Origin of the sequence: uncultured Alistipes sp. (assembly GCF_902388705.1) — a bacterium.
In the GTDB taxonomy this organism is placed as follows: Bacteria; Bacteroidota; Bacteroidia; order Bacteroidales; family Rikenellaceae; genus Alistipes.
On the sequence record NZ_CABMQJ010000015.1, the window covers coordinates 1 to 48,934 of the forward strand.

The 48,934-nt window shown below is 56.0% G+C and carries 45 protein-coding genes, 1 tRNA gene, 1 pseudogene and 1 riboswitch; of the genes and pseudogenes, 23 read left to right on the forward strand and 24 right to left on the reverse strand.

Going from position 1 to position 48,934, the window contains the following annotated elements; translation table 11 throughout:
* From QZT71_RS05940 to QZT71_RS05950, 3 genes are all read right to left on the reverse strand, one after another.
* Positions 1-1,231: DEAD/DEAH box helicase (locus tag QZT71_RS05940; RefSeq protein WP_295913830.1), on the reverse strand; the 1,231-nt coding region annotated here is incomplete at its 3' end.
* Positions 1,232-1,252: 21 nt separating this feature from the next.
* The gene (gene miaB / locus QZT71_RS05945; protein ID WP_295913832.1) at positions 1,253-2,611 is read right to left on the reverse strand and encodes a tRNA (N6-isopentenyl adenosine(37)-C2)-methylthiotransferase MiaB; all 1,359 of its coding nucleotides are present in this window, start codon (positions 2,609-2,611) and stop codon (positions 1,253-1,255) included.
* An 11-nt stretch (positions 2,612-2,622) separates the two neighbouring features.
* Positions 2,623-3,612: a YitT family protein gene (locus tag QZT71_RS05950; protein WP_295913835.1), complete on the reverse strand. Its 990-nt coding sequence runs from the start codon at positions 3,610-3,612 to the stop codon at positions 2,623-2,625.
* Between the two features lie 154 nt (positions 3,613-3,766).
* Between QZT71_RS05950 and plsY the strand changes: the two genes are divergently transcribed.
* The 4 genes from plsY to QZT71_RS05970 all read left to right on the forward strand — a co-directional run bounded on the left by plsY (position 3,767) and on the right by QZT71_RS05970 (position 8,257).
* The gene (gene plsY, locus QZT71_RS05955) at positions 3,767-4,468 is read left to right on the forward strand and encodes a glycerol-3-phosphate 1-O-acyltransferase PlsY (RefSeq protein ID WP_295913839.1); all 702 of its coding nucleotides are present in this window, start codon (positions 3,767-3,769) and stop codon (positions 4,466-4,468) included.
* Positions 4,469-4,591: 123 nt separating this feature from the next.
* Complete coding sequence (locus QZT71_RS05960; RefSeq protein WP_295913842.1) at positions 4,592-6,292, forward strand: AMP-binding protein; 1,701 nt, start codon at positions 4,592-4,594, stop codon at positions 6,290-6,292.
* Positions 6,293-6,450: 158 nt separating this feature from the next.
* Positions 6,451-7,521, forward strand: coding sequence for a sensor histidine kinase (locus QZT71_RS05965; protein WP_295913844.1), 1,071 nt, complete (start codon positions 6,451-6,453; stop codon positions 7,519-7,521).
* On the forward strand, positions 7,514-8,257 hold the full coding sequence (locus QZT71_RS05970) for a LytTR family DNA-binding domain-containing protein (protein WP_295913847.1): 744 nt from the start codon (positions 7,514-7,516) through the stop codon (positions 8,255-8,257). Before QZT71_RS05965 ends, QZT71_RS05970 begins: the two co-directional genes overlap by 8 nt.
* Here QZT71_RS05970 and QZT71_RS05975 read toward each other — a convergent pair.
* Positions 8,252-8,704, reverse strand: a complete 453-nt coding sequence (locus QZT71_RS05975; RefSeq protein ID WP_295913850.1) for a type I restriction enzyme HsdR N-terminal domain-containing protein — start codon at positions 8,702-8,704, stop codon at positions 8,252-8,254. The genes QZT71_RS05970 and QZT71_RS05975 overlap by 6 nt on opposite strands.
* Positions 8,705-8,825: 121 nt before the next feature.
* Here QZT71_RS05975 and QZT71_RS05980 point away from each other — a divergent pair, with 121 nt between their 5' ends.
* The 3 genes from QZT71_RS05980 to QZT71_RS05990 all read left to right on the forward strand — a co-directional run bounded on the left by QZT71_RS05980 (position 8,826) and on the right by QZT71_RS05990 (position 11,591).
* On the forward strand, positions 8,826-10,130 hold the full coding sequence (locus tag QZT71_RS05980; RefSeq protein WP_295913852.1) for a glycoside hydrolase family 2 TIM barrel-domain containing protein: 1,305 nt from the start codon (positions 8,826-8,828) through the stop codon (positions 10,128-10,130).
* Positions 10,131-10,257: 127 nt separating this feature from the next.
* Positions 10,258-10,330 (forward strand) — tRNA-Lys (locus tag QZT71_RS05985).
* 166 nt (positions 10,331-10,496) lie between these two features.
* A complete protein-coding gene (locus QZT71_RS05990) occupies positions 10,497-11,591 on the forward strand; it encodes a site-specific integrase (RefSeq protein WP_295913855.1) in 1,095 nt (364 codons plus the stop codon).
* A 32-nt stretch (positions 11,592-11,623) separates the two neighbouring features.
* Here QZT71_RS05990 and QZT71_RS12540 read toward each other — a convergent pair.
* The 8 genes and pseudogenes from QZT71_RS12540 to QZT71_RS06025 all read right to left on the reverse strand — a co-directional run.
* Positions 11,624-12,187: pseudogene (locus tag QZT71_RS12540) on the reverse strand (DUF4329 domain-containing protein); the annotation flags it as partial.
* Positions 12,188-12,239: 52 nt separating this feature from the next.
* Positions 12,240-12,737: a hypothetical protein gene (locus QZT71_RS05995; protein WP_295913857.1), complete on the reverse strand. Its 498-nt coding sequence runs from the start codon at positions 12,735-12,737 to the stop codon at positions 12,240-12,242.
* Positions 12,738-13,096: 359 nt separating this feature from the next.
* Positions 13,097-13,516: a hypothetical protein gene (locus QZT71_RS06000; RefSeq protein ID WP_295913860.1), complete on the reverse strand. Its 420-nt coding sequence runs from the start codon at positions 13,514-13,516 to the stop codon at positions 13,097-13,099.
* 253 nt (positions 13,517-13,769) lie between these two features.
* The gene (locus QZT71_RS06005) at positions 13,770-14,189 is read right to left on the reverse strand and encodes a hypothetical protein (RefSeq protein ID WP_295913863.1); all 420 of its coding nucleotides are present in this window, start codon (positions 14,187-14,189) and stop codon (positions 13,770-13,772) included.
* Positions 14,176-14,949 (reverse strand): hypothetical protein, encoded by a 774-nt coding sequence (locus tag QZT71_RS06010; RefSeq protein ID WP_295913864.1) that lies wholly within the window; start codon positions 14,947-14,949, stop codon positions 14,176-14,178. The genes QZT71_RS06005 and QZT71_RS06010 overlap by 14 nt, the downstream gene beginning before the upstream one ends.
* 35 nt (positions 14,950-14,984) lie before the next feature.
* Positions 14,985-16,061 carry a hypothetical protein gene (locus QZT71_RS06015; RefSeq protein ID WP_295913866.1) on the reverse strand — a complete coding sequence of 359 codons (1,077 nt, stop codon included), beginning with the start codon at positions 16,059-16,061 and terminating at the stop codon, positions 14,985-14,987.
* A 357-nt stretch (positions 16,062-16,418) separates the two neighbouring features.
* A complete protein-coding gene (locus QZT71_RS06020; RefSeq protein WP_295913936.1) occupies positions 16,419-17,513 on the reverse strand; it encodes a glycoside hydrolase family 76 protein in 1,095 nt (364 codons plus the stop codon).
* 172 nt (positions 17,514-17,685) lie between these two features.
* Positions 17,686-18,600, reverse strand: coding sequence for an endonuclease/exonuclease/phosphatase family protein (locus tag QZT71_RS06025; protein WP_295913868.1), 915 nt, complete (start codon positions 18,598-18,600; stop codon positions 17,686-17,688).
* Between the two features lie 176 nt (positions 18,601-18,776).
* On the opposite strand from QZT71_RS06025, the gene QZT71_RS06030 reads away from it, so the two are divergent.
* From QZT71_RS06030 to nagB, 8 genes are all read left to right on the forward strand, one after another.
* A complete protein-coding gene (locus QZT71_RS06030; protein ID WP_295913870.1) occupies positions 18,777-19,946 on the forward strand; it encodes a sugar MFS transporter in 1,170 nt (389 codons plus the stop codon).
* 10 nt (positions 19,947-19,956) lie between these two features.
* Positions 19,957-21,069, forward strand: a complete 1,113-nt coding sequence (locus QZT71_RS06035) for an ROK family protein (RefSeq protein WP_295913873.1) — start codon at positions 19,957-19,959, stop codon at positions 21,067-21,069.
* 15 nt (positions 21,070-21,084) lie between these two features.
* Positions 21,085-21,267, forward strand: a complete 183-nt coding sequence (locus QZT71_RS06040; RefSeq protein ID WP_295913874.1) for a hypothetical protein — start codon at positions 21,085-21,087, stop codon at positions 21,265-21,267.
* 5 nt (positions 21,268-21,272) lie between these two features.
* A complete protein-coding gene (locus QZT71_RS06045) occupies positions 21,273-22,238 on the forward strand; it encodes a type I phosphomannose isomerase catalytic subunit (protein ID WP_295913875.1) in 966 nt (321 codons plus the stop codon).
* A gap of 250 nt (positions 22,239-22,488) precedes the next feature.
* The gene (locus tag QZT71_RS06050) at positions 22,489-23,592 is read left to right on the forward strand and encodes an aminoglycoside phosphotransferase family protein (RefSeq protein ID WP_295913878.1); all 1,104 of its coding nucleotides are present in this window, start codon (positions 22,489-22,491) and stop codon (positions 23,590-23,592) included.
* Between the two features lie 27 nt (positions 23,593-23,619).
* Positions 23,620-24,285, forward strand: coding sequence for a carbohydrate-binding family 9-like protein (locus QZT71_RS06055; protein WP_295913880.1), 666 nt, complete (start codon positions 23,620-23,622; stop codon positions 24,283-24,285).
* On the forward strand, positions 24,282-26,231 hold the full coding sequence (locus QZT71_RS06060) for a 6-phosphogluconolactonase (RefSeq protein ID WP_295913882.1): 1,950 nt from the start codon (positions 24,282-24,284) through the stop codon (positions 26,229-26,231). The genes QZT71_RS06055 and QZT71_RS06060 overlap by 4 nt, the downstream gene beginning before the upstream one ends.
* Positions 26,232-26,270: 39 nt before the next feature.
* Positions 26,271-27,062: a glucosamine-6-phosphate deaminase gene (gene nagB, locus QZT71_RS06065; protein WP_295913883.1), complete on the forward strand. Its 792-nt coding sequence runs from the start codon at positions 26,271-26,273 to the stop codon at positions 27,060-27,062.
* Between the two features lie 251 nt (positions 27,063-27,313).
* On the opposite strand, the gene QZT71_RS06070 is transcribed toward nagB, so the two are convergent.
* Positions 27,314-28,132, reverse strand: coding sequence for a DUF4465 domain-containing protein (locus QZT71_RS06070; RefSeq protein WP_295913886.1), 819 nt, complete (start codon positions 28,130-28,132; stop codon positions 27,314-27,316).
* Positions 28,133-28,136: 4 nt separating this feature from the next.
* Positions 28,137-28,916 (reverse strand): DUF4465 domain-containing protein, encoded by a 780-nt coding sequence (locus QZT71_RS06075; protein WP_295913889.1) that lies wholly within the window; start codon positions 28,914-28,916, stop codon positions 28,137-28,139.
* A 187-nt stretch (positions 28,917-29,103) separates the two neighbouring features.
* Positions 29,104-29,301: riboswitch (cobalamin riboswitch) on the reverse strand.
* A gap of 49 nt (positions 29,302-29,350) precedes the next feature.
* Here QZT71_RS06075 and fabD point away from each other — a divergent pair.
* From fabD to QZT71_RS06090, 3 genes are all read left to right on the forward strand, one after another.
* Entirely contained in the window at positions 29,351-30,232 is an 882-nt protein-coding gene (gene fabD / locus QZT71_RS06080) for an ACP S-malonyltransferase (RefSeq protein WP_295913892.1), read from the forward strand.
* Between the two features lie 164 nt (positions 30,233-30,396).
* The gene (locus QZT71_RS06085; protein WP_295913894.1) at positions 30,397-31,626 is read left to right on the forward strand and encodes an ROK family transcriptional regulator; all 1,230 of its coding nucleotides are present in this window, start codon (positions 30,397-30,399) and stop codon (positions 31,624-31,626) included.
* Positions 31,626-32,147, forward strand: a complete 522-nt coding sequence (locus QZT71_RS06090) for a GNAT family protein (protein WP_295913897.1) — start codon at positions 31,626-31,628, stop codon at positions 32,145-32,147. Before QZT71_RS06085 ends, QZT71_RS06090 begins: the two co-directional genes overlap by 1 nt.
* Positions 32,148-32,259: 112 nt before the next feature.
* Here the strand turns inward: QZT71_RS06090 and galK are convergent, their stop codons facing one another.
* The gene (galK, locus tag QZT71_RS06095) at positions 32,260-33,390 is read right to left on the reverse strand and encodes a galactokinase (protein ID WP_295913899.1); all 1,131 of its coding nucleotides are present in this window, start codon (positions 33,388-33,390) and stop codon (positions 32,260-32,262) included.
* Between the two features lie 261 nt (positions 33,391-33,651).
* Between galK and QZT71_RS06100 the strand changes: the two genes are divergently transcribed.
* Positions 33,652-34,422 carry a glycerophosphodiester phosphodiesterase family protein gene (locus QZT71_RS06100; protein WP_295913901.1) on the forward strand — a complete coding sequence of 257 codons (771 nt, stop codon included), beginning with the start codon at positions 33,652-33,654 and terminating at the stop codon, positions 34,420-34,422.
* A 74-nt stretch (positions 34,423-34,496) separates the two neighbouring features.
* Here QZT71_RS06100 and QZT71_RS06105 read toward each other — a convergent pair whose 3' ends face one another.
* The gene (locus tag QZT71_RS06105; protein ID WP_295913903.1) at positions 34,497-35,291 is read right to left on the reverse strand and encodes a DeoR/GlpR family DNA-binding transcription regulator; all 795 of its coding nucleotides are present in this window, start codon (positions 35,289-35,291) and stop codon (positions 34,497-34,499) included.
* Positions 35,292-35,484: 193 nt separating this feature from the next.
* On the opposite strand from QZT71_RS06105, the gene QZT71_RS06110 reads away from it, so the two are divergent.
* Both QZT71_RS06110 and glpT read left to right on the forward strand, forming a co-directional pair.
* The gene (locus QZT71_RS06110) at positions 35,485-37,056 is read left to right on the forward strand and encodes a glycerol-3-phosphate dehydrogenase/oxidase (RefSeq protein WP_295913904.1); all 1,572 of its coding nucleotides are present in this window, start codon (positions 35,485-35,487) and stop codon (positions 37,054-37,056) included.
* Between the two features lie 11 nt (positions 37,057-37,067).
* On the forward strand, positions 37,068-38,408 hold the full coding sequence (glpT, locus tag QZT71_RS06115; protein ID WP_295913906.1) for a glycerol-3-phosphate transporter: 1,341 nt from the start codon (positions 37,068-37,070) through the stop codon (positions 38,406-38,408).
* 82 nt (positions 38,409-38,490) lie between these two features.
* Here glpT and QZT71_RS06120 read toward each other — a convergent pair whose 3' ends face one another.
* The 4 genes from QZT71_RS06120 to abc-f form a co-directional block, all read right to left on the reverse strand.
* Complete coding sequence (locus QZT71_RS06120; protein ID WP_295913909.1) at positions 38,491-39,069, reverse strand: YgjP-like metallopeptidase domain-containing protein; 579 nt, start codon at positions 39,067-39,069, stop codon at positions 38,491-38,493.
* A 4-nt stretch (positions 39,070-39,073) separates the two neighbouring features.
* Positions 39,074-40,795, reverse strand: coding sequence for a DUF4153 domain-containing protein (locus tag QZT71_RS06125; RefSeq protein WP_295913912.1), 1,722 nt, complete (start codon positions 40,793-40,795; stop codon positions 39,074-39,076).
* A 10-nt stretch (positions 40,796-40,805) separates the two neighbouring features.
* Positions 40,806-41,534 (reverse strand): 23S rRNA (guanosine(2251)-2'-O)-methyltransferase RlmB, encoded by a 729-nt coding sequence (gene rlmB / locus QZT71_RS06130; RefSeq protein ID WP_295913915.1) that lies wholly within the window; start codon positions 41,532-41,534, stop codon positions 40,806-40,808.
* A 207-nt stretch (positions 41,535-41,741) separates the two neighbouring features.
* The gene (gene abc-f, locus QZT71_RS06135; protein ID WP_295913917.1) at positions 41,742-43,688 is read right to left on the reverse strand and encodes a ribosomal protection-like ABC-F family protein; all 1,947 of its coding nucleotides are present in this window, start codon (positions 43,686-43,688) and stop codon (positions 41,742-41,744) included.
* A 77-nt stretch (positions 43,689-43,765) separates the two neighbouring features.
* Here abc-f and QZT71_RS06140 point away from each other — a divergent pair, with 77 nt between their 5' ends.
* Positions 43,766-44,326: an HD family hydrolase gene (locus tag QZT71_RS06140; RefSeq protein WP_295913920.1), complete on the forward strand. Its 561-nt coding sequence runs from the start codon at positions 43,766-43,768 to the stop codon at positions 44,324-44,326.
* Positions 44,327-44,380: 54 nt separating this feature from the next.
* Here the strand turns inward: QZT71_RS06140 and rpe are convergent, their stop codons facing one another.
* From rpe to QZT71_RS06160, 4 genes are all read right to left on the reverse strand, one after another.
* Complete coding sequence (gene rpe / locus QZT71_RS06145) at positions 44,381-45,031, reverse strand: ribulose-phosphate 3-epimerase (protein WP_295913922.1); 651 nt, start codon at positions 45,029-45,031, stop codon at positions 44,381-44,383.
* A 150-nt stretch (positions 45,032-45,181) separates the two neighbouring features.
* Positions 45,182-46,378, reverse strand: coding sequence for an ABC transporter permease (locus QZT71_RS06150; RefSeq protein WP_295913925.1), 1,197 nt, complete (start codon positions 46,376-46,378; stop codon positions 45,182-45,184).
* Positions 46,375-47,022 carry an ATP-binding cassette domain-containing protein gene (locus QZT71_RS06155; RefSeq protein ID WP_295913927.1) on the reverse strand — a complete coding sequence of 216 codons (648 nt, stop codon included), beginning with the start codon at positions 47,020-47,022 and terminating at the stop codon, positions 46,375-46,377. Before QZT71_RS06155 ends, QZT71_RS06150 begins: the two co-directional genes overlap by 4 nt.
* Before the next feature lie 69 nt (positions 47,023-47,091).
* Positions 47,092-48,675 carry a DUF4836 family protein gene (locus QZT71_RS06160; protein ID WP_295913930.1) on the reverse strand — a complete coding sequence of 528 codons (1,584 nt, stop codon included), beginning with the start codon at positions 48,673-48,675 and terminating at the stop codon, positions 47,092-47,094.
* Between the two features lie 30 nt (positions 48,676-48,705).
* Between QZT71_RS06160 and QZT71_RS06165 the strand changes: the two genes are divergently transcribed.
* On the forward strand, positions 48,706-48,934 hold a 229-nt coding region (locus QZT71_RS06165), incomplete at its 3' end, for a hypothetical protein (protein ID WP_295913933.1).

A 48,934-nucleotide genomic window follows, 5' to 3' on the forward strand; every position in this document is an offset into this window, starting at 1 on the left:
TGCCGCGTCCGCGACCGCCACCCGAACCTCCGCGGCCGCTACGGCCACGACCGAAACCACCCCGGCCGTTATTGACCGCGGGATTGTATACGGGGCCCTTGCCCACGCTGGCGGGAAGATCGGCCTTACGAATCTCCTTTTCAATGAATTTCTCAATCGCATGGAACTTGCCCTGCTCCTCCTCGCTGACGAACGTCACGGCGCTGCCCGTAGCGGCGGCACGCGCCGTACGGCCGATACGGTGGATGTAATCCTCGGGGTCGTGCGGCACGTCGTAATTGATGACCAGTCCGATGTCCTCGATGTCGATACCGCGCGCCACGATATCCGTAGCCACGAGTATGGTCACCTTGTTGTTCTTGAAGTTGAGCATCACCTCCTCGCGCTGGGCCTGCTCCAAATCGGAATGCATGGCGGCCACATCGAGTTTCATGCGTTTGAGCGTATGGGCGAGCTCCTTGACCTTGAGTTTCGAGGAGGAGAAGATAATCGTCTTCGAGTCGGTCGGCTCGGCGAACATCTCGCGGATGATGCCCAGCTTCTGGTTCTCGTAGCAGACATATGCCGACTGGTCGATGGCCTCGTTGGGTTTCGAAATGGCGATATTGACCTCGGCGGGGTTGCGCAGAATCGTTTTGGCCAGCTCGCGGATCTTCGGGGGAAGCGTCGCCGAGAACATAATCGTCTGCCGCTCCTTGGGCATGTACGACACGATTTTCATGATGTCTTCGCTGAAACCCATGTCGAGCATGCGGTCGGCTTCGTCGAGAATCAGGCACTCGACGTGCGAAAGGTCGACGCCGCTGTTCTGAATATGCGAAATCATGCGCCCGGGAGTGGCGATTACCACGTCGGAACCCATCAGCATGCCCCGCTTCTGCACGTCCCAGCCCTTGCCGTCGCCGCCGCCGTAAACAACCGTGGTCGAAACGGGCAGGTAGTACGAAAAGCCCTGGAACTGCTGGTCGATCTGCTGCGCCAACTCGCGGGTCGGCACGATAATCATCGACTTTATCACATTGTCCTCGTTGCCCTCGAGCAGCAGCCTGTTCAACAACGGCAGCGTATAAGCCGCCGTTTTGCCCGTTCCGGTCTGGGCGCAGCCGATTATGTCACGCCCCTCGAGGATTACCGGAATGGTGTGCTCCTGCACGGGGGTCATTTCCTGAAAATTCATATCTTCGAGTCCGTCGAGGATCTCATCCTCCAGCTCGAGTTCGTCAAATCGCATATTACGTATTTATTTTTATCCTTAAAAAATTTCTTCTCCGAACAATGTCGCGGGCGTACAGCCCGTAATGCGCACGCGCACGTAGTCGCCGACATGGTGTCCGCCGCGGTCGAAGACCACGACTTTATTCTGCGATGTACGGCCCGAAAGCTGGTTCTGGTCGCGTTTTGACGTTCCCTCGACCAGCACTTCGAATTCGCGGCCCACGTCACGCAGGTTGCTTGCATGCCCCAGTTCGTTCTGCAGGGCGATAATCTCGGAAAGGCGCCGGGACTTCACCTCGTCCGGCACGTCGTCCGGCAGGTGCTTCTGGGCAAAAGTGCCGGGACGCTCCGAGTATTTGAACATATAGGCGAATTCATAACCGACCTCGCGCATCAGCGACAGCGTCGCGGCATGCTCCTGCTCGGTTTCCCCCGAGAACCCCGCAATCAGGTCGGTCGTAACGGCACAGTCGGGCAGGTAACGCCGGATGGCGGCGACGCGGCCGAGGTACCACTCGCGGGTGTATTTGCGGTTCATGCGCTCGAGCATCGACGTGGCGCCCGACTGCGCCGGCAGGTGGATGGCACGGCAGATATTGGGCATCGAGGCCATGACCTCGAGCAGGCGGTCGCTCATATCCTTGGGATGCGACGTGGCGAAACGCACGCGCAGAAGGGGCGAAATCGACGCCACGCGGCGCATCAGTTCCGGGAAGTCGACCTCCCCGGCATGATAGGAATTGACATTCTGCCCCAGCAGCGTCACCTCGCGGTAGCCGTTCCCGAACAGCGTGCGGGCTTCGGCGACAATCGTTTCCGGATCGCGGCTGCGCTCGCGGCCCCGGGTATAGGGCACCACGCAGTAGGAACAGAAGTTGTTGCAGCCGCGCATGATGGCCACATAGGCGCTCACGCCGTTGCGATCCAGCCGCACGGGAGCGATTTCGGCATAGGTTTCCTCGGTCGAGAGCAGGACGTTGACGCCCTTGCCGCCCGCCTCGGCTTCGCGCACCAGGCGCGGCAGGTCGCGGTAGGCGTCGGGGCCGGCCACGACGTCGACCCCGTAAGGGCCTTCGACCAGTTTCTCCTTGAGCCGCTCGGCCATGCAGCCGATGACGCCCACGATGAGCGCGGGTTTGGCCCGGCGGTAGCGTTTCATCTCCGCGAGGCGCCCCCAGATACGCTGCTCGGCATTGTCGCGAATCGAACAGGTGTTAATCAGGATGACATCCGCCTCGTCGATTCGTTCGGTGTACACGTATCCCTCCCGCTGCATCACCGACACCACGATTTCGGTGTCGCCGACATTCATCTGGCAGCCGTAGGTTTCGACAAAAAGTTTGCGTCCGGCGCCCGACAGGGGGCGCAATGTATTCGTATTGAGTTTGAATTCCACGTTCTTTTCTGTTATTCCGCCTGAATCTCGTTCTTGTCGGGAAATTGCTTGAATCCCTCGCCGAACGTTTCGTAGGCATCCGTCACGACCACGAAGGCCGCAGGATCGATTTCCTTGATTTTGTGCTGTACGAGGCGCACCTCCTTGCGGCTGACGACCAGGAAAATCATATCCCGCGACGCATCCGTATACATGCCTTTCGACTTGATATAGGTCGCACTGCGGTCGAGGTCTTCGATGATGAAGCGCTTGAGCTCCCGGTGGTGGTCGCTGATGATGAACAGCAGTTTATCGTACGATGCACCGTCGAGCAGGTAAGCGATGACCCGCGAGGAGATGTAAATCGTAATGAGCGAATAGAGCGTCAGCATCCAGCCGTTCGCAGCCGCCTCGCCCGTCCCCAGTCCGAAGCCGATGACCGCCAGGCCCGACAGCACGACGAATCCGTCGGCGAGGAAGATGCCCGAGGAGAACCGGATGCCCGCGAATTTCTGCAGCAGCATCGCCACGATGTCCGTACCGCCCGTAGTGGCCTGCTGGCGCACGACGATGCCCTGTCCGATACCGATAACCACGGCGCCGATGACGCACGTCAGCAGCAGGTCGTTCGACAAATCGAGCCGGCCGCCCAGCAGCAGCGACGGGTCGAGGCTCTCGACCGCCGCGGCATCGGGATAGACCAGCCGCGTAAGCACGTTCATGAAGCCCGGCGTATAGAGTGCCGCCAGCACCGTGCGCGTGCCGAACTGTCCGCCGAAAACCAGCATGGCCGTGAGCATCAGCGGCACGTCGAACATATAGCCGAACGTACCCACCTGAATCGCGGGAAAGATATTGTGCAGGACGATGCCCATACCGTACACGCCGCCCGGCACGAAGTTATAGGGATTCACGAAAAGCACGAAGCCGGCGCCCATGATCGAGCAGCCGAAAAAAATCAGGAACCACGAGCGCCACCACGCCCACGAGCCCATAGGCTCCAGCAATGCCTTTGTATTCATACCCTGTTATGCTTTATTGTTATCTTTATAAAGTATGCAAAGATACGATATTCCCCCGAATCCGCCAGCGATAGGGCATGGATTTTTCGCAGGAAACTTCCGTTTCCGGATTTTATTATTATATTTGCATTATACAAACCCACGTTAAACCACTATGATTCTCACATACTACACCGCTACGACCATGATTATCATCGCCTATCTGCTGGGCTCGATTCCGAGCGCCGTGTGGATCGGCAAGAAATATTACGGCATCGACATCCGTGAACACGGCAGCAAAAACGCCGGCACGACCAACATGCTCCGCGTGCTGGGCCGCCGCGCCGCGCTCCCGGTCTTCGCGCTCGATTTCCTGAAGGGTTTCGTAGCCGTGACAATCATCGACCTGATGAAATACGACAGCGTTTTCGCCAACGGCGCGAACGAGGACTGGTTCTACATCCTGCGCTTCATCGCCGTATTCGCCGCCGTCGTGGGGCACATCTTCCCCATTTTCGCCAATTTCCGCGGCGGCAAGGGCGTAGCGACGCTCGTCGGCGCCATCATGGGCGTCAACGCACCGCTCGTGCTGCTCTGTTTCGGCGTGTGGTTCCTGGTGCTGATGGTCACCCATTACGTATCGCTGGCGTCGATGGTCGCAGGCTGCAGTTTCCCCGTATTCACGCTCATCTCGCCGAAAGTCAACCACCTGGTGCCGTTCATCGTCTTTTCGTTCATCATCGCCATCCTGCTGATTTACACTCACCGCAAGAACATCGAGCGGCTCAAGGCAGGCACCGAATCGAAGATATACATCTGGAAACCCCGGCACGTAAAAGTCGAGCCCGGCAAGTCAAAAAAAGACGACAAACAGTAACCGTCCGGAACCGTTCCGACAGGACTTTCGGTGCAAAATGCCGGCTATAAAGGATAAAAATACCGGAATTTTGTGGTAAAATCGTTTTTTTAGTCTATCTTTGTCTCGAATTAGGACGCGACTATGTTACAGGAGAACCTGATAAAAATATACGAAGCGAGTTTCCGCGACAACCGTGAAATGCCGGCGCTGACCGACTACTTCAAGGAGGAAACTTTTTCGTATTATGAGATGGCCAAGGAGATTGCCAAGCTGCACCTCCTCTTCAAAAAGGCCGGAATCAAACAGGGCGACAAAATCGCGTTAATCGGCCGAAACAATCCCCGTTGGTGCATAACCTATTTAGCGACAATCACCTACGGCGCCGTCATCGTGCCGATTCTGCAGGATTTCACTCCGGCCGACATCATCCACATCATCAACCACTCGGAGAGCCGCATGCTCTTCCTGGGCGACAATTTCTGGGATAACATCGAAGAGGACCAAATCCGGCAAATCGAAGCCGTGTTCTCGCTCACCGACTTCCATGTCGTCTACGAACGCGACGGCAAGGCGCTCACCAAATTCCAGCGCGACATCCTGAAGAACTACCGCACCAAATATCCGCGCGGATTCAGCATAAACGACATCAAATATCCGGAAATCCCCAACGACCAGGTCATCCTGCTCAATTACACGTCGGGAACCACCGGCTATTCGAAGGGCGTGATGCTCACGGTGAACAACCTGACGGGCAACGTACAGTTCGCCCGGGAGATGGTCAACACCCAGACCAACACCCTCTATTTCCGCAAGGGCGGGCGTACGCTGTCGTTCCTGCCGCTGGCGCACGCCTATGGCTGCGCATTCGACTTCCTCTCGCCGCTGGCCGTGGGCGGGCATGTCACCCTGCTGGGTAAGATTCCCTCGCCCAAAATCCTGCTGGAAGCCATGGCGGTGGTCAGGCCGACGGTCATCTGCTGCGTGCCGATGATTCTCGAAAAAGTCTACCGCAAGCAGGTGATGCCGATGCTCGAGAAAGGCCCGATGTCGATTGCCGTGAAAATTCCGCTGCTCAACACGGCCATCTACTCGGTGATTCGCAAAAAACTGCTGGAAGCATTCGGCAACAACGTCGACATATTCATCGTCGGCGGCGCCCCGATGAATCAGGAAACCGAAGCGTTCCTGATGAAAATCAAATTCCCGATTACCATCGGCTACGGCATGACCGAGTGTGCGCCGCTCATCAGTTTTACGCCCGACAACGAGTTCAAGGCCGGATCCTGCGGCCGCTACCTGCAAGGGCTGCTCGAAGTCAAAATCGACTCGCCCGACCCGCAGAACGTGGCCGGTGAAATCATCGTCCGCGGCGAACACGTGATGAAAGGCTATTACAAGAACGAAAAAGACACCCAGAAGGTGCTCGAGCCCGACGGCTGGCTGCACACGGGCGATATGGCTACCATGGATCCCGACGGCACGCTTTACATCCGCGGCCGTTCGAAGACGATGATTCTCTCCGGAAGCGGACAGAACATCTATCCCGAAGAGATCGAGGACAAACTCAACAACATGTACCTCGTACTCGAATCCCTCATACTGGACTCGGGCGAAGGACGCCTCAAGGCGCTGGTCGTCCCCGACTACGAACAGGCCGAACAGGAAGGCGTGGACAAAAACGACCTGCCGCAGATCATGCAGAACAACCTCACGGAACTCAACTCCCTGCTGGCTGCCTATTCGCGTGTTTCGGAACTGGTCATCTACCCCACCGAGTTCGAAAAGACACCGAAACGAAGTATCAAACGTTATCTATACAGCCCTTCGCTATTGAGCAAATAAAAGACCCAGCAGGTAACCACTTGGATTCTCTATCCCAAATTCTTCATAGTCACTGAATCCATTCCAACAATGAGGCGTCACTAATAGTTCGGTTACCTGCTTTTTTCACAGAAGTTACCCGGAAATACCGGGTAACTTTTTTTTATTATCTTTACGGCATGAAAATGACCCGCAAGCAAACCGTCGGTGAAAACCTGCTCTACGTAATGGTGTGGGCAGCCATCATTCTGGTACCGGTGCTCAATTCGCAGATGATGTCCGAGCTGCACATCAACCTGGAGAACGTACTCATCGCATGGCGCCAGATCGCCCCCTATTTCATCATCTTCATCATCCACAACACCGTTCTCGCCCCGCGGCTGATGCTGCGCCGCAAATACAAGAGCTACCTGCTCTGCGACCTGGCGCTCATCATCGCCGTATTCTGGCTGGTGGACATCTACGAAGAACGCCTCACCGACCATTTCATGCCCCACAGCGACCCCGAAGCCATCGACGCCTACCGCAAGGCCTCGTTCTCCAACCTGGAGATGTACTGGAACGTCGTGCTGGGATTCTTCATGACGGGCGCCAACACGGGCATCAAACTCATCTACCAGTCGATGCGCGACGAACAGCAGATGGAAGAGCTCAAGCGGCAGAACCTGGAAGCGGAAATGGATTACCTGAAGTACCAGATCAACCCGCATTTCTTCATGAACACGCTCAACAATATCCATGCGCTGATAGACATCGACACGGAATACGCCAAGAACGCGGTTATCGAGCTTTCGAAGATGATGCGTTACGTGCTCTACGATTCAGGACGCGAGATTATCTCCCTGAACAAGGACATGCAGTTTATCGAAAACTATATCGGGCTGATGCGAATCCGTTATACCGACGCCGTGGACATCCGCGTGGAGTACCCGCACGATCTGCCGCAGCAGGTTTCGATTCCGCCGCTGCTGCTGATTGTCTTCGTGGAAAACGCCTTCAAGCACGGCGTGAGCTACAGCAACCCGTCGTTCATACACATGCGCGTCGACTATGCGGACGGCAAGGTCACCGGCACCATCAGCAACAGCCTCCACGCATCGAAAGAGGGTAAAGCCAACGCCGGAATCGGCCTGGAAAACGTCCGCAAACGCCTCGCACTGATTTACGGCCCCAAAAACTACTCGCTCGAAATCCGGGAGGAACCCCCTACCTATACCGTAAAACTCGTAATACCTACGCTCAATGCTTAAATGTATCGCCATCGACGACGAGCCGTTGGCTCTGCGTCAGTTAAAAAGCTACATCCAGAAAATCCCCTATTTGGAGCTCGCGGCAACGTGCAACAATGCGCTCGAAGCCCAGCAGTTCCTCGCAGGACAACACGTCGACCTGATATTCGTGGACATCAACATGCCCGACTTGAGCGGCGTGGAGTTCGTGCGCTCGCTGGTCGAGAGGCCGATGGTGATCTTCACGACGGCCTATTCGGAATATGCGGTCGAGGGATTCAAACTCGATGCGGTGGACTACCTGCTCAAGCCGTTCAGCTTCGCCGATTTCAGCCGTTCGGCAGGCAAGGCCAACTCCCTCTACGAGCTGCGCCACAACCAGCGCACCATATCGACGGAGGCCGTGTCCGAAGCCCTGCCGCGCGACAAGGAGTATATCTCGGTCAAAGCCGACTACAAGGTTTCGCTGGTCAAAATCAGCGACATCGTCTATCTGGAAAGCGAGGGGGAATACGTACGCATGCACCTGGCCAACGGTTCGACGATCACCACCCTGTTCCGGCTCAAGAATATGGAAGCGGCGCTGCCCTCGGAAACGTTCATGCGCGTACACCGCTCCTACATCGTCAACCTGCGCTGCATCAAGGGATATGTCCGCGGCCGGATATTCCTCAGCGACACCGAATACGTTCCCATCGGGGAAAACTACAAGGAAACCTTCCAGCGTTACATCGACTCGAATTTCAAGAATCTATAAGGCCGAAAAGTCCGGGAATCCGGATAGCTGGACGTAGGCGCCGTCACGGTACTCGCAGCAATAGTGCCGCAGGCCGTTGGTCAGGATGACGAACCGCGCTCCGAGCACCGAGTTGTAACGCACGGCCTGTGAGAGCGTACGCTCGTCGATTCGTATTTCCGGCGCCTTGCATTCGGCCAGCACCAGCGGCTCGGCCCTATCGCCGACCACGACCACGTCGGCGCGCTGCGGCTGCCCGTTGACCGGCACGGCATACTCCTGCACGACCCGCTTGGGCAGCACGCCGCAATGCGACACGAGGTAGGCAATCAGGTGGCGGCGCACCCACTCCTCGGGCGTCAGCACGAGGTAAATGCCCCGCAGTTCGTCCCACACTTCGACCTGCTCCCCACGGCGGCGGGCACGCAGCCGGATGGCAGGAAAATTGAGTTTAGGAAGTGTCGACATTTGAGTTCCGGAAAAGTTTACTATCTTTACGTGCACAAATATACGAACATTTTCGTTAAGCGGGGGCAGGCGCAAGCTCGTTTTGCCCGGGCAGCGGAAATGACGGTCAAAAAATAAACGTATGAGGCGTATTTTTTTAATCATAGCACTTTTTTCAGGCCGTGCGCTCCACGCACAGGAGTATACCCCGTCCTACGGACGCGAACTGCCACGGGGCGAAGTACTCGCCTACCCCACCCCCGGCGAGGCTGCGGCAGCGGAAAACGGCGATAACCGCTACTTGACGCAGTTGACGGAGTGGACACAGCAGGGAAACGGCTTCACGATTGATTTCACCGTTCCGTTCGCATGGGCGAACCGGCAGGTGCTCTTCCACCTCGACCGGGCATCGGCCGACTACGAGGTGCGCATCAACGGACGTACGGTCGCCTACAACAGCGACGGCAACCTCCCGGCAGAATTCAACCTCACGCGTTACGCCAAAGAGGGACGCAATACCCTGGAGGTCGTTGTCAGCGAGCCTTCGCAGGTAGCGCGGCTCGAAAGCTGGAAAAGCGCCGATAAACCTGCGATAGGCCGGGCATGGCTCTTGAGCCAGCCTACGCTGCGCGTACGCGACGTGTTTACCAAAACCTGGCGCAGCAACGACGAGGCGCAGGTCGCCACGGCCGAAGTAGGGCTCGTGGTCAAAAGCGAAGCCCTCAACCCGCGCACTTCGCGCGTTTACTACGAATTGCTGAACCCGGCAGGCGGCATCATAGCTGTCGGGCATAAGGATATCACGCTCGACATGCGCCGGGAAGATACCCTGCGGTTCCTGGCCCGTATTCCCGACAGCCTGCTTTGGAGTCCCGACCGGCCGACGCGCCTCGACCTGCGGGTAAAAACCCAGCACGAGGGCCGCTACCTGGAGTATATGAACTTCCCGCTCGGATTCCGCACGCTCGAAACGAATAACGGCCGGCTGGCTGTAAACGGCATACCCGTCACCCTGCGCGTGCGCGAAGTTCCCCCGCAGCTCGACGGAAGCGAAATCGCCGCGTTGCGCGCACAGGGTTACAATACGCTCAAGCTCCTGCCGGGCCCCGTATCGCCGGCATTGTACGACACGTGCGATACGATGGGAATGTACGTGATTCCACAGGCCCCGATAGACACCCGAAGCAGCGGCGATTCGCGCCGTGTAGGCGGCAATCCCTCGAACGCCCCCGAATGGCTCGGAGCCTATATCGAACGCACCGAAGACAGCTACCACACCTCGAAACGCCATCCGTCGGTAATCGCTTTCGCACTGGCCACCAAATCGGCCAACGGCATCAACCTCTACGAAAGCTACCTGAACATGAAGAAGTTCGGCGATTCGCGACCCTTTATCTACCCCGACGCCGCAGGGGAGTGGAACAGCGACAAACTGGAACTGGAATAATCCCGGAATAGCCTTGCGCCAGTCCTGACCGACATAACACGATAAAAATCCCGAAAAAATTTTCGGGATTTTTTTGCAATAATAAAAAATATCACTAATTTTGCACTCGCAATCCGAAAGGATTGATGCCTCTTTAGCTCAGTTGGTAGAGCACGACACTCTTAATGTTGGGGTCCAGGGTTCGAGCCCCTGAGGGGGTACAAAGCAAAAGACTGATAATCAATGATTATCGGTCTTTTTTACGTTTATACTATTCCTTCCCCTTTGGCATTTTTAGGGCAAAAACAGCCCGTTTGAGGGTGCAGGGTACACATTAGGCTCCACATAGAGAACTACACATCCAACTGCATATAACAATGTAATCAAATGACATTCAAAGTTATATGCCGCAAAGAAATTATTTATAAAAATTCCACCTCTCCATTGTGCCTTTTATTCTTTCAGGGCAAACGCAAAAAGGCAGTCGGATTGGGCGTTTCCGTTGCGCTTAAACATTGGGACGCAGAAGCACAAAAGGTAACGGACGACTGCCCCGACAGGGACAATATTCAGTTTCAGATAACAGCCAAAGTAAAAGAGTACGAGAAGAAAATCCAGCGTTTAGAGATTATGGATATTCCCGTAACCTTTGAAAATCTCTTTGAACAGAACAGCAAGCGATTGAATTGTTCTGTTGGAGAATATCTGAAACAGACCATCGAACGGCTGGAAACACTCGGCAAATACGGCTCGGCATCCAAACACCGTTCCCTACTCTCCCGCCTGTCTGAATTTAGGTCGCTGAACACTCGGTTCGATGAAATAGATTTAGCGTTCCTGCGTGATTTTGAATTGTTCCTGCGTAAAGAGGGCAATGTAAACAACAGCATAGCCACGAAATTTGCCATCTTTAAGGCCGCCTATAACAAGGCTCTTGCAGAGGGTTTGTTTCTCCAAAAGATAAATCCGTTTGCAAAATACAAGGTCGGTAGCCTATGGACACGGACGAGGAAACGAGCCATCACGAAAGAGGATATACAGAAACTCGTTGCGTTGGAGATAGCCCCTAATTATAGGACGGACTATGCCGAGTTTGCACGGGACATATTTCTATTCTCCTACTACACGGCAGGCATTAATTTTACGGATATGGCTACCCTGCGTTACTGCGATATTGTGGACGGCAGGATTTACTACTCCCGTCACAAAACGCAGAAATTGTTGTCCTTTCAACTCGTCCCGAACGCCATGCAGATTATTGAGAAATACAGCAAGGCAAACCATTCACAGGAAGATTATATCTTCCCTATCCTCGACCGCTCAGAACACAAAACAGCACAACAGATTTTCAACCGCACACACAAGGTTCTGCGGAAAGTCAATCGGGAGTTAAAGACGCTGGGTGAGCAGATAGGATTGGAATGGCACATCTGTTGGAGATGTTCTGTTTCTCCTGTCCGGATCTGCGGGTTCGCATGGTAAATCCGTACTAAGAGTGGTTTCTTTGTTTTGCATTCATATTTCTTTAACGTACCATTAGGCGTCGCAAGATAGTTATCTGCTTTTCTAACTTCAGCATTATCTTTATCCGTTTGAGAAAACTCATTATTTAAGTATCCCCCTTCAAATTTACCATGTGAGTGTATAGTAGCCACTCTCGTTTTTCCATCAGGAGCGACACTCGGTGTAACCCCAGCTTTGCCACCTATTGTGGCATCAGTATATATGTAGACAGTTTTATTATTCCTTATATCGACATATATTGAAGATCCCATTTCTTTTCCGGTTAATATGGATTTCCCATTGTAATAATTTCCCCAATTTAGGACTGCTGCATTTCGAGATGAGAAAGCAATACCGGGTTGTCTTCCATCCGGATCGACAAATCGAATAGGATTTCCCATACAATACGCATACAGCGAAATCGGATGATACCCGTAGGTCAAATCTACTGAAAATAAAGCGACAATGCAAATCGCTGAGGTCAAAAGTTTAGGCTTGGTAAGTTCACTATAAATAGTTTGGGTGGATATAAATAAAGACCGGAATGTTTTCATTCCAGTCTTTCGAATTACCATAGAAAATTTCTTACCGATCCTTTATCAATGAATATTCACGTTATGTCCATTTTCAACCCATCAAGCGATAATTTCGGCTGGCGTACACGATAAATATAATTTCACCAAGTGTCAAAATGAAGATTACCGGCAAATAAAAATACCAGTATTCAGGTCTGCAACCTTTTTTATTTATGACAAATAATAAGATGACTGAAAGAATGGGCATAATGCACAATAAATCCATGATATTGGTTCGGAATAACACCCCTGCACAAAGACAATAGATTGGGAAAACAATAAACCCCGCAATAGCTATATTTGCCAATGTCCACCCCAGAGGAGGATACTTTGTAAGATTCAGCAGCCCGATTACAGCACACAGAGCAAAAAACATATCCTGTGCAGAGTAAAGATATGATTTATAACTGACCAAACCCAATATACCCTCCTGGAAATATCGGTTAATCGGATCAATCAATATATACAGACATGACAGAATAATTACGGCCCAAATAAAAATACGCGTCTTCTTACCAGTTGGACACAGCATTTCGGTAGTCTTTTTCATTGTCGTAAAATCTATAATTTATATTTTGATCTTTGTCGATATAAACTTCTATGTAATGTGTTACAGATGTATCTCCAGAGGTGCTGACATAGCTAAATCCGGCTTAGTTTTTTCTGATACGAGGATATAGCCCTTAAGGAAAACTGTTCATCATATCGTCAGTAGCAATATTGTATCCGTATGAATCAGCGGCATTGAAACCCTAAAGAAATGTTGCATGTTCCAATGCTCATCGGGCATGTCTATAAACCGGAACATCGAGATATTCTTTTTGATAAAATTGTAAGTAGTTTTATAAAATCCGATATCGTTTCCGGGTAACAAGCCAGAATAAATATGCCTGCAAAGAGCAGTCGGGACTAAAGCTCAAAAACTTTGACACTGTCCCGCACAGGCCATGTCAATTCCGGATCGCCGATGACTTCTCTATATCGCGCAATCAGGGAATCGGCCTTTGCAAGGGTAAAAGAGCATTTGTTTGCCTTATACCATTGTTTCCATTTCTTCAGATCTTTATCTAACTCTCCATCATTGTGATAGATAGCAGGGGTATTGGCGAAAAGATCGACACGGCCTTCGTAACCGGTAATGGCGATAAGACATTCAAAGGCGTGCATTCGGGTTCCATCATCGCAATAATAACCCTCACTAAAAACTAAATCCACGATTTCAAGGCAATTCTGAAACTCGGCCTTGAAAGCCTTATCTTCCTTACATTTTGAACACGACAGGCTGTTCAGGCAAAGCACTATCAGAAATAATTTTTTAACGGCTCCCATAAGGTGTAACTTTTATTATCGGTATTTCAGTTCTAATAAGCAGTCTGTTTACAGTTCCGCCTCCATTTTGATTTTCTTTAAACGAAAGTGTCCCTTCAACAGAGGACATCGGTTCCACCAGCGAAGGAGTTCCTGCCTCTCAAAATACACAGGTAGCCCCCACAACGCTATAATCCTCATCTGAACGGCGGATAACTCCGCGGTCGGCAGGATAATAGCCGAGGATAAATATACCCGCAAAGAGCAGTCGGGACTAAAGCTCAAAAACTTTGACACTGTCCCGCACAGGCCATGTCAATTCCGGATCGCCGATGACTTCTCTATATCGCGCAATTAGGGAATCGGCCTTTGCAAGGGTAAAAGAGCATTTGTTTGCCTCATACCATTGTTTCCAGATATTCAGATCCTTATCTAAATCTTCACGATAAGTATAGATAGCAACAGGTTCGCCAAAAAGATCGACACTGCCTTCGTAACCGGTAATAGCAATAAGACATTCAAAGGCGTGCAATCGGGTCCCTAAATCGGAATAATAGCCTTTATAGTGAACCAAATCCACGATATCGAGACAATTCTGAAAATTGGTCTTAAAAACGGAGTCTTCTTTACATTCAGAACATGAAAAAAAGGCTAGGCACAGCACTATCAAAAACAATCTTTTAACGTTTTCCATAAGGTGTAACTTTTATTATCGGTGGTCTTGTTGAAATAATGAGCTTGTTTACTGTTTTGTTAGGTAACTGGTATGATTGGACAACTACGCCTCCATTACTGTATGTTGCATCCGGAAGACGGGTATTCCTGTTTACAGCGTTTTCCCAGCCAATCGCACGTTCGTGATTATGCAATATCATATTACTACTGCCCGACGGAACTCCTGATATAACTTTGCCATATTGTTCCCGCAATTCGTGCATCATTTTTCCCTGTTGGGTCGCAGCCGGCTGAACTGCGGCATTCGGGTCCATCGGTGCAAACTGAGACATATCGGCGACATCTATCGCTCCATCGGAATATCTCCCGGTATTGACGCCCGCCTTACCATTATATACAGCCATATTCACAACCCGCGTTTCATGGTCTACAACTTCCTTTGTGCCCCTGTAAAAACTTTGTGCACCCTCGGACAGTTTACTCAAATCGCCACCGCCTTTTGTGGCTTCCAATCCGACTTTATATACTCCTTTCGTATCGGTATCTGTCAATGTTACTTTAAACTGTCCGTTAAATCCGCTATTGTAAATCTGTTCAAACAACTCTCGCGCTCCATCTCCATGAAAGGATACGCGGTATTCCTGCCCATCCGGATCAACATACTTAATCGGATTCCCGGCACAATACGCATACGGCGAAATCGGATGATACCCGTAGGTCAAATCTACTGAAAATAATGCGATAATGCAAATCGCAGCGGTCAAAAGTTTAGGTTTCATAATCGTATAATTTTAAGGGTTATTTTATCGGTAGTTTATTGGGTGGTTGCTTCCTGCATTTTCATCCCCTCTTCGTTGCCTTTTTCGAGTTTATCATACAACTCCTCACTCATAGCTTCCCAGCCCAATGCTTTCAGTTTTTCATAAAGAGCGGCCGATTGCGCTTCGAGCTGCCGGGTATAAGCGTCCTCCTTATACCCGTTTTCCTTCAGATGTTTTACAAGGGCCGCATCGAGCGACTTGCCCAGAATTATGCACGCTTTGGGGTGCTGCGGATAGTATTCCAGCGATTTCTCCGCGCAGAGGCGGGTAAATGCGTCGTAATATTTGAATTTGTTCCGGTACCCGAACGCGAGGTCGGCAAGCTGCGCCGCAACGGTTTCACGATCCGTCAGAGGAGTAAGATAGATCTTATTCTCGATGGCCTTGTCGCTGATTTCGAAATGCTCCTTGTAAAAGAACTCCGGGGTGATCTGGTGCGTGGTGAGTTCGACGTTCACCCACTCTTCGGGATACATCTTATCCTCGTTCCGGTAGCGGATAAACACATGGGCAGGGGCATACGCGATATATGCTTCGGCGCCGAGGGTCTCGGCCAGCACTTTGTAGTACATCGGCAGGGAACGGCACTGCCCGCTGTGCGTCCGCATGACTTTGGTTACGAATTGTTTCGTAAAATCGGCTTTGCCCCCGGTATCGTCGAAATCGTAGGTGAAGGGTTTATACCCGTTTCCGGAATAGGGCCGGATAAAGTATTCCGTCAGCGCCAGGTTTTTTCCGGTCTTGTACTGTTCAAGTCCGTTTGAAGCAATGAACTTTTGCAGAAACGCGACGGCCGTATCGATGCCGAGGCAATAAGCGTCGTAATCGAGCTCGCCGTCGAGATAGGCCCACTCCGCAAGGAAGACCGCACGTTTTATGCTCAAGGGGATTTTCCCGTCGAGCATATCCGCCATTTCGAGATACGCCTGCCGGTAATGCCGGCTGCGGGATTCGACCTGCACAGGGTTCAGTGCCCGGCAGGCCTGTTGGCCGTCGGCCGGATGCAACGGGAGTCCGCAAAGCAAAATGAGGATGCAGATTATTCCTTTCTTGAGCGACATCTTTTCCATAGGTTTATCAGCCGACGTGTATTTCAAAGTTAGCAGATAAATCCCGAAACGCCAAGCTGCAACAACCTTACAAGGCCACCATACAGCACTAATAATCAGAACATTGGAAAAATAATTCACTTACATTGCAATGACACGTCGAAAATACCCTGAATCCGGTCCGCAGACTTGCCGTTTTTCAGCCTCTTCGGCTGGTCGCACAGCGTAGATTGGCTGTTCGCTCAACCGGCGGAGCTGCAGGACGACACTTTGTAAAACGGACGACACCTTGAAAAAATGTAAAAAAAGAGTGCCTGATAATCGAGGATTACCAGGCACTTTTACCTGCCGGCGAAAGCAGCCGGCACGCATTCCACTCTATCGCGCCGGGCGGGCAGACGGCACTTCCCCGCGAATCATCGCCGCACGGACAAAAAACTCGGGTATACAGGACTCGTCCAAAAGCCACTTGGGCGTGTTGGCTTCGTCGCTGTTGCCTGACCAGTCGTTGTAAAACAGGCCGGCCCTGTCGCGTGCATTTTCCCGGGCCCAGTCCATCCAGCGAATGAAAATGTCGACGTACTTCGAATCGCCGTCGAGATTGTAAAGGTCGTGGTATCCCCGGAACAACACCAGGTAGAACCACGGCAGGTCGCGGTTTGCGGGCTGTCCGGCCTGCGTTTCCTGCAAATAGAACCTGCGGGCCCCCTCGGCCAGGCGGCGGGCGTTGCCGAGGTAGGCCGTATCCCCCGTATAGCGATACAACGCGACGGCGCCCTGCAACAGCAGGCCGGTATTATAGGAATAGACCGCCTTGTCCAGGCGCGCCCCGGGCTGTGTCAGCCAAGAATTCCAGACGATGTCCAACTCCGGATCGTGCAGATAGGCGTCAATCCAGTCGTAAAACCGACGGCCCGTCGTAAGGTAATAGGGGTCTTTGGTCGCCCCGTACAGCTCCAGCGCCAGCATCATCGCCTTGCCGTTGGAGCAGCCCGGCTTCTGGTTCGCCACCCCTTCCAGCCACGATACGCCCCCGTCGTAATCGGGCCGCCAGCCGCTCAAAATAAAGGTCATCACCTGCTTGGCCTTTTCCAGATACGCCGGGTTGCGGGTTACGCCGTACGCCGTGATATAAGCAAGCCCCACGAGTCCGTTGTCATCGTAATAGCGGTCGACTTTGCCCATTTTCACGGGATAGGCCTGGTAACCGGCCGGCACGCGCGCATCGTCGTAATACTGCTCGACGGCCATCGCCATCGAATCGACATAGCAGCCGTATTTCCCGGGCTCAATCCCGGCCAGCGCAACGGCCGACGTGAAAACGCCGTCCATCGGCCAGAGGAACGACACCTCCTGCGCGTTCTTCGCACCATCCTCGAAGTAGTTCACGTCGGGACGGTAGCTGTTGGGATAATATTCGGAGAAAAGCCCGTGTCCGGGAACCCGGTAGAGCGCCCAGACCTTGCGGAACATCTCTTCGGCAAATTGGTAATGTTCCCCGGAAGGAGCTACCGCCGCCGTCCGTCCGCAGCCCGCCGCGCAGCACACCGTTCCGAGCATGGCGGCAAAAACAAGTCTCTTCATCATATCAGTATCAGGTTATAATCGGGCCCCACCGGTTTCCGGACAGGCCGCAGGCCTTTTTTCAGAATTCGAGCCGCACGACCACGGGGAAGTGATCCGACGGCGTACGCGCCTCGTAGCTGTGCAGCGAAACCTCTTTCGGGAAAGCCCCCGACTTGATTTCCCCGGCGCTTTCCTCCGTTTCCGTACGGTACGTGTCGGTCAGCACGCCGTAATTGTGCACGCGCACCGACGGGGACACGAAGATATGGTCGATCCGGCTGTCGGTTTTCAGCGAGGGGCTGAAACTGTTGAACGTCCCGTTCGGGGCATAGCGTTTCGCGGCCGTTTCATACGAATCGCTCAAGATGCCCGAGGTGGTGAACGTCGTATAGATATGGTTGTTCTGGTCGACGTTGAAGTCGCCCGTCAGGATCACGAACTCCCGGGGGCCGCACATTTCGCGTATCTTCGCCACGACCAGCCTGGCGCTTTCCTCGCGCGCCTGCACGCCGATGTGATCCATGTGCAGGTTGAAGAACCAGAACCGGCGTTTAGTCTTCTTGTCGAGGAAATGGCCCCAGGTACAGATGCGCGGCAGCGCCGCGTCCCAGCCCCTGTTCGGACGGTCGGTGACCTCCGAGAGCCAGAAATGGCCCTCATCCAGCAGGCGGAAGCGCTCCTTTTTGTAGAATATCGGCGAATATTCGCCCTTGGTCATGCCGTCGTCGCGACCTACGCCGATGTAACCGTAGTCGGGGAGCTGCGCCAGCATGTCGTACAACTGGCCGTCGAGCACCTCCTGTGACCCGAAAATATCGAACCCGTGGAATTCGATCAGGCTGCACACCCACGGGCAGCGGCGCTCCCACCCGTCTCCCCGGGCGGCATCGCCATTGTTGGCATTGCGGATATTGTACGTGGCTACGGTCAGCTCCTGCGCAGCGGCACCGAAGGCCACGGCGGCACACAGGACGAGAATCAGCATTTTTTGCATGACGGCAAGCGGTTTTAAGTTTTACGGATGAAGCAAAGGTACGAAAAACGGACGAAACGAAGCGCTCCGGACAATCCGCAGAAGTAAATATTTCTGCCGGAATAGTACACTTTCGGGCCACGGGCCGCAAGGTTCGGTTATTTTTACTATCTTTGCGATGCTAATAACCTAAACCAATGGAATCAGCCCGCAAAACTCCTGTATCCAAAGTGCTGCCCATCCTTTTCAGTTTTTTCGTGATGGGTTTCTGCGACGTGGTCGGCATCTCGACCACCTATGTCAAAAACGATTTTAATTTGAGCGAAGCCCTCGCGGGCTTCATTCCCTCGATGGTATTTCTGTGGTTCCTGCTGCTCTCGGTGCCCGTGGCGCTGGGCATGAACCGCATCGGCCGCAAACGCACCGTGCAAATCAGCAACGCCATCACAATCGTCGGCATGCTGATTCCGTTCGTATCGTATAATTTCGCCACCTGCATGGTGGCGTTCGCCCTGCTGGGTATCGGCAACACGATTCTGCAGGTATCGCTCAACCCCCTGCTGACCAACGTCGTATCGGGCGAGTCGCTGACCAGTTCGCTGACAACGGGACAGGTCGTGAAAGCCGTCTCGTCGTTCATGGGCCCCATCATCGCACTCTTCGCGGTGAACGTATTCGGCAACTGGCAGTACCTGTTCCCGATTTTCGCGGCCATCACGCTGCTCTCGTCACTGTGGCTGATGATGACCTCGATTCCCAAAGAGCAGGTCGCCGTGCAGTCCGGCAGCTCGGTCGGGGAAACGTTCTCGCTGCTCAAGGACAGCCACATCCTGCTTTTCTTCGTCGGCATCCTCTGCACCGTGGGCCTCGACGTGGGCATGAACACGCTGACCCCGAAGCTGCTCCTCGAGCGCTGCCATCTCGGTATCGCCGACGCCGGGCTCGGGTCGAGCGTCTACTTTTTCTGCCGCACGGCGGGCGCGTTCATCGGCGCCTTCCTGCTGGCGCGTCTTTCGGACATCCGCTACCTGCGCGTCAACCTCGTGATGATGCTCGCAGCGCTGGGCATGCTCTACTTCGCCGGCAGTTACCTCGAAATACTCATATGCGTAGGCGTCTTCGCATTCGCCCTCTCCTGCGTTTTCCCGATCGTCTACTCGCTGGCGCTGCGCCGCCGGCCCGACAAGGCCAACGAAATCTCGGGACTGATGATTACGGGTGTCTGCGGCGGTGCAATCATTCCCCCGCTCATGGGCATCCTGACCGAAACCGTCGGGTCGCAAATCGGCTCGCTCCTCGTCCTGACGGCATGCGCCGCCTACCTGATTTTCTGCGCATACAGCATCAAAGCCAAAACCAACAAATAAATACAACACCATGTACAGATACGACAACCGGGTGGTAATCACACTCGACGCCGGCGGCACGAACCTCGTATTCGGCGCCATGCAGGCCAACAAATTCATCGTCGACCCCATCACTCTGCCTTCGAATGCCGACAACCTCGACAAGTGCCTGGCCACGATGGTCGAAGGCTTCCAGGCCATTATCGACAAACTGGAGGAGAAACCCGTAGCCATCAGCTTCGCATTCCCCGGCCCGGCCGACTATCCGAACGGCATCATCGGCGGTTACCTGCCCAACTTCCCCTCGTTCCGCGAGGGCGTGGCGCTGGGGCCATTCCTCGAGTACAAATTCGGGATTCCGGTCTTCATCAACAACGACGGCGACCTGTTCGCCTACGGCGAGGCGCTGGGCGGCGCGCTGCCCGAGGTAAACGCCAAACTCGAAGCGCTGGGCAGCCCGAAACGTTACAAAAACCTGGTGGGCTACACCTTCGGCACGGGCCTCGGCGTCGGAATCGTTGTAAACAACGAACTCAACCGCGGCGACAACTCGTGTGTCGAAACGTTCTGTCTGAAACACAAGAAAATGCCCGGCATAATCGTCGAAGACGGTGCGGCCATCCGTGCCGTGAAGCGCGTCTACGGCGAACTGACCGGCAACCCGGACCACGGCCTCGAACCGAAAGAGCTCTGCGACATTGCCGACGGCAAACGCGAGGGGGATACGGAAGCGGCGCGCAAGGCATTCGCCGAGATGGGCGAAATCGCCGGCGATGCCATGGCTACGGCCATAACGCTCATCGACGGACTGATTGTCATCGGCGGCGGCATCACGGGCGCCCGCAAATGGATTATGCCCAGCCTGCTGAAAGAGCTGCGCGGCAAGATGCACACCATCACGGGCGAAAAGTTGAACCGCGTGCAGATGAAAGTCTACGACATGGACAACGAAGAGGAGTTCAAGGAGTTCGCCAAGGGCGACCAGCGTGCGCTGAAAGTGTACGGCACCGACCGCTACGTGGCATACGATCCCCAGAAGCGCATCGGCGTTATGATTTCGAAACTCGGCGCTAGCAACGCCATCTCGGTCGGCGCCTACGCATTCGCACTGAGCCAGCTCGACGCAAAGAAACAACAACAATAATCCGATGCCGCCGTTATGAAAAAGTTCGCATTGTATGTCCACATCGCCTTGTTGCTCACAGCGGCAGGAGTGCTGACATGCATCTATTTCATAAACGACGACAAAACCGATACGCTCATCCGGATTACGTTCTGGCTGGCATTGGCATCCTCTGCTTTGGGAATAGTCAATTACCGGCCGGCAGTTAAACGAGAATAAAAGATATGTATAAGTTCCAACCCATCCTCAAATCGACAATCTGGGGCGGCGAAAAAATCGTCCCCTACAAACAAATAACCTCCGGCCAGCACCAGGTCGGCGAAAGCTGGGAGTTGTCGGGCGTCAAAGGCAACGAATCGGTCGTAGCCGGGGGCCCCGAGGCCGGCACTACCCTGCCCGGGCTGATTGCCCGCCACGGCGCGGCGCTGCTCGGCAAAGCCAACCACGAACGCTTCGGGCAGGAGTTCCCGCTGCTGATCAAGTTCATCGATGCGCGGCAGGATCTCTCGATTCAGGTGCATCCGAACGACGAACTGGCCTGGGAACGTCACAAATCGAAAGGCAAGACGGAGATGTGGTACGTCGTCGACGCCGACAAGGGCGCACGGCTCCGCTCGGGATTCGCCAAGCAGGTGACGCCCACCGAATACGAAGCCAGCGTCAACGACAACACCATCACCGACATCCTCGCCGAATACGAGATACACCCCGGCGACCTCTTCTTCCTGCCGGCGGGCCGTGTCCACAGCATCGGCGCAGGCGCTTTCATCGCCGAAATCCAGCAAACCTCGGACATCACCTACCGCATCTACGACTTCAACCGCAAGGATGCCGACGGCAACACCCGCGAGCTGCACACCGAGCTTGCGAAAGGCGCCATCGACTACACCGTACTGCCCGACTACCGTACGAAATACGAAAAGGCGCAAGACCGCGAAGTGGAACTGGTATCGTGCCCCTATTTCACCACGTCGCTCTACGACCTGACCGCACCGCAGACAATCGATTACTCGGCGCTCGACTCGTTCGTCGTCGTAATCTGCGTCGAAGGCAAAGGGACGATTGCCGACGACAACGGCAACGAAATGCCCCTCCACCAAGGAGAAACGGTATTGCTGCCGGCTACCGCAAAATCGCTCACGGTCACACCCGGCGGCAAACTGAAAATGCTGACCAGCTATATCAAATAATCTGAACTTCCCCGCGGGAAGCCCCTGAAGACCGAATCCGGCAGTTCCGACTGCCGGATTTTTTATGCCCGCGCGGCGCCACACTAAATTTACACACAATCGCAATCGAGGATAATAAAAATAATTACCCAGAACGCCTGGTTGTGAAAATATTTTTATTTTTGCTCGATTTCATTGCACGGCTCCGTTCTTTTTAGTACCTTTGGAGGTGCAACCGGCAAACCGGGAAAATCACAGAGAAGCTGACGCTATGGAGCAGAAATTAAGAGAGATTGCATCGAGTTTCGCCCTGGAGGGCCGTGTGACGGCCATCGACTCGCTCGGCGAGGGTTTTATCAACGACACGTTCATCGTCCGCACCGAAGCGGGGACACCGGATTACATCCTTCAGCGCAAAAACCAATACGTATTTCCCGACGTACCGGCCATGATGGACAACATCCGCCGGGTTACGGAGCATATCCGCCGGGGCGTAATCGCCGCCGGCGGGGATCCCCGGCGCGAAGTGATGACCGTCGTCCCGGCAAAGGACGGACGCCTGTACCACATCGACGGCGACGGCCAATACTGGGCCGTATCGGTCTTCATCGACGACACGACGGCCTACAACAAAGCCGACTCCCCGGAACTGGCCCGCAAAGGCGGCGAGGGCATCGGCAAGTTCCAGGCGCAGCTGGCCGATTTCACCGAACCGCTCGCGGAAACAATCAAGGGATTCCACAACATCCGCCACCGCTTCGTGCAGTGGGACGAAGCCCTGGCACGCGACGCCGCAGGCCGTAAGAAAAAGCTCGCCGAAGAGATCGGCTGGATTGAATCGCGCCGCGCCGGAATGCTGGATTTCTGGTCGAAAGTCGAGGACGGCACGATTCCCACGCGCGTGACGCACAACGACACCAAAATCAACAACATCCTGTTCGACAAACAGGGCGAGGTACTCTGCGCCATCGACCTCGACACGGTCATGAACTCGCCGTCGCTCAACGACTTCGGCGATGCAATCCGCTCCTACGCCAATACGGGCGACGAGGACGACCGCGACCTGTCGCGCGTGGGCATCTCGCTCGAAATGTTCCGCGCCTACGCCGACGGCTACCTCTCGCAGCGGGCGAAACAGCTCACCGACGCGGAAACAGACCACCTGGCTTTTTCGGCCCGGTACATCACCTACGAGCAGGTGCTGCGCTTTTTGATGGACTACATCGACGGCGACACCTACTATAAAATCAAATACCCCGACCACAACCTCGTACGCACGCACGCCCAGTACCGCCTGCTGCAAAGCATGGAAGAGCACTACGACCAAATGTGCCGCATCGTGGCGGAGACGGCGGACAAATACCGGAAAGCGTAAGGCAGGACAGCAAAAAAGCGGAACGACATGGCGGAGAAAGAGAGGATGCAGATACGGAAAATAACGGGCGTCGTCCCGATTGACAAACGGGCGGTCGAGACCGCTTTCGGAGAACTCGAACCGCAGCCGATAGCGTGCTGTAACTGGCCGAAACAATTTCCCTACACGCCGCAGGTCGTGTTCCGCATGTTCCATACGGGCAGCTACCTGATGCTGCGCTTCGACGTCGAAGAACGTTGGACGGCGGCTCGTGTCACGGAGGACAACGGAGAAGTTTGGACCGATTCGTGCGTGGAGTTTTTCATCGCTCCCGACGACAGCGGCTACTACTACAACTTCGAATGCACCTGCATCGGACGCCTGCTGCTGGGTTTCCGCAAGGAGCGTGCACACGCCACGCACGCTTCACCCGAAATCCTGGCTTCCGTGCTTCGCACCCCGAGCCTCGGCCCGCGTCCGTTCCCCGAGCATGAGGGCGACAACCGCTGGTCGGTGGTGCTGGCCATTCCGCCGCAGGCGCTGTTCATGCACTCGCTGACGGACTGGAGCGGCGTCCAGGCATCCGTAAACCTCTACAAATGCGGGGATAAACTCTCGCAACCCCACTTTCTATCGTGGAAACCCATCACGGCGCCGAAGCCCGATTTCCACGTGCCGGGATTTTTCGAACAAATTAAATTTTCAAAGATATGAACAACAAATATTCACTTCCGAAAGACGGGGGCCTGATCGAGGAATCGACCCCGCGCGACATCATCCACCGTTGTGAAAAAATACGCACGACGGTTTACGAGAACGAATATACGGGCGTTCAGTACGTCGCCGACACCATCGTCAAGGCAATCCGCACCTACAACGAGCTCCATTGCTCGAACGAAGTCTACGAAGAGTCGCAGCCGTTCGTGCTCGGGCTCACGACGGGCCGCACGCCGCTCGGGCTCTACCGCGAACTGGTAAAACGGCACAAGGAGGGACACATCAGTTTCCGCAACGTGGCCGTATTCAGCCTCGACGAATTCTACCCCATCCGCTCGACCGAACAGCAGAGCCGCAACTTCCGCATCCACGAGGACTTCCTCAACCACATCGACATCCTGCCCGAGAATATCCATATCCCCGACGGCACGGTACCCGAGGATAAGATTTCGGAGTACTGCGCCTCGTACGACCACTCGGTTCGCAAAATCGACCTGATGATTATCGGCGTAGGCGAAGACGGCCAAATCGGATTCAACGAGCCGGGCTCCTATGCCAAGTCGCGCACGCGGCTGGTGCAGCTGACCCACAACACCCGCAAAATCCAGTCGGGTGCATTCTTCGGGTTGGAGAACACCCCCAAGATGGCGATTACGATGGGCATCGACACCATCATGCGTGCCGATAAAATCATCCTGATGGCATGGGGCGAAGAGAAGGCCCAAATTGTACAGAAAGTCGTCGAAGGCGAAATCACCGGCCAGGTTCCCGCCTCGAACCTGCAGGCGCACCCCAACATCGAGGTGGTAATCGACGAAAATGCGGCGCAGATGCTCACCCGCGAGCAGACGCCGTGGCTCGTCGGTCCCTGCAAATGGACGCCCAAGTTCACCCGCAAGGCCGTGGTATGGCTGTGCGGCGTGGTGCAGAAGCCGATTCTGAAACTCACCTACAAGGACTACATCGAAAATTCGCTGGGCGAGCTGCTCGAGCAGGGCCGCGCCTACGACCAGATTAACATCGACGTATTCAACGACCTGCAGCACACCATCACGGGCTGGCCGGGCGGCAAACCCAACGCCGACGACTCGACGCGCCCCGTGCCGTCGAGTCCGTTCCCCAAGCGCGTAGTGGTATTCTCGCCCCATCCCGACGACGACGTCATTTCGATGGGCGGCACGTTCATCCGCCTCGTACAGCAGGGACACGACGTGCACGTAGCTTACGAAACTTCGGGCAACGTCGCCGTACACGACGACGTGGTGCTCCAGAACATCGACACGGCGCGCGAACTGGGCTTCGGCGACCACTATGCCGAAGTCGAGAAAATCATCGCCACCAAGAAAAAGGGCGAACCCGAACCGCGGCCGCTGCTCGACCTGAAAGGCGCTATCCGCCGCGCCGAGGCGCGCGCCGCCGTGCGCTCGTTCGGACTCAACCCCGACACCAACGCCCATTTCCTCAACCTGCCGTTCTATGAAACGGGCGGCATCAAGAAAGGGCTGCTCACCGAGAAAGACATCGAAATCATCGTCAACCTGCTCCGCGAGGTGAAACCCCACCAGATTTACGCCGCCGGCGACCTGGCCGACCCTCACGGCACGCACCGCACCGCCATGGAGGCCATCCTCGGCGCACTGGAGGTCATCAAGGACGACGAATGGCTCAAGGAGTGCCACCTGTGGCTCTACCGCGGCGCCTGGATGGAGTGGGACCTCGGCATGGTCGACATGGCCGTTCCCCTGTCGCCCGACGAGCTGATTATGAAGCGCCACGCCATCTACCGCCACCTCTCGCAAAAGGACATCATGCCCTTCCCGGGCAGCGACCCCCGCGAGTTCTGGCAGCGCGCCGAGGAGCGGACGCAGAATACCGCACGCCTTTACGACCGCCTCGGCATGGCCGAATACCAGGCAATCGAGGTATTCGTCAAGATGTTCTGACACCGAATATTATAATATACCAATTAACCATTCAAACTTATGCGACTGATTATCGAAGACACGCAGGAGAACGCAGGCCGCTGGGCTGCGCACTACATCGTGGAACAGATTAACAAAAAACAGGCTGCCGGCGGCACGTTCGTGCTGGGACTGCCTACGGGCTCGACCCCGCTGACGACCTATAAGGAGCTGATCGCCCTGCACAAGGCAGGCAAGGTGTCGTTCAAGGAGGTCATTACGTTCAACATGGACGAGTACGTCGGGCTGCCCGAGGAGCATCCCGAAAGCTACCATTCGTTCATGTGGAACAACTTCTTCAAACACGTGGACGTCAACCCGGCGAATGTCAACATCCTCGACGGCAACGCTCCCGACCTGCAGAAAGAGTGCGAGTTGTACGAGGAGAAAATCCGCCGTGCAGGCGGCATCGACCTCTTTCTGGGCGGCGTCGGCGAGGACGGGCACCTGGCTTTCAACGAGCCTTTCTCGTCGCTCAACTCGCGTACGCGCGTCAAGACGCTGACCTACGACACGCTCGTGGTGAACTCGCGCTTCTTCGACAACGACGTGAACAAGGTTCCCAAGCAAGCCATGTCGGTCGGCGTCGCCACGGTGCTCGACTCGAAGCAGGTGCTGATCCTCGCGCTCGGCCACAAAAAAGCCCGCGCCTTGCAGCAGTGTGTCGAGGGGCCCTACTCGCACGTCTGCACGATTTCGGCCATGCAGGTGCATCCGCACGGAATCGTCGTGTGCGACGAACCCGCAACCGTGGAACTGAAAGTCGGCACGTACCGCTACTTCAAGGACATCGAGAAGGAGAACCTGATCTGAACCCGGACAGGCTCCAAATAACCAATCCCCGCAGGCCGATGCCTACGGGGATTTTTTCGGTTCCGAACCGCGGCCCCGGCCTGCCGCCGGACGGCCCCCGGCAACCGTCCGCCCCGAACCGGACACCGGACACTACAACCGGACACTGGCAGCCAGACGCCGGCGAAGCGACAAAAAATTCCCCGTACGGCAGGCAGGCTGTACGGGGAACTCGTTTAAGCTGCACTAATCTCTCAACAGGCCGGCTTAAATTATTGGACGTCGGGCTTCAGCAACCCGATTTCGTCGATACAGAAGTAGGTCGGATCCGCCAGGTAGTTGCAAACCGCCTTGAAGACCAGCTTGTCCACCGCACCGAACGACGACAGGTCGACCTTGCGCCAGCCGCTCAATTTCGACTTTCCGGCAACAAGCGTTTCCGTGATACTGCCCTTTTCCACACCGCCGAGCGATCCGGTGATTTTCACCTGGAAGCTATCGGTATCCGCTCCCGTGAAATAATTATACACCCAGGTCGAATTGGCGATATAAAGATGAGCGACGATGCGCGGTTCGAGCAAATCTACCGTCGGATAACCCGAATCACTCATATACTCGGGATACATTTCTGTCGGCGAATTGGAGTCGTAAAATACGGCAAAAGTTTCCGTACCGTTGGCTCCGCCGTCGGCCCACACGGAGAACTGCTGCTTACTGGAGGGAGCGGCCGCATTCCGGTCGTACATCCGTGAAAGCCCGATGCCGCCCCACCCGTCGTACTGCGATGAATAATAGGCATTGAAAACCAGATTCTGATCTGCCGTCGAAAAAAGCATGCCGTCAAAATCCGCATCCACAGCGTATTCCTTCGCACAAAAAGCGTTCGTATAGGTATAATCCCCCATTCCCATCAGGGACATCGTAACGGGGCCGAGTTTCACGTCGTCGCCAGTCATGGCATCGAGCAGGTGCTCGGAGGCCTCGAACGATACTACTTCGCCGTCAAACGGCTTCTCACGCGGACTGTCCTCGTCCGAGCAGGCGGCAAATGCAAGGGCAGCCGCCGCAATCAATAAAAATTTCCCTGTCATAAGATCACTTGTTGTATTCGAGATCATCAATTGCGAAATAGAGCGGGCACATCGAATCTTCCGTTTCAACGACGAAAGTCATCGAAGTCACCGTGCCGAGAGCTGTCAGGTCTATCGTTTCCCATCCGGTTTTAACCGTACCCGCAGTGCCGTCGACCAGCGTCACCTCAACCTTGCCGGTTTCAATCCCGCTGTTATAGCCGGTAATAACACCTTTTACATCGACGGGCTCCGCCGGATTCGTTTCGTTTTTGAAATAGAGGTAGAGGTAAGTCGTATTGGCTACCGCCACACGCTGGGGTTTCACCCCACCGACAAAATGAATCGCAGGGACTCCGTATTCCCCTCCGGTCCACTTGCCGTAATAAAGGACAGCGAACTGTGCCGAGCCGTTGGCACCGCCCTGTGCGTAAACGCTTTTGTCATTGGCAAAACCGGCCGTACTCATATCCGTATGGTTCGAAATCACGAAACCGTTCCACGAATCGTAGGCCATCTCGTAAAGGCCGAGATAATCGGTATACAGCGATTGGAACGCAGCGTCTCCCTCGGTATAAATCGGAGCGAAGAAATATTTCGAACCATCACCGAAAAAAGCGGCTTCCTTATCGTCTTCGCCAAGCGTCACAGCCTGCGATTTACCCCAGATATAGCCGTCGTCGCCAAGACGCGCCTCTTCGAAAGCAACGGTATAAGAGGCCGGGAGTTCAAAATAATTGTACTCGTCATCCGAGCAGGCGGCTAAAGCCGAAGCCGCAAAGGCTAAAAGGAGAAGTTTTTTCATCTTTCGTTTGTTTTTATGTGCATAAAATAAAAAATCCGGTTCCGAACTCCCGGAATCGAATCCACCATTTTACGCAACCGGACTGCACATATAAAATATGCCTGTCCTCACAACAAACGTCCGGCACTACCGTGCCTCCGTCCGAAGCGCTCCGTTCTCCGCAGAGCCAGCCCGAAAATAAGGATTCTCCCACCGGGAGACGCAAGGCAGGTCTTCTGGCTCGTTCCAGCCGCAACGCCTTCCCGGCCGGAGCCAGTGGCTAAAGAGTGTGCGGCAACAGACGGAACTTACAGCAGCGGGAACTGCTGCCGAATTTCACGGCATTCCCATTTAATCACGCCGGGCCTTGCCAGCCCCTTTGTGAACCATTGCGGTGCAAAGTTAAAAAATAAATTCGTATCTTTGCCGACGCAAACAAAAATTCTGCAATAATTATGAAACACGCATACGTATTTCCGGGACAGGGCGCACAGGCTGTCGGTATGGGCAAAGACCTCTACGACAACGTTCCCGAGGCAAAAGAACTTTTCGAGAAAGCCAACGAAATCCTCGGATTCCGCATCACGGACATCATGTTCGCCGGCACGGACGACGAACTCAAGCAGACCAAGGTAACACAGCCTGCCGTATTCCTCCACTCGGTAATCATGGCCAAAGCGCTCGGCGTGAAGCCCGACGCCGCAGCCGGACACTCGCTGGGCGAGTTCTCGGCGCTGGTAGTCGCAGGGGCACTCTCGTTCGAGGACGGTCTTAAGCTCGTTTCGAAACGTGCCATGGCCATGCAGGCCGCCTGCGAGGCACAGCCCGGCACGATGGCCGCCATCCTCGGTTTGGAGGACAAGGTCGTCGAAGATATTTGCGCTTCGGTCGACGGCGTGGTCGTAGCCGCCAATTACAACTGCCCGGGGCAGCTCGTGATTTCGGGCGCCGTGGAGGCTGTTGAGGCAGCCTGCGAGAAAGCCAAGGAGGCAGGCGCACGCCGCGCCCTGCGTCTGCCGGTAGGCGGCGCATTCCACTCGCCGCTGATGGAGCCCGCCAAGCAGGAGTTGGAGAAAGCAATCGCCGAAGCTCCGTTCCAAACGCCGGTATGCCCGATCTACCAGAACGTCGACGCCAAGCCCTACACCGATCCCGCACAAATCAAGGCCAACCTGATTGCACAGCTGACGGCTCCGGTACGCTGGACGTACATCGTCAAGAACATGATTGCCGACGGCGTGACGGAGTTCACGGAACTCGGCCCCGGCACTGTGCTGCAGGGTCTTATCAAAAAAGTCGACGCAGCAGCAGTCGTCGAATCGAAATCGACGCTATAGTCTGAACAGGCGCAAAGCTAAAAGGAACGGTCTGATTTACAGATCGTTCCTTTTGCTTTTATATATTTTGAAACAAAATTTATTAAATTTTATTAAAAACATGTTGTGTTTTTTAAATATACTTATTATATTTGCAGAGGTTTAGTTAAAATGGGACAGAACGGATGACATCACTCACCGAATTTTTCAACAAGCACGAGGACGACACCCTCAAGGGTATTTCGCACAAGAACAGCATCATCAAACGCAACATCATCGCCCACATGGCGGTGAACGGCGAATGCACGCTGTCGGAGCTGACCAAGGAACTGCACATCAGCGTTCCGACCATCACCAAACTCGTACAGGAGCTCGTCGATGAGAATATCGTTACGGATTTGGGCAAGGTGGAAACCCCGGGCGGACGACGTCCCAACATCTTCGGCCTCGCCAATTCGGCCATCTATTTCGCGGGCGTGAACGTCGGACGCGACAACATGACGTTCCTGATTACCGACCTGCAGAACAACATCATCAAGGAGGAGTACGACTACACGTTCGAACTGCAGGACAGGCCGCAGTGCATCGAGCGCATCTGTTCCAACATCGAGAACTTTATCGCCACATGCGGCATCGACCGCGGCAAGATTCTCGGGCTGGGCGTCTGCATGACCGGACGCGTCAATCCCGACACGGGCCGCAGCTACAAATATTTCACCACCAGCGAACAGTCGCTGCGCGACATCCTCGAGGAGCGCGTAGGGCTGCGCGTACTGCTCGAAAACGACACCCGCGCCCGCTGCTATGCGGAATACACGTGCGGCAAATCGAAAGACGAGAGCAACGTCCTCTATCTGCACATGGGCCGCGGCGTAGCCATCGGCATCGTCGTGGACGGGCAGCTCTACTACGGCAAGAGCGGTTTCGCGGGGGAATTCGGGCACATCCCGTTCTTCGACAACGAAATCATCTGCTCGTGCGGCAAGAAAGGCTGCCTCGAAACCGAGGTGTCGGGCATCGCCATCGAGGACAAGATGTGCCGCCTGATCGAACAGGGCGTAAACACAATCCTCAAGGAGAAATACGACCAGCAGAAGACCATACACATCGACGACATCATCGCGGCGGCGAAGAACGACGACAACCTCTCCATCGAACTGATCGAGGAGGCGGGCGAGAAAGTCGGCAAGGCCGTGGCGTTCCTCATCAATACGTTCAACCCCGAAACGGTCATCGTCGGCGGCAATATGGCAGCCGCAGGGGACTACATCATGCTGCCCCTGAAATCGGCGACCAACAAATACTCGCTCAACCTCGTCTACAAGGACACCAAGTTCCGCGTATCGAAAATGACCGAGAACGCCAACGCATGGGGCGTGGCGATGCTTATCCGCAACAATATCATCGGTATCTGATGAATCTGCAGGGCCGGACGATGCGGCTGCGCGCCCTCGAACCGGGCGACATCGACCGGATGTACGCCTGGGAAAACGACACGCAAATTTGGAGCGTCAGCGGCACGCTGGCGCCCTTTTCCCGCCATACGCTCGAACGGTTCATCGAAGAACAGCGATTCGACATTTTCCAGGCCCGCCAGCAGCGGCTCGTCATCGAAATCCCCGAAGGCGACGCCGTCGGGGCACTCGACCTTTTCGAGCTGGATCCGCTCAACCGCCGGGCCGGGCTCGGCATCCTGATCCACGACGCCGGGCAGCGGGGCAAAGGCTACGCCTCGGATGCCGTTCAAACCGCCTGCCGCTATGCACACGACGTGCTGGGGCTGCACCAGTTATGGTGCAACGTGGGCGCCGGCAACGCCGCCAGCATCGCCCTTTTCCGCAAAGCGGGATTCAGCGAAATCGGCATCAAACGGGAGTGGCAATGGCAGCCCGACGGCTACCGGGACGAAATACTCATGCAGAAAATACTGGAATAGGAAACGGTGCCGCATATCCGGAAAATATTACCCGTCACCGCCCGCATTCGTAAAAAATTACAAAAGCCCCACCTTTGCAGGATGGGGCTTTTGCATAAAAATCTGCCGTACCTTACTCGAGGCGGCGCGAGCCGTCGGAAATCACCACGTCGTACACCTTGGGTTCGTGGCCGTACTTGGCGTTGAACCTCTCCTTGGCCGTGGCGATGAACTTGTCGTAAAGCTCGTCCTTCACCAGGTTGATCGTGCAGCCGCCGAAGCCGCCGCCCATGATGCGCGAACCCGTCACGCCGCACTGCTCGGCAACCTCCGCCAGGAAATCCAGCTCCTCGCACGACACTTCGTAGTCCTTCGACATTCCCCAGTGAGTTTCGTACATACGCTTGCCCACGGTTTCGTAGTCGCCCTTTTCGAGCGCTTCGCATACGTCGAGCACGCGCTTCTCCTCGCCGATGACATAGCGGGCGCGCTTGTAGTCCTCCTCGGAAATCTTATCCTTCACAGCGTCCAACTGCTCCATCGTGGCTCCGCGCAGGAACTCCTGCCCGAGCATCTTGGCGACACGCTCGCACGAAGCGCGGCGGTCGTTGTAGGGCGATCCCACCAACTCGTGCTTCACCCGCGAGTCGAGCAGGACGAGTTTATAGCCTTTGGGATCGAACGGGAAATAGGCATACTCCAGCGAACGGCAATCCAGGCGAATCAGGTTGCCCTTCTTGCCGAACACCGAGGCGAACTGATCCATGATGCCGCAGTTGACGCCGCAATAGTTATGTTCGGTCGACTGTCCGATTTTTGCCAGTTCGAATTTATCGATGCCGCAGTCATACAGCTCGTTCAATGCAAAGGCATAGGTCGATTCGAGCGCCGCCGACGAGGACATGCCGGCCCCCAGGGGTACGTCGCCCGCGAATACCGTATCGAAGCCGCCGATTTTGCCGCCGCGCTTCTGAATCTCGCGGCAGACGCCGAAGATATAGCATGCCCACGACTCGGCGGGTTTGTCCTGCTCGTCGAGCCCGAACTCCGAACTCTCGCCCAAATCGAGCGCATAGGCGCGCACCTTGTCAGTACCGTTGAGTTTAATCGCTGCGACGATGCCCTTGTCCACGGCACCCGGGAATACGAATCCTCCGTTGTAGTCGGTGTGTTCACCGATCAGGTTGATGCGGCCCGGCGAAGCGAACAGGATCGCCTCCGGGCCATAAAGCTCCAGGAACTTCTCGCTGACTTTTTCTTTCATGGTTTATCTGGTTTTAAGTTGATGACGGTTAGCGTATCATACGAAGATAGGAAAAAATCCTGAAAATACAGCAAATTTCGTCGCAAAATTCTGCACATTCCTTGCATCGTGTTTCGTTTCAAAACCACACGGCACACTCCGCAAAATGACATCACGATGAAAAAACACGTTTTACACCCGACAGAAGTTGTTATTCCGGAAATGTTTACTAACTTTGTTGAAGTTTCGATTTATAAGCACTCAACCAACATTTCAAACGATATGACAAAAAAACTTATCCTCGCTGCCGCCGCCATGCTCCTGGCAGGAAACGCAGCGGTCGCCGCACAGCCCAAAGTTATTTCGCACCGCGGCTACTGGACGGCCCCCAATTCGGCGCAGAACTCCCTGGCCTCGTTCACCAAAGCCGACTCAATCGGGGCATTCGGCTCGGAAATGGACGTATGGCTGACGGCCGACGACAAACTCATCGTCAACCACGACCGTATTTACAAAGGCACCGACATCGATATGGAGAAATCGACGCTGAAAGAGATTACCTCAATCGTACTCCCCAACGGCGAGAATATCCCCACGCTCGATGCCTACCTGCGCCTGGTGGCCGGCAAACCCGACACCCGGCTGGTGCTGGAGATGAAATCGCTTTCGGATCTCAAGCGCGAAGACCTCGCCGCCGAGAAAATCGTCAAGGCGCTGCGCAAGTACAACCTGCTGGACCGTACGGACATCATCGCCTTTTCGATAAACGCCTGCCTGGCATTCCGCAAGCAACTGCCCGACGGCCGCATCTTCTACCTCAACGGCGACCTCGCCCCCAAAAGCATCAAGAAACTCGGCCTTACAGGCATCGACTACTCGATGAAGGTGCTCCGCAAACACCCCGAATGGGTGAAGCAAGCGCAGGAGCTGGGCCTCGAAGTCAACGTCTGGACGGTGGATACCGAAGAGGACATGCGCTATTTCATCGAACAGGGCGTGGATTACATCACGACCGACTATCCCGAACGCCTGCAGGCCCTGCTGAAGAAATAGGGACGACGGCAAATAAAAACAAAATGTGCGGGCTGTGAAATCACAGCCCGCACATTTTTATTATTATCGGAGAGTCAGGCGTCGACGACAATCACCTCGATTCCGCGCTCGCGGAGCCGGTCGAGATACAACGGCTGGATACCGCTGTCGGTGATAATCCGGTCTACGGCCTCCAGGTCGCATATCTTGCTGAAACCGCGGCGGCCGAATTTCGAACTGTCCGCCAGCACGATTACCTTCTGAGAAGCCTCCATCATCGCCGCGTTCAGCGTCGCTTCGAGCATATTGGTCGTCGTAAGCCCGAATTCGAGATCGATACCGTCCACGCCCACGAACAGCTTACTGCAATTGAAGTGGCGCAGCATCTGCTCGGCGAAAGGCCCCACGACCGACACCGAACTGCTGCGGGTAATACCCCCGAGCTGCAACACGTCGATATTGGCATCCTGCGACAGAATCGAAGTCACGGGAACCGCTGCCGTAATTACGGTCAGATGGCCGATAGGTTTTATTTCACGTGCAAGGAAAGCCATCGTGGTACCCGAAGCGATGATAATCGAGTCGTCCTGCGCAATCAGGCTCGCCGCCTTGGCGCCGATGGCCCGTTTCTCGGCCACATTCTTTTTTTCCTTCTCGTTGACATGGCGGTCGCTGATGTACGGACTGATTAGTATGGCGCTTCCGTGAGTTCGGTACAGTTTTTTCTGTTGTTCGAGATAAGAGAGGTCTTTGCGAATGGTAACCTCCGAAACTTTGAACAGTTCGGCCAGCTGCACCACGGATATGGAGCCGTTTTGCTGGAGCAGGGAGAGAATCCGGTTATGGCGTTCCGGAAGGCTTAAAATGTTCTCTTCGCCGGATTTATTCATGGCTTTAGACTAATTTTAGTTTTATTATGCAAGATATAAAAAATAATCCGAAATACGACCGAAACCCGCCGAAGAAATATTTTTCCCGGCATTCCGCTATGATTCGAAACGAAATAATATGAAATAAAACATATTTTATTTTGAAATACAAAAAATCATCCGTAATTTTGTTGCGAAACGAAATCAATTAATTATGGAAAGACTTGCACAGATCAAAAAACTATCCGAAAAAGACAAAGTTTGGGATATCGTCGTCGTTGGCGGCGGCGCAACGGGACTCGGCGTAGCGGTCGATGCGGCGACACGCGGTTTCAGCGTGGCCCTGCTCGAAAAGACCGACTTCGCGAAATGCACCTCGAGCCGCAGCACGAAGCTGGTACACGGAGGCGTCCGTTACCTGCAGAAAGGCGACGTCATGCTGGTGCTCGAAGCCCTGCGCGAACGCGGCCGCATGAAAGCCAATGCCCCGCACCTGGTAAAAGACCAGGCGTTCGTCATCTCGAACTACAGTTACTGGGACAATTTCCTTTATTTCTGTGGACTGACTTTCTACGATATGCTTTCGTTCGGTTTCGGTTACGGCCGCTCGAAATTCATTTCGGCAAAAAAGGTAATGAAATACATTCCCACTTCGGTCGAAAAGGGACTGAAAGGAGGCGTCGTATACCACGACGGCCAGTTCGACGACTCGCGCATGGCCGTGAACCTCGCACAAACCTGCGTCGAGAACGGCGGTACGGTGGTCAACCAGGCGACCGTCACGGGCATCGTACATGACCAGGCCGGCCACGCGGCGGGCGTGAAGTTCGTCGACAACCTCACCGGCGAAGAGCATACGCTCCGGGCGCGCAGCGTCGTCAACGCCGCAGGCTGCTTCGTGGACGACATCATGCACATGGACAGCCCCGCCCACCGCAAGATGGTGACCCCGAGCCAGGGCGTGCACCTCGTACTCGACATGAAATTCCTGCAGAGCGACTACGCCATCATGGTTCCCAAGACTTCGGACGGCCGCGTGCTGTTCGCCGTGCCCTGGCACGACAAGGTCGTCGTCGGCACCACGGACATCGTGCGCCCCACGGCCGAGGAAGACCCGCGTCCGCTCAAGGAAGAGATCGACTTCATCCTCGGCACGGCCGGACTCTACATGAATCCGGCGCCGACCTATAAGGACATCCTTTCCGTATTTGCCGGACAGCGCCCGCTGGCGGCGCCCAAGAAAGAGGGCAAAAACACCAAGGAGATTTCGCGCAGCCACAAAATCATCGTTTCCGACAACGGACTGGTGACCATCACGGGCGGCAAATGGACGTCGTACCGCCTGATGGCCGAGGACACGGTGGACAAGGCAATCGAGGTATCGAAACTACCCGCGCGCAAATGCGTGACCAAGAAACTGCGCATCCACGGCTACCGCAAGAACCCCAACCTGGCCGACCACATGTATGTCTACGGTTCCGACGAACCGAAGATTCTCGACCTCATCAAGCAGCAGCCCGAACTGGGTGAAAAACTCTCGCCCAAATACGGCTACACCTACGCCGAAGTACTCTGGGCCGTACGCGAGGAGATGGCCATGACGGTCGAGGACGTACTTTCGCGCCGCGTGCGTCTGCTCTTCGTCGACGCCCGCGAGGCCATGGCGGCAGCCCCGAAAGTGGCGGCGCTCATGGCGAAGGAGTTGGGGCGCGACCAGGCATGGATCGATGCACAGGTCAGGGATTTCACGGATTTGGCGAAAACGTATATCTTTGAGCAAGAATAATTCGTTGAACCATGTGGAGCATCCTGCAACCCCCTAAACACAAACCGCCCGTTCCTGCGGAAAAAGTGGACAAAGAGTACAAGCGGCTGCGGCTGCAGGTATTCATCGGCATCTTCATCGGATACGCCGGATACTACCTCGTACGCAAGAACTTCACGCTCGCCATGCCCCATCTGGTAGAGATGGGTTTCGACAAGGGCGACCTGGGTATCGCACTGTCGGCCAACGCCATCGCCTACGGACTTTCGAAGTTCCTGATGGGCGGCGTATCCGACCGCAGCAACGCCCGCGTATTCCTGCCGCTGGGCCTCGTGCTGTCGGCGCTGGTGACGATGTTCCTCGGAACTTCGGCAGGTATCTCGTCGATTATCATGATGTTCGTCACGCAGTTCCTGATCGGCTGGTTCCAGGGTATGGGCTGGCCTCCGTGCGGACGCGTGATGACGCACTGGTTCTCGCAGAACGAGCGCGGCACGAAAATGTCCATTTGGAACGTGGCCCACAACGTGGGCGGCGGTATGATCGGCCCGATGGCCGCCTACGGACTGCTGTGGTTCGGCTCGTGGCAAATCGGTACGTTCTGGTTCCCGGCTGTCGTGGCAATCGTTGTCGCACTGGTGGCATTCCTGCTGATTCGCGACACGCCCCAGTCGACCGGCCTGCCGCCGATCGAGAAGTACCGCAACGACTACCCGAAAAATTACAGCGAGAAGTCGGAGCAGGAACTCACGACCAAGGAGATTTTCTTCAAATACGTACTCAACAACAAGATTCTGTGGTATATCGCCTTTGCCAACGCATTCGTATACCTCGTACGCTACGGTGTGCTGGACTGGGCACCGACCTACCTGAAAGACATCAAGGGCTACGACATCAAGGACGTGGGCTGGGCCTATTCCGCATACGAGTGGGCGGCCATTCCCGGCACAATCATCTGCGGATGGCTTTCCGATAAGGTTTTCAAGGGCCGCCGTGCAATCACGACCATGATTTACATGGCTCTGGTCGCCGTGTTCGTAACGATTTACTGGAAGAATATGGACAGCGTCCTGCTGGACAACATCTCGCTAATCGCCATCGGATTCCTGATTTACGGCCCCGTGATGCTGATCGGCGTGCAAGCCCTCGACCTCGCCCCGAAAAAGGCGGCGGGAACGGCTGCGGGCCTTACGGGATTCTTCGGCTACTTCTTCGGAACGGCCATCCTCGCCAACATCGCCATGGGTGCCATCGTACAGCACCTGGGCTGGGACTGGGGATTCATCATGCTCCTCGGGGCATGTGCCATGGCGTTCCTCTTCATCAGCTTCACCTACAAGGAAGAACAATATCTGGTTAAACAGCGGAAATAGTTCCAGATGCGGTGGTGCAACGCCGGACGGCGGCGCGGCATCGTGAAAAAACGCTGAAAATTGTTTTGTTTGGGAAGGGGCGTCAGCCCCGAATCGAAAAAGCCTTTAACTCCCCGTTAAGGGCTTTTTCATTGCCCCCGACCAGCCGGTCGACAAGCGCATGGAAGCGCGGGGAATGGTCGTGGTGCACCGTATGGCAGAGTTCGTGGACAATGACGAAATCGCGCAGGTGCTCGGGAAGCGTCATCAGGAAGAGGCTCAACGAGATGTTGTTCTCTGCGGTGCAGCTCCCCCACTTGGTGCGGGAAGCCCGGATGGTCAGTTTGTTGTATTTCAGCCCCGTCAGCCGGGACAGGCGCTCGATACGTCCCGGCAAATCGGCACGCGCGGCACGGCGCAGCTCCTCGATACGGGCTTTCGCCTCGGCCGGAGGCAGCTGCGAAGGCAGCGCGGCACGCCGCTGCGCCAAACGTTCGCGCGCGGCCTCTATCCATCCGATTTTCTGTTCGAGGAATTGCATGGCCCGCCGGGCGGAAATGCCGCAGGGAAACGACAGCCGCACATCGCCCGCACCGCGCACGCTGATAGAGATCCGGCGTGCGCGGCGCGATTGGGAAAGGGTTACCTCACCCAGCCGGGGATGTTCGACGGTGGTAAGCATCGCATCAACGGGACATGACAGCATCGAGCGTCACGTCGTCGAGCCAAAGCGTGGAATCGCGCCGCTGCATGCTCATGTTGGAAAAGAGGATTGTCAAATCGTCGTCGGAATAGGTCAGCAGCTTATCGGAAGCAGCCTCCAGCACGGAGGTCGCCGGGAATGCACCTTGTCCGACACGCAGCAACTGCCGCTGCAGCAACTCCTGCCCCGAAATCACGAACGCAGGCCGCTCCCCGCGGAAATCGATTCGCAGGCTATCGTCGCGGAACCGGTAAGTCACCCCGTCGTCCCCGTAACGCGTTACATTCATATACAGCCTCCTGTATCCGGACGGAATTTCGACACAGCGGCTCCGGTCATTGTAAACCGAAATCCAGCCGCCTGAATCCGTATCGCACACATAATTCAGGCCGTAAACGACATAATCGCGGCATACCTGCGGAACGGCCCCGCGAACATCTTTCATCTTCACACCGAAACGCGCAAATGCCGTCGTATCGTGATCGGCGACGTAATCGAGGGCCTCGTACATCCGGCGGTAATCGGCCGCCAGCAGCGAATCGGCCACGAAAGAGTCCAGTTTGAGCCTGCCGTCCGCATCGAGCATTTCCAGTTGCTTTGCCACGCGCACGGCACGCCGCACCTGCGAGTCGACCGCAACGCGCTCCGGGCAGAGTGCCGGGATATACGCCAACGCCGCGAAACAGAGGAATCCCGCCACGCCGACATAGAAATAACGTCCCGTGCGGCGCGCAAGGAACAACACGACGCACAGGGTCATCAGCCCGCCGCTCACGAGCAGGTACACGCGCGGCTCGGTAAGCCCGTATTCGCCCGTACGGCGCAGGACGCCGATCCAGAACAACACCTGCGTAGGCAGCGAAATCAGGCTGAAACGGTCAAAAAACCAGTCGTACATCCGTTTCTGCAGCAGCGGCTGCAATGCCTGCACGGCGAGGGCGAAGAGCGTGAACCCGAATACCAGATAGGCCACGCCGCCCTCGGGCAGCGACCAGGTAACGAGGATTTTGGCCATGTAAAGATAGAGAATGGCCGTATAAATCAGCAGCGCAGGCGCTACGATATAGTTCAGCAGCACTTCGAGGATGCGGCTGCCCGTGCACTCGCCGCCGCTCCAGCGGTCGTACATCATCAGGAACAGCACCGGGGCGGCGAACGTTTCGAAGAAAATCACCGCATAGACCGATACGTGCTCAATCCATACGCCGTCGAGCCCGAAAATATACGTCGTGGAATAGAGAATCGCGCAGAACAACCCGAGCGCCACGTTGGCGAAAAACGCGGCGAGGATACCCGAACGCAGCCAAATCATCACGTCGCCGACGAATCGCACGTTTTCCACCGCACGGCGGCACAGCAGCAGCGCCAGCGGCACCAGTATGCCGTAGGTAATCAGCGACGGCCCGGTGGACAGCCAATCTTCGAGCCCGCTCCAGAATACCAGCGGCACGAACGGCGCCCAGCAGACCCAGTACACCCGCCTCCAGGGCCCGCGGCCCGCGAGGTTGTTGACCACCAGCGCCGCAGCGAAAGCGAGCGGCACGACGGCCAGTTTCGGAAAGGCATCGTCCCAGTCCAATTCATAAGCCAGCAGGCAGCCGATGCTGCCGACAACGATCAGCGCCGCCTCCACGGGATGCAGGCGCAGCATCTGCGTGAACCCCTCCCGGAGCCAGAGCAGACAGCGTTCCAGTTTCGCTTTCATCATTTTATTGTTATCCGATACGTTGGCGCACCACTTCGAAAAGCATGACGGCCGCTGCGGCCGAAACGTTCAGCGACTCGATATGGCCGATCAGGGGGATAGCCAGCTGCTCGTCGCAGAGTTTGAGCACCTCTTTCGAGATACCCGTATCCTCGGCCCCCATCACGAGCGCCGTGGGTTTGCGGAAGTCCGCATCATAGAGCAGTTTGCGGCTCTTCTCGGTCGCGGCGACAATCTGAAACCCTTCGGTCTGCAGCAGTTTGAGCGTATTGCGCACCGACCCCACGCGGCAGACGGGAATCGTCGTCAGCGCCCCGGCCGACGAGCGGATCGCCTCGGCATTCACCGGGGCCGAGTTCTTCAGCGGCGTTATGAGCCCGTGCGCCCCGGCGCACTCGGCCGAACGGGCGATGGCGCCGAAGTTACGCACGTCGGTCACCCCGTCGAAAATCACCACGAGGGGCGTCTCGTCTTCGGGAACCCGCTCCAGAATGTCGGCCAGTTCGACGTACTCGATGGCCGAAATCTGCGCCACGACGCCCTGGTGATTGCCCCGCGTCAGGCGGTTGAGCTTTTCGACGGGCACCTCCTGCATCCGCACCTTATGGCGGAAGCAAAGGTCTTTCAGCTCCGTCATCAACTGCCCCTCGGCACCTTTGCGGATGTAGAGTTTCTCGATTTGCCGCCCGGCCTCGACGGCTTCGGCCACGGGACGTATCCCGAAAATGATATTGTCCATAACGGTATGGTTTTTCTGTTCCCTGAACGCCCGCAGGCGCCACAGGTTGCGGCCGCGGTTTACGCAGCTGCCGTTTTACCTTTAGTATCTCGCGTCAATCCCGCCCCCGGGCCAGACGCGATTCCCGCTCGCCCGGCTGCCGCAGCCCGCACTAAAACCGGAAGAGCCGTTTTTCATGCGTATCCGAAATTAGCCGATTCCGATGAATTATTCGCTCTCGACGATTTCCAGTTCGTACGAGGCTTTCTCCCACTCGTGCATCTGGTGGTCGTAACGGGCTTTCAGTTCGTTGTAAGCCTTGAAATCGGTTTCGTCGTATTCGGCAGCGGCGGCGAATTTCGCATCGTACGCCGCAATCTGCTTCTCGATGCCGGCCAACTCGGCCTCAATCGTTTCGACCGCCCTGCGAAGCTTGCGCAGCAGTTTTTCCTGCTCCTTGCGCTGCTCGTAGGAGAGTTTGCCCGACACGGCGGCATCGGGTTTCGGAGCCGCCGAAACTTCGGATTTCACGGGAGCGTCCCTGCGCTCGATTTCCTGCAGCGACTCCAGTTTGCGTTTTTCGAGGAAATAGTAGATCCCGCCGAGGTACTCCCGCACCCCGCCGTTGCGGAATTCGTAGATTTTCTGCACCATGCCGTCGAGGAACTCACGGTCGTGCGACACGACCACCACCGTGCCGTCGTACTTCATGATGGCGTTTTTGAGGATGTCTTTCGACCGCATGTCCATATGGTTCGTCGGCTCGTCCAGCACCAGCAGGTTGCGCGGCTCGAGCATCATGCGGGCCATCGCCAGGCGCGCACGTTCACCGCCCGAAAGCACCTTGACTTTCTTGTCGATGTCTTCGCCGCGGAACAGAAACGCGCCGAGGATGTCGCGCAGGCGTGTGCGGATATCCCCCACCGCCACGCGGTCGAGCGTATCGTAGACGGTGAATTCGCCGTCCATCAAATCATCCTGGTTCTGGGCATAATAGCCGATGTTGACATTGGCCCCGAGGCGAACCGCCCCTTCGGTCGGCGCCAGTTGCCCGACGAGCATCCGTGCCAGCGTGGTCTTGCCCTCGCCGTTGCGGCCGACGAGCGCGATTTTGTCGCCCTTCTCGATAATGAAGTTCGCGCCGCTGAAAACATGCTTCGCACCGAACGACATCCCCGCTTCGTTGATTTCGGCCACAATCTGCCCCGAGCGGGGCGCAGGCGGGAATTTGATGTTGAGCGTCGCGAGGTCTTCCTCCTCGATTTCGATGCGGTCGAGCCGGTCGAGCTGCTTGATGCGCGACTGCACCTGGTTCGACTTCGTGGGCTTATAGCGGAATTTCTCGATGAACTCCTCGGTCTTCTCGATTAGCCGCTGCTGGTTCTCGTAGGCGGCCATCTGCTGTGCCCGGCGCTCGGCCCGCAGCACGACGTATTTCGAATAGGAAACCTTGTAATCGTACGCTTTGCCCAGCGAAAGTTCGATGGTGCGGTTGGTGACGTTGTCCAGGAACGCACGGTCGTGCGAAATCAGCAGCACGGCCCCGTTGTAACTTTTCAGGTAATCCTCGAGCCACTGAATTGACTCGATGTCGAGGTGGTTCGTCGGCTCGTCCAGCAGGAAAATCGAAGGGCGGCGCAACAGCAGTTTCGCCAGTTCGATACGCATGCGCCAGCCGCCCGAGAACTCGCTCGTGGCGCGTCCGAAATCCGAGCGCTTGAAGCCCAGTCCCAGCAGCGTCTTCTCGATGTCGGCGTCGCGGGTTTCGCCGCCGAGGATGTGGAAATGATCCTGCGCGTCGTTCAGGCGGTGCAGCAACTGCTCGTAACCGGCGCTTTCATAGTCGGTTCGCTCGGCAATTTCGCGCGTCAGCCGTTCGATTTCGGCCTCGAGGCGCAGCACCTCCGCGAACGCCTTGGCCGTTTCCTCGACCAGCGTCGTGGTATCGGCCACGCGCATCGTCTGCGGCAGGTAGCCTATCGTACATTCGCCGTTCATGGTAACGGCGCCCGAAGTGGGCTGCTGCTCGCCGGTGATAATGCGCAGCAGCGTGGTCTTGCCCGCGCCGTTTTTACCGACCAGGCCGATACGGTCTTTCGGGTTAATCAGGAAAGAGATATTGTCGAAAAGGGTCCAGCCCCCGTAACTTACAGTAAGGTTGTCGAGTGAAATCATGGTACATTCAAAATCACCGCAAAGTTAGTGATTTAATCCGACATATCGTATCTTTGCGATGCGAAACGAATGAGGTTATGGAAAAGTTGGAAAGATACCTGCAGTTCATCCGGGAAGCCGAGCGGCTGAAGGACGTCCTGCGCACGGCGCACACCTCGGCAGGGAGGCACGAAAGCACGGCCGAGCACACCTGGCGGCTGGCCCTGCTGGCCGCCGTCCTGACGGACGAGAAACCGCAACTGGACATGCAGCGGGTTTTGCTGATGTGCCTCGTCCACGACCTGGGCGAAGCATACGACGGGGATATTCCGGCCGTCGCACAGGCCGCACCCGGAGCCAAAGCGGCATCGGAGCGGGCTGCCATAGAACGGCTGACGCAATTGCTTCCGGAGGAAAGCGGCAGGAAACTCCGTAAAATCTGGGAGGAATACGAAGCCTGCGCGACGCCCGAAGCGCGGTGGGTGAAAGCCCTCGACAAAGCCGAAACCATCATCCAGCACAACCAGGGAGCGAATCCCGCGGATTTCGACTACGGGTTCAACCTGACCTACGGTGCCGAATATTTCCGGGACGACGAATTACTGCGCCGCCTGCGCCGCCTGTTGGACGAGGCGACCCGGCAGCACGCCGAACGTTGAGCACAAAGCCGGTTCCGCCGGAAAACCCGTACCGTCGCCGGCTGCGTTGTCCCGTCAGAGGCCGAGCATACGCTCGATTTCGGCCTGCGGATCCTCGGCGCCGAATACGGCATTGCCGGCTACCAGCACGTCGGCGCCCGCCCCGTAAACTTCACGGGCGTTGTGCGACGAAATGCCTCCGTCGACTTCGATAATCGTCTGCGTTCCCAGCTCCCGGGACAATGCGCGCAGCTGCGCGATTTTTTCGAGCGACGCGGGAATGAACGACTGCCCGCCGAATCCCGGCTCGACACTCATCACCAGCACCATATCGACCAGCGGCAGGATGTCGCGCAGCACCTCGACCGAAGTGGCGGGCTTAATCGACACCCCGGCTTTCGCCCCGGCCTTGCGAATCAAATCGATACACCCCCGGGGATCGTAGGTCGCTTCATAATGGAACGTCACGATGTCGGCGCCCGCCTCGGCGAAACGCGCGACGTAACGCTCCGGCTCGACAATCATCAGATGCACATCGAGGCACTTCCGCGTCACCTTGCGAATGGCCTTCAGCACGGGAAACCCGAACGAAATATTAGGAACGAAAACTCCGTCCATCACATCGATATGCACCCACTCGGCCGCACTGCGGTCGATCATCAGCGTATCGCGTTCCAGATGGCCGAAATCGGCCGAAAGCATCGAGGGCGCTACAATTCTGTCCATAATAATGTAAACAAATAAAACTTTCTTTTTACAAAGATAGGTATTTCCGGCTGACTTACGCACTCCGGGGCCGGGATTCTGCACCGTAAATCACACCGGCCCGGCACGAAAGGCATCCGCCGCCGCGAAACCGGGCCGGACGGAATGCCGTCAGGACTTTTTCCGGTTCAGGCTGTCGATCTTCCGGCGGATTGCTATGGCGTTGAACAGCGAAAGCAGCGCCGCGAGGGCCGCGCCGCACAGCACCGTCACGCCGACACCCGCCGGAGAATACCCCTCCTGCAACACCGCCAGTTCGGGCAGGTACCATCCGCGCACCAGCCACAGCAGCGGCAGGGCGGCCAGCAGCACACACAGGTTCAGGCCGAGCGTCAGCAGTTGGTACGGCAGCGCCACACGGGCCGGGGCATATCCCAGCAAAAGCAGGTTCTCCATCTTGCCGCTGTTCTTTTGCAGCAGCAGGAAGACGCTCAACATCAGGATATAGAACGACATGGCGCTGAACACGAGCCCCCCGCCGCCCACACCGCCAGCCGCCAGCCGCAGCAGGCGCGCTGCCTTCGCGTCGTCGCGGCGATCCCCTTCGGCCTCATAGCCTTTCCGGGCGAGATAATCCGAAACCGCCGCGCCGGCGGCACGATCCGTTTCGACGATAACCCGGGAGGGCTGTTTTTCACTCCCCTGCCCGAACTGCCCGTTCGACCAGCGGATGAACGACTCCGGGACGAGAATCGTATTCAGCCGGTTCGACAACCCGACAATCCGGCCCCGGAAGCGCTCCGTCCGCCCGTTGCCCGCAATATCGATGCCGAGCGAAACCCGCCGGAAAATCCCCTCCGAAATTTGCGGAAGGCCCTGCGACCGGGCAAAGCCGTAATTATAGAGGTTCAGGTAGTTGCGCGGAATAATTATCGGAATCTCCCGGTCGCCGGGCTCGTACTTCCACTGCTCCGTGCCCACGTCGAGGAACCGGTCGGGCACCGCCTCGAAAAAAAGGTAGGTGGAAAATTCCACGCCGCCCGCACCGACAGTTCCCTTCACCCGGTAATCCGCCGGGGTAAAGGCTCCGGCATCCCGGACGAACGGCTGCGCTTTCAGTTCGTCCAGCTCCGCGGACGTAAAATCGCTGCTGCCGAGCCCCAGCGTCTGGAGCGCGCCGACCCGTTTCGAAAGCACCAGGTAATCGCCCTGCATGAACGAATCGGGGGCATTAAAAACCGGCAGGACATCGCGGTAGGCCTGCAATGCCGCCAGCACGATGGTCATGCCCACCAGTCCGGCCAGCGCGAAACCGACCGTCTGGGCGATGCTCAAATGGCAGCGCAGCAGTTTCCAGAGCAGCGTCATAACGTATATGTTTTATGGTACGGCAGCCGGAGCCGGCTGCCTACCGAAGTAACGACGATACCCGCCCCCTGCGCCTGCGCCTCTTCCAGCAGCAGGTGCGAGAGCAACTCCCCGTTGGCAGCGTCGAGATGGCTGACCGGCTCGTCGAGCAGGATGAAATCGAACGGCTGGCACAAGCAGCGGATAAAGGCCACGCGCTGCTGCTGGCCGAACGAGAGTTTCCCCACGGGCGTGTCGCGCTTCTGCGCGATTCCGGCCGCATCGAGCAGGCGGCCGATTTGCTCCGGGGTTTTGAAATGCGCGAGGTCGTTTTTCAGGTCGATATTTTCCGCGACGGTCAACTCCCCGAAAAGGCGTAGATCCTGAAAAAGCATGCTCAACGATTCGCGGCGCAGGGCGCTCCATGCCGCCGCGGAGAGCGTACGGCAGTCCGTATCGTCGAACAGAATACGCCCGGTATAGTCGTCCCGGATACCGTACAGGAAATGGCACAGCGAGGTCTTCCCTGTTCCCGAGGCGGCCTCGAGCAGGTAATACTGCCCCTTGCGGAACGTCACCCCGCCCGACCAGATTCCGGACTCCCGCGGGGGTGCTCCCCCTGCAAAAACGGCAGGCAGCACCTGTTGCAAAGTAATCGACTCCATCTATTTCGTATTTCAAGGCAAGCGGCCGTTCGCATCCGGACGGCCGCTTCCCAATATTACCCCGGATTGTTACAGATTCGCCCCGGGCACATACTGACGAATCAACTCGCCGGTCGTGTCGCAAATGGTTTTGAACGAGTTCTGCTCCTTGTCCGCCATATTGAAGACCATCGTTCCGCCTTTCATCGTTCCGTAGGACTCGAGGTTGTCGAACATGCCGAGCAGGGCGAAGAGCACCTGCACCTCCGTCGAAGTGCCGCTCTTGTCGGCCAGTATCTGCCGGAGCTGTTCGTTCAGGCCCGCGATGTCCAGGTAGAAAGAACCCGACTGGCCCTTGAAAATCTTCTCCCGCGACACCAGCGAGGCAATCTGCTCCCCGTCGAGCGCCGACTTCACGAGCGCATCGGTCGTACAGTAAAGCACGCCGTCTTTCACGCCGAAAAGCACGGTAACGCCGCTCATGGTAAGCGAGTACTGCCCGTCGCCGGTCTGCTGCACCGGCATGCCGGGCATGTTGGCGATGACGGTCTGCACGACGGACGGGTCGTCGACCTGTGCCAGCAGCGAGGCTACGGGCACGGAATTATTGCTACCGGGAAGCATCCCCGAGAATGCAATCACCATGTCGCCGTCGAAAGCATCCATCACCTGCTTGACGAGCGGGTTCGCCAGCATCATGCCGTAACCGGGCAGCGACGAGAGCACCGTAAACAGCTTCTCGCCGTCCAGTCCGTATGCCACCGCACCGATCGTAGCGGCGGGCAGGTAACGGAGCAAATCTCCGTCCTGGGGCTTCACATAGGCGTAAAACTCCTTTACTTTCTCCTCGCTCTCCTTATCCTTGTACGACACCGCGGCATCGGCTACGATACGGCCCTTTTCGAAATTGACCGAACCGGTCACGGTAGCGTCCATCATGGCGCTCATCATCGGCATCGAGCTTAACATGGGGTTATTGGCCAGCGACGACAAACCGGCATACGACAGCACCATGTTGATGTCGTTCTTCGCGGCAAACTGTTCCGCAACGACCTTGTTTCCCATCAGGCTTTCGCTGCGCTTCTGCGCGAAAAGCTCTTTTACCCGCGCAACCGCATCGTCGCCCGGGCCTTGAGCGAAATAGAGCATGCAGGCCGCATCCGAATAGGCGCATACGCCATTCACCGCGCCCTGTTCGCCAATCCTGATGACAGAAACGCCGTTCGCGGTTTCAGCCCGGGCACCGCTTTTTTCGTTGATGCGCGCAATCAGGGCGTCGAATTTGGCCTTGTCGCCTATCGGCAGCAGGACGCCGCCCTTGACATACATCGCCTCGGGATTCAGGCTGCTCCCCGAAATAAAATAGAACAGGTCGCTTTTCAGGTCGATACCCGACTCACACGGGTTTTTCAGCAGGGAAAGCAGGTACTGCTTCTCTTCGTCGGAGAAGTTCCGGCCGTTCTCGATTTCCGACTTTATCCGGACATAGAGCGGATTCTGCTCGGGATCGCCGATACCGCCCTTCTGCATAAGCGACGACGGGTTGATAGACATCGTAACGAATGAATCCGCAGGCAGCAGGTCGCGGTAATCTGCGGCGCTACCGCACGAAACGATCAGTATGGACACGGCTGCAAGGCAGGCCAGTTTCCAGGAATGTAACGATTTATTCATATTGTAAGATTTAAGAATATCCGTTCCGGATTGAACAAAGCTATAAAAAATTGCCCAACATCGTTCATTTTACAGCCATTAAAATCGCATCCCGCGCCAAATTATCTCACACGTCCCGCAGGCGGAATGGTTTTCCGGGAATTAATTGCTATTTTTGCATGGAAACAGACACTGAACCAGAACATGACCCCGTCCACCCTTTTCATATCGGTAGCCGTATGCTGCCTGGCGGCCCTCCTCGCCGTCGTCCTGCTGCTGT

Coding starts and splice junctions, on each gene's coding strand:
- QZT71_RS05950 (WP_295913835.1), bottom strand. CDS start 3,612: ATGAATACAAAGGCATTGCTGGAGCCTATGGGCTCGTGGGCGTGGTGG.
- plsY (WP_295913839.1), top strand. CDS start 3,767: ATGATTCTCACATACTACACCGCTACGACCATGATTATCATCGCCTAT.
- QZT71_RS05960 (WP_295913842.1), top strand. CDS start 4,592: ATGTTACAGGAGAACCTGATAAAAATATACGAAGCGAGTTTCCGCGAC.
- QZT71_RS05965 (WP_295913844.1), top strand. CDS start 6,451: ATGAAAATGACCCGCAAGCAAACCGTCGGTGAAAACCTGCTCTACGTA.
- QZT71_RS05970 (WP_295913847.1), top strand. CDS start 7,514: ATGCTTAAATGTATCGCCATCGACGACGAGCCGTTGGCTCTGCGTCAG.
- QZT71_RS05975 (WP_295913850.1), bottom strand. CDS start 8,704: ATGTCGACACTTCCTAAACTCAATTTTCCTGCCATCCGGCTGCGTGCC.
- QZT71_RS05980 (WP_295913852.1), top strand. CDS start 8,826: ATGAGGCGTATTTTTTTAATCATAGCACTTTTTTCAGGCCGTGCGCTC.
- QZT71_RS05990 (WP_295913855.1), top strand. CDS start 10,497: ATGACATTCAAAGTTATATGCCGCAAAGAAATTATTTATAAAAATTCC.
- QZT71_RS05995 (WP_295913857.1), bottom strand. CDS start 12,737: ATGAAAAAGACTACCGAAATGCTGTGTCCAACTGGTAAGAAGACGCGT.
- QZT71_RS06000 (WP_295913860.1), bottom strand. CDS start 13,516: ATGGGAGCCGTTAAAAAATTATTTCTGATAGTGCTTTGCCTGAACAGC.
- QZT71_RS06005 (WP_295913863.1), bottom strand. CDS start 14,189: ATGGAAAACGTTAAAAGATTGTTTTTGATAGTGCTGTGCCTAGCCTTT.
- QZT71_RS06010 (WP_295913864.1), bottom strand. CDS start 14,949: ATGAAACCTAAACTTTTGACCGCTGCGATTTGCATTATCGCATTATTT.
- QZT71_RS06015 (WP_295913866.1), bottom strand. CDS start 16,061: ATGGAAAAGATGTCGCTCAAGAAAGGAATAATCTGCATCCTCATTTTG.
- QZT71_RS06020 (WP_295913936.1), bottom strand. CDS start 17,513: ATGTTCCGCAAGGTCTGGGCGCTCTACCGGGTTCCCGGACACGGGCTT.
- QZT71_RS06025 (WP_295913868.1), bottom strand. CDS start 18,600: ATGCAAAAAATGCTGATTCTCGTCCTGTGTGCCGCCGTGGCCTTCGGT.
- QZT71_RS06030 (WP_295913870.1), top strand. CDS start 18,777: ATGGAATCAGCCCGCAAAACTCCTGTATCCAAAGTGCTGCCCATCCTT.
- QZT71_RS06035 (WP_295913873.1), top strand. CDS start 19,957: ATGTACAGATACGACAACCGGGTGGTAATCACACTCGACGCCGGCGGC.
- QZT71_RS06040 (WP_295913874.1), top strand. CDS start 21,085: ATGAAAAAGTTCGCATTGTATGTCCACATCGCCTTGTTGCTCACAGCG.
- QZT71_RS06045 (WP_295913875.1), top strand. CDS start 21,273: ATGTATAAGTTCCAACCCATCCTCAAATCGACAATCTGGGGCGGCGAA.
- QZT71_RS06050 (WP_295913878.1), top strand. CDS start 22,489: ATGGAGCAGAAATTAAGAGAGATTGCATCGAGTTTCGCCCTGGAGGGC.
- QZT71_RS06055 (WP_295913880.1), top strand. CDS start 23,620: ATGGCGGAGAAAGAGAGGATGCAGATACGGAAAATAACGGGCGTCGTC.
- QZT71_RS06060 (WP_295913882.1), top strand. CDS start 24,282: ATGAACAACAAATATTCACTTCCGAAAGACGGGGGCCTGATCGAGGAA.
- nagB (WP_295913883.1), top strand. CDS start 26,271: ATGCGACTGATTATCGAAGACACGCAGGAGAACGCAGGCCGCTGGGCT.
- QZT71_RS06070 (WP_295913886.1), bottom strand. CDS start 28,132: ATGACAGGGAAATTTTTATTGATTGCGGCGGCTGCCCTTGCATTTGCC.
- QZT71_RS06075 (WP_295913889.1), bottom strand. CDS start 28,916: ATGAAAAAACTTCTCCTTTTAGCCTTTGCGGCTTCGGCTTTAGCCGCC.
- fabD (WP_295913892.1), top strand. CDS start 29,351: ATGAAACACGCATACGTATTTCCGGGACAGGGCGCACAGGCTGTCGGT.
- QZT71_RS06085 (WP_295913894.1), top strand. CDS start 30,397: ATGACATCACTCACCGAATTTTTCAACAAGCACGAGGACGACACCCTC.
- QZT71_RS06090 (WP_295913897.1), top strand. CDS start 31,626: ATGAATCTGCAGGGCCGGACGATGCGGCTGCGCGCCCTCGAACCGGGC.
- galK (WP_295913899.1), bottom strand. CDS start 33,390: ATGAAAGAAAAAGTCAGCGAGAAGTTCCTGGAGCTTTATGGCCCGGAG.
- QZT71_RS06100 (WP_295913901.1), top strand. CDS start 33,652: ATGACAAAAAAACTTATCCTCGCTGCCGCCGCCATGCTCCTGGCAGGA.
- QZT71_RS06105 (WP_295913903.1), bottom strand. CDS start 35,291: ATGAATAAATCCGGCGAAGAGAACATTTTAAGCCTTCCGGAACGCCAT.
- QZT71_RS06110 (WP_295913904.1), top strand. CDS start 35,485: ATGGAAAGACTTGCACAGATCAAAAAACTATCCGAAAAAGACAAAGTT.
- glpT (WP_295913906.1), top strand. CDS start 37,068: ATGTGGAGCATCCTGCAACCCCCTAAACACAAACCGCCCGTTCCTGCG.
- QZT71_RS06120 (WP_295913909.1), bottom strand. CDS start 39,069: ATGCTTACCACCGTCGAACATCCCCGGCTGGGTGAGGTAACCCTTTCC.
- QZT71_RS06125 (WP_295913912.1), bottom strand. CDS start 40,795: ATGAAAGCGAAACTGGAACGCTGTCTGCTCTGGCTCCGGGAGGGGTTC.
- rlmB (WP_295913915.1), bottom strand. CDS start 41,534: ATGGACAATATCATTTTCGGGATACGTCCCGTGGCCGAAGCCGTCGAG.
- abc-f (WP_295913917.1), bottom strand. CDS start 43,688: ATGATTTCACTCGACAACCTTACTGTAAGTTACGGGGGCTGGACCCTT.
- QZT71_RS06140 (WP_295913920.1), top strand. CDS start 43,766: ATGGAAAAGTTGGAAAGATACCTGCAGTTCATCCGGGAAGCCGAGCGG.
- rpe (WP_295913922.1), bottom strand. CDS start 45,031: ATGGACAGAATTGTAGCGCCCTCGATGCTTTCGGCCGATTTCGGCCAT.
- QZT71_RS06150 (WP_295913925.1), bottom strand. CDS start 46,378: ATGACGCTGCTCTGGAAACTGCTGCGCTGCCATTTGAGCATCGCCCAG.
- QZT71_RS06155 (WP_295913927.1), bottom strand. CDS start 47,022: ATGGAGTCGATTACTTTGCAACAGGTGCTGCCTGCCGTTTTTGCAGGG.
- QZT71_RS06160 (WP_295913930.1), bottom strand. CDS start 48,675: ATGAATAAATCGTTACATTCCTGGAAACTGGCCTGCCTTGCAGCCGTG.